Source organism: uncultured Veillonella sp. (assembly GCF_937981445.1).
In the GTDB taxonomy this organism is placed as follows: Bacteria; Bacillota; Negativicutes; order Veillonellales; family Veillonellaceae; genus Veillonella_A.
This window is the reverse complement of record NZ_CALJON010000008.1, coordinates 57,672-115,342: the sequence shown is the minus strand read 5'-3', so window position 1 is coordinate 115,342 and position 57,671 is coordinate 57,672. Positions and strand designations below refer to the sequence as shown.

The window sequence follows — 57,671 nt, the reverse complement described above, 5'->3', positions numbered from 1 at the left end:
GAAGAGGTTTCAAAGGAATGCTTATATTCTTCCATATAATTAATAATATTTAAGACAAGTCGTTCCTTGGCTTGTAACTGATTTTTCTTGTTTAGTTTTAGTGGCGTTACCTTTAGCTCTACGCCTAATTCAGCAAAATCAGCCTCGTTGCGGCTGTTTAAGTCATACTTAAAGAGCCCTTCTTCAATAATTTGGCCTAAACCGCCTTTATTTCCTTTTGAGTCGAGACGGTGGTGTATGTCATATTGTTTAAATGAAGTGCCTTCAGCAATTTGAGCAACCTGTAAGACTTCATCAATTGTTTTATACTTCATAGCTAATCTCCTTGTAGTCATTAGTTGATTTTAGTATAACATATTGGGCGATGAATTAGGCTTTATTTCCCCTTCTATGCTAAAATAAACATACATTTACAATATGTACTATCCATCACATAATTAAAGAAGTGAATTATTTATAATATTAGTTGTTAGTTTTCGCATAGGAGTCATATAGGAGTCATTATGTCACATACAGCCTTATCTTGGATAAAGCGCCAAAGCGCTAATCTTATGGAGTTTTTATCGTCTTTATTTTTACCGATTATTGCACTACTTGTATCAACGGGGATTTTAAAGGGGATTTTTATTTTATTAACAGTCAATCATTGGGTGACTATAGATTCTAGCACGTATACGATTTTAAATGCTATGAGTGATGGGTTCTTTTATTTTATACCTGTGTTCTTGGCGTATACGGCAGCGAAGCGGTTTAATGTAGATCCTTTTACATCTATGTTATTAGCTTGTGTTATTTTGTATCCAGATGTAACGAATATGCTAAAAGGGGAAGGAACTGTTGATTTCTTTGGTATTCCTCTTTTATCTGTTTTGTATCCATCATCGGTAATTCCTATTTTGCTAGCTGTATATGGTATGAAATATGTAGAATTAGTTTGTCATAAAATATTTCCTGAGTCTTTAAAAGGCTTGTTTACACCACCTGTTTGTATCATCATTATGGCGCCTATTACATTGTTAATTTTAGGTCCTTTAGGTAAGGCTATCGGTGGCTATTTAGGAGCTGGCTATGAAGTAATTTATAATGTGAGCCCTTTAATTGCGGGGATTGCAGTTGGTGTATTACAACCATTTATTGGAATCTTGGGGCTTCAATGGGGCTTTTTCCCTATTGCTATTAACAATGTAGCAGTTTATGGTTTTGACACATTAATGCCTTTATTTGGCAGCGCTATGTTTGCCCAAGCTGGTGCCGCTTTGGCCGTAGCTGTGCGAAGTAAGGATAAGTTGTTTAAGTCCGAAGCCTTATCGGCATCCATCACAGCCTTGCTAGGAGTTACTGAACCAGCTGTGTTTGGCGTTACCTTGCGGCTCAAAAAGCCCTTAGTTTGTGCCTGTGTTGCCGGTGGCATAGGCGGTGCCATTGCGGGGTTCTTTAAAGTAAGTGCAGCGGCGTTTGCCATTCCAGCGGTTACAACATTGCCTGTATTTATGGGACCTTCCTTCATGTGGTATGTGACGGCTCTAGGTGTATCCTTTGTAATCAGTTTTATATTAACCGTGGTAGTAGGTTTTGAAGATGTAGTGTCAAATGAGCCGGTAGGCGAAAGCGTGGATAAATAAATGCCTAACAAAACAGCCCCCTCTAATCCCGAGGGGGCTGTTTTTTATGGAGGTCTTACATGGGCTACTATAGTATGTAGTGCGCCCAATCTTTGGCGGGCTTTGGCACTGTTGTTAAGATTATAGGGAATAGTCCTATGTAAGTGTATAGGTATTATTTTACATACTATTTGTCGTATTGTTTAACGTACGATTTATAGCATTGTTTCATGAACGGATTTATAGCATTGTTTCGTGAACGATTTATAGCCCTTATTTAAGGCTTTATTTATCGTATTACTTAAATACCGCGGTTAGCCATGATGATTTCAATTTCATCTTCATTAATGCCTACCATGGCTTCGCCCAGGTCTTCGGAGACTTTGGCAATAATTTCTGGATTTGTATAATTTTTGACAGCTTCTACAACAGCTTTGGCACGTTTTTGTGGATTGCCAGATTTGAAAATGCCACTACCTACGAATACGCCATCAGCTCCTAAGCGTCTCATCAAGGCGGCATCGGCAGGAGTTGCTACGCCACCGGCAGAGAAATTAGGCACAGGTAATTTACCATGGTCATGTACATATTTTACTAAATCATATGGCACTTGAAGGTCTTTAGCCATTACATAGAGCTCATCTTCACGAAGAGCTGTTACGATATTCATTTCCTTAATGATTTGGCGCATGTGAGATACTGCTTGTACTACGTCACCAGTGCCAGCTTCGCCTTTGGTGCGAATCATTTTAGCACCTTCATTGATGCGGCGAAGGGCTTCACCTAAATTACGAGCACCGCACACAAAAGGAGTTTTGAAGTCCCGTTTGTTTACGTGGTAAACGGAGTCAGCAGGGGATAATACTTCTGATTCGTCTATGAAATCAACACCAATGGCCTCTAAAATTTCTGCCTCTACAAAGTGCCCAATACGTACTTTGGCCATAACAGGGATTTTAACAGCCTTCATAATTTCACGAATCATCTTAGGATCGCTCATGCGCGATACACCACCAGCCGCGCGAATATCTGCTGGTACTCGTTCTAATGCCATAACGGCAACAGCGCCGGCCTCTTCGGCGATTTTAGCTTGTTCCACATTTGTAACGTCCATAATAACGCCACCATTAAATTGTAATGCATCCATTGTAATAGCCTCCTCTATTAATTTGAATTTGTTGACTTGCTAATAGTATAGCCTGTATACTGTCATTATAGAAAGAGTCAGAAAATATAAAATTTATGAGGTCAGATGAGAGGATGTAAAAGAGGTTGGCGTCATCTCTGAGATCAGACTGCTACCACATCTGTAGTTAGAGCATTACTGTATCTATAGGTCGCTAGTTTTGAGGGAGAGAAAAAGAAGACGTATTATATGAGGTCAGATGGTATAGGATGAGGATTCAATTAGGGTGAAGTTATGGATTTAATTGCATTGCAAAATGAGTCAGAACAGCCATTATATATACAATTATATGAAGGGATTAAAGAGCGGATTGTTAATGGGCATATGACGGCACAAAGTAAGTTGCCGTCTAAACGGTATTTGATGAAGGCCTATAATCTAAGTCAAAATACAGTAGAAAATGCTTTGTTTTTACTGCAAGAGGAGGGCTATATTGTATCAGAAGCAAGACGTGGCTATTATGTGGCCAATCGGGAACTATTGTATAAGGAATCAAATACACATAAAGCGAGTGATGTTAAAGTCAAAGCTAAAGACGAGTTTTTATATGATTTTACCTACTCAGGCGTAGATATATCGAGGCTTCCCTCGAAGATGTTACAAAAGTTAGCCAAAGAGGTGTATGAGGAGACTACCTTGGACTTTGCTTTCTCAGGGCCGGTGCAAGGATATGAACCATTGAGGCAAAGTATTTGCCAATATTTAGGGCAATCACGAGGGGTAATGGCTCGACCAGAACAGATTGTTATTAGTGCTGGCACAGAGTATTTATTTCATATTGTTTTTAAATTATTGCCTCATGAGTTATATGGGATAGAAAATCCTGGTTATAAAATGTTGCAACAACTGTTTACGACGAATGAAGTGGCATATTGCCCCATATCATTAGATGAGCAGGGGCTGATTGTTCGTGACTTAGAAGCACAACAGGTTAATGTGGCCTGTGTAACCCCGTCCCACCAGTTTCCAACGGGGCGGATTATGCCCATTGCGAGGCGTCAAGCTTTGCTTAACTGGGTGAATGGTGCCGATAATCGCTATATTATAGAAGACGACTATGATAGCGAATTTAAATACCAAGGTCGTCCAATTCCCGCTTTAAAGGCTAGGGATAAAGCTCTTGGTGAGGGTCGCATTATTTATATGGGGAGTTTTTCTAAATCCATCAGCCCTGCCTTACGTGTGAGTTACATGGTTCTTCCTGATCGATTGCTTGCCATATATAAGAAAAAGATGCCCTATTTTGGCTGCCCTGTAGGGACAGTGAGTCAAAAGGTGTTACATAAATTTATTGAAAAGGGCTATTTTGTAAAGCATCTCAATCGCATGCGCACGGCTTATAAAAAGAAACGTGAAGTGCTGGTCAAGGCACTTTACGAAGAATCGGCTCGATTATTAGGACAGTCTGTTGTTATTGAAGGCGCTGAAGCGGGGTTACATTTGGTTATTACATTGCCTAAACAGATAGATGAAGCAAAGTTTATGAAAGCCTGTAAGGAGGGGGGAATTAAAATCTATTCTTTGAAAAATTACTTTTTACCGCACTCTTCAAGTAATGAGGCCGGTAAAATGGCAATCGTGAAGGCTTTAGACGCAAAGGCAACAGACTTGGAGCTTGCCGCTCTCGTTGAACGGACTATGGACGTGGAGGGTAGTAGTTTAGGTAATAGTGATGGCAATATAAACGCTTTTGCTATGGGACCAACCTTTGTGTTAGGGTATGCGAGTTTAAGTCGAAAAGAAATACAAGCTGGGGTAGGCTTGTTGATGAAATATGCTAAACATGCTATGAGAAAATAAAGAGAATAAGAAATAAGAGAAAAAATAAGCGAATAAAAAATAAGATAAGAGAAAAAAAGAGGCTCGACTATTGTCGAACCTCTTTTATTGTTTAGTCAGTCATACAGTATGTGCTTAATCATATATAGCATGATTTAATCATATATATAGCCATGTGTAATCAGATATACAAGATGGTTTAAATAATCGCATACCTAGGCTTACTCAGGCAAAGGGCCTGTATTTAATAAGCAAGTAGTATATTTTTTATCAAACACATAGCATGTACTTAATAGGACAGAAAAATTAGTACCAAATGTAACGAATCAATACGATAATCGCTAATGGGTACATAATCCAATGTACTTCTTTAGTGCGACCAGCAATGATTTTTAATAATGGGTACATAATAAGACCAGCTGCTACACCATTTGCAATGCTGTAAGTGAATGGCATAAGAGCGATAACTACGAAGCTAGGGAACGCTTCAGTCCAGTCGGAGAAGTTGATGTCTCGGATTGGTTCCATCATTAAAGCACCAACGAGGATAAGAATAGGTGCTGTAGCACAATTTGGTACGAGCGTAATAAGTGGTGCAAAGAATAATGATAAGAGGAACATCACACCACAAGTAACAGCAGTCAAACCAGTACGACCACCAGCACCAACGCCAGCAGCGCTTTCAACGAAGGCTGTAATAGTACTAGCACCAAGTACGGCACCAAAGCTTACGCCTAGAGCGTCAACAGTCATGGCTTTGCCAAGACCCGGGAATTTACCTTCCTTAGGATTAGCGATGCCTGCTTTAGTGGCGGTACCAATTAAAGTTCCCATGGAGTCAAACAATTCCACAAATGTGAAGGAGAAAATAATGGTGACTAAGCCTAGATGCATGGCGCTGCCAATATCAAGTTGGAAAAAGGCCGCTTTGCTAAAATCAGGAATGGACATGAGCGTAAAGTTTTCAGGAAGTTGCGCATTGCCTGTAATGTACGCTAAGATTGTGGTTACTACAGCACCGATAATAAAGGAACCTTGTACATTGCTGGCCATGAGCACGGCTGTAAATAAGAGACCGAATAGAGCAAGACCTACTTGAGGGTCCATGAGATTACCAAGTGTTAAGATCGTTTCAGACGCACCTGGCGTGCCATGACCTTGAGCGGCTACTACTTTAGCCAAGGTATCCGGTTGTAGCGAAAGAGCTACGGTCATAAGACCGGATAATTTTAAACCAATAATAGTGATGAAAAGGCCAATACCTACGGTAATAGCAATTTTCATAGATGCGGGAATGCCTTCCACAATATGTTGTCGCACTGTGGTGAGGGTTAAAATAAGGAATACAATACCAGAAATGAAGACCGCACCTAAGGCGACTTGCCAAGGAATCCCCATGCCGAGTACTACGGTAAAGGCGTAAAAGGCTAAGAGGCCTACACCAGGGGCTAAACAAATAGGATAGTTTACATACAAGCCCATTACAATAGTTACAATGCCGCCGCCTAGGGCAGTGGCGATGAGTACGGCGTCTTTATCCATGCCTGCAATACCTAGCAGATTAGGAGCTAGGAAGAGAATGTAGGCCATAGTGATAAAGGTGGTGAGACCGGCGATGATCTCGTTTTTAACTGTTGTATTTCGCTCTTTTAGGGCAAACAGTTTTTCTAACATAAGAACCTCCCAAATTCAATACATTTCCAAACATTTTGGATTTGAACTACTTTCAGTAAGGCGGCTTTTGCACTGCATTAAGGCGCTTTACTTATAAAAAAAGATACTATAAGTTCAAACTTATTGTATCATGTAGATTTATAAAAGTGGAGAGCTAAGAGCTTGGGAATGAATGAATTTTATGCAATTTATAATTGAAAATTAAGAAAGAGCCTTGTGTTATAAGTGTAATTCCCCTCTATGATGTGCTTGCTACCTATGTTATAATAAATTTAAGGTAATTCCTACTGTGAAAGAGGTATATGAAAAATGAAGATTTCGACTAAGGGCCGTTATGCTTTGCGCGTATTAGTTGACTTAGCAGAAAACGGTAAAGATAAAAATGTATCCATACGGGAGATTGCGGAGCGGCAACGCATTTCAGATAAGTATTTAGAAGGTATTGTAGCTCGCTTGAGTGCCGCTGGATATGTTAAAAGTGTACGCGGTAAATACGGCGGCTATCGTTTGACGAAGGAGCCTAAGGACTATACCGTATACGATATTTTGCGTGCGGCGGAAGATTCCATTGCGCTAGTGGCCTGTCTTGAAGATGAAGTAAATCAGTGTCCACGCAGTAAAACCTGCATGACTTTACCTTTGTGGGAGCATATGCAAGCACAATTTAAAGATTATATGACAGGTGTTACCTTGCAGGACGTGCTAGATAAAAAATTTGACATGTAAGATTTGGTCTGGAGACGCATTATTGAGCACTTTTGCTTATGATGCGTTTTTATTTACAGAAATATATTGTAAACAAATTAATAGCATGTATTGGTTTTTTGTGTATTTTATAGTAAAATTAGTTCTTAGCTATATTTATATTAATATTGTTTTATTACAGAGAGGAGACGCCCAGTGAACGATACAACAAATAGAGACGATTTAGCGTTGCGAAATCAATTATGTTTTCCTCTATATGCATGTGCAAAAGAAATTGTACGGGCTTATCAGACTTTATTAGATCCTGTGAATTTAACCTATACACAATACATTGTAATGATGGTTATGTGGGAACACAAAGAAATGAATGTGAAGTCCTTAGGAGAGTATTTATATCTTGATTCAGGGACGTTAACACCGCTTCTACGGAAGATGGAAACAAAGGGATTTTTGACGCGTACGCGCTCTAAAGAGGATGAACGAACAGTGATTATCTCTTTGACTAAAGAGGGCGAAGCATTGAGAGAGAAAGTGGCACATGTGCCAACAGAGATGGCTAATATTATTGAAATTACCGAAGAAGAGTATCAAGTAATGTATAAATTATTATATAAAATGTTAGCGCGTTTAACCGGACGGGCTCAAAAAGTTTAGGGGACAGGTAATTCTCTTCGATTATAGAAAGAAGGAATAGGGTGACAGAAATTAAGACGATGGGTGGTATGAGGAATGTTTGGATATTAACAGCCTGTATGACATCGCTAGCCATTTGTTATACCATGTTAGTGCCTTTCTTGCCTCTGTACTTACTCGAATTAGGTGTAGCTGAAGACAATGTGGCGATGTGGTCGGGTGTAGTATTTTCGATTACATTTTTAGTTGCTGGTATTATGGCCCCTATTTGGGGGCGTATGGCCGATACGAAGGGCAAGAAAATTATGGCCATTCGAGCGGGCATTTTTATAGGTATTGCCTATGCTTTAACAGGCTTTGTACAAACGCCTTGGGAGCTATTCGCTACGCGGGCTCTCATGGGCTTTGCCAATGGATTTATGCCGGCGGCTATGACCATGGTATCCCTTAGCGTGCCGAAGGAAAAAACGGGTACAGCCTTGGGGATTTTCCAAACGGGGCTTATTATCGGCAATGTGATTGGACCGTCTTTGGGCGGTATGATTGAAGCTGTTGTAGGCATGCGTCCTGTATTTGTTATTGCAGGGGTGGTTCTTTTTATTGCCAGTGCCGTGGTGTATTTCTTTGTAAAAGAACCAGAGATTCACGAAGCGCCTTCGGTGGAGACATCGTCCTTTAAAGAGGATTGGGGCTTTGTAAAATCACGCCCCGTGTTAGTAGATTTACTTTGGTTGTATTTTATAATGCAAGCTGCTATTTTAATGTTGCAGCCGATTTTGGCTCTTTATGTAGGCCATATGCAAGGCACTATGGAAGGGGCGGCGTTGCTGTCCGGCATGATCCTTAGTATTGGCGGTATTGCCGGGGCGATTACCACTAATATATGGTCCTTTTTTGGTCAAAAGAAAGGCTACTTCAGAGCTGTGTTCTTCGCCCTCTGTGGGACGGGTCTATTCTTATTATTACAAAGCTTTCCATTAGGGATTATCTGGTTTGGTAGTTTGCAAGTATTAGTAGGTTGTTTCATCGTAGGTGTAAACCCTCTATTGAGTGCGGCTGTAGCGCATTATACGGAGCCTTCCTTTAGAGGTCGCGTATTTGGTATGACTACAACAGCTAACCAGTTTGGCTGTATGGTAGGGCCTTTATTTGCTAGTGGTGTAACCACGGCCTTTGGCATTCGCTATGTATTCTTAACTACAGGAATATTGCTAATGGTTGTAGCTTGGCTCGTCTATAAACGCCGCGTGCGTAATGCGAGTTTAGTTGATGCGGCGTAAAGGGCAGCTAAGGAATATGGCAGTAATCTGTGTTTAAGGAGCATGGCAGTAATCTATGTTTAAGGAGCATGGCAGTAATCTATGTTTTAGGAACGTGGTATTAATCTATGTTTTAGGAACATAGTAATAACATGTTAAAGAATAAAAGAAATTAAAGAATAAAAGAGAGATTATAAAGAGTATGAGAACATAAGGAGGTTTCAAATGAATATTTTATCCGTTGTGCCAAATGAAAAAACAATTTATGTAGCAGGGGGCTGCTTTTGGGGTGTGGAAGCGTATTTCAAACAAATTGCAGGCATTCTTAGTACTGAAGTAGGGTATGCAAATGGTAAAACTGAATATCCTACCTATGAAGCGGTATGTCATGAAAATACAGGTCATGCCGAAACGGTAAAGCTTGTATATGATAGCCATCGCATTGCCTTAGAAGAAATTATTCTTCATTTACTTCGCATTATTGACCCTACTTCGTTAAATAAACAAGGTGGCGATGTGGGCACACAATATCGCACTGGCGTGTACTATGAAGAGGAAGCAGACAAGGCTAAAGTAGAGCGTCTTTTCAAGGCCGTTGACCCTAATCATACATTTGTAGTAGAGGTCTTGCCATTAGAACAATTTTTTGATGCGGAAACGTATCATCAAGATTATTTAGATAAGAATCCTACAGGCTATTGCCATGTACAGCTTCATAAGGCAAAAGAACCTTTATTAGGCTTGCCTGAATATGTGAAGGAAGATGCTGAGGCACTTAGACAGCGCATTGGCGATGAAGCCTTTGAAATCACACAGCATGAAGACACAGAACGTCCATTCACTGGCGAATATGATGATCATTTTGAACGCGGCATCTATGTGGATGTAGTATCTGGAGAGCCTTTGTTCTTATCCACTCACAAATATAACTCTGGCTGTGGTTGGCCTGCTTTTTCCCGCCCTATTGTGGCGAATGCAGTGACTTATGAAAGAGATAATTCGTTGAGCCGTGAACGTATTGAAGTGCGCAGTGCTCATGGGGACTCCCATTTAGGTCATGTATTCCCTGATGGTCGTCCGGACATGGGGGGCCTTCGTTATTGCATCAACAGTAAATCCCTTCGCTTTGTTAAAGCTGAGGACATGGAAACTGAGGGTTATGGTCATTTAATTCCATTACTTGATGAAGAAGCGTAATTCTGTTTTTGGTATGTATACCAAATAGGCATAGAGTCTTATAATAAAAAATACATATGTAATTTTAAAAAAGACAGAGAGAAAACCTCCCTAGTAAAGGCTTTTGTGGCTTTATTAGGGAGGCTTTTTTTGAAATAGTGTATACTAATTTGGCATGAATACAAAATACTTGCAGCATTATTATTGATAAATCAAATCAAAGAGCGTATACTTTAACACATAGGATATAGAAAAAAATCGAACTAGTTTTAGACATTACAGATTTTACTGGCTTGAGATCCTACATATGCTATTAACCGAAGTATTTTACTAGGAGGTAACACTATGGCATTACAATTGAAGGAAAAGTATGGTTTGTTGATTAACAATGAATGGCGTCCAGCAAGTGATGGACAGGAATATAAGGCTTACAATCCAGCAACTGGTGAAGTGCTGGCTATTTGTGCAGAAGCCACTAAGGACGATGTGGACGCAGCGGTTGCAGCAGCAACGGAAGCATTTAAAACTTGGAAGAAAACATCGATTCAAGAACGTTCTAGCTATTTGTTAAAAATCGCTGATGCATTAGAAGCAAAATTAGAACATTTTGCTCAAGTGGAAACCTATGATAATGGTAAACCAATCCGTGAAACACGGGGCATTGATATTCCATTTGCAATTGACCATTTCCGTTACTTCGCTGGTGTTATCCGCGCCGAAGAAGGTTCAGCGCAACAATTAGATGGCAATACATTGTCCTTGATTTTACATGAACCAATTGGCGTTGTAGGACAGGTTATTCCTTGGAACTTCCCATTCCTTATGGCAGCTTGGAAATTAGCTCCAGCATTAGCAGCGGGCTGTACTGTTGTTATTAAACCATCGAGCCATACATCATTAAGCTTACTTGAGTTTGGTGAAATCTTAAAAGATATTTTACCAGCCGGTGTAGTTAATATTATTACTGGTAAAGGCTCTAAATCAGGTCAATTTATTCTTGACCATCCAGGCTTTGCTAAACTTGCCTTCACTGGTTCTACTGATGTAGGTCTTAATGTGTATAAAGCCGCAGCTAATCATTTGATTCCAGCTACTTTGGAACTTGGTGGTAAATCCGCTAATATCTTCTTTGAAGATGCTAAGTGGGATATGGCCATGGAAGGTGCTATGTTAGGTATCTTATTTAACCAAGGTCAAGTATGCTGTGCGGGGTCTCGTATTTTCGTACAAGATACTATTTATGACAAATTCGTAGCTGATCTTGCTAAGCATTTTGAAAAAGTAAAAGTAGGTCTTCCTTGGGAAGAAGATACACAATTAGGGGCTCAGATTTATGAAGGGCAAACTAAGAAAGTATTGGATTATGTAGACATTGCCGAAAAAGAAGGGGCTCGTATCCTTGCTGGTGGTAAACGTATTACAGAAGGCGAACTTGGTAAAGGCTGCTTCGTACGACCTACATTAATCGTTGATGCAACAAATGATATGCGGGTAGCTCAAGAAGAAATTTTTGGTCCAGTAGCTGTTGTTATTAAATTCCACAGTGAAGAAGAAGTTATTAAAATGGCTAATGATAGTGAATTTGGTCTTGGCGGCGGTGTTTGGACACGCGATATTAACCGTGCCATCCGCGTAGCTGAAGGCGTTGAAACTGGTCGTATGTGGGTTAACTGCTATAACCAGATTCCTGCAGGGGCTCCATTTGGTGGGGTAAAACAATCTGGTATTGGCCGTGAAACGCATAAAGTAATTCTTGAACATTATAGCCAGAAGAAAAATATCATCATTAACCTTAGTGAAAACACGACTGGTTTATATGATGTAAAAGACTAAGCATAAGGCTAAATATAAGAGTAAATATATTAATATTTCAATGTATCAATTCATATATGTAGTATAATAGAGGCAACAAGAGGCTGTTTTGCATCCTAAGGGCACTCGCGTAGTGGCGTAGGTGATGTGAGATTCTTAGTTGCCTCTTTTTATTGATTGGTATTACAGTGTATTATATGATAGTTTGATCGTATAGACGTATGGAGGTGTAGAAGCTATGATAGGTAACATGGCAAAACAAAGAGTACGAATAGCATTAGGCATGACGCTATGTGCGGCTGCTTTTAGTGCATCTGCTATGGCTGCTAGTGAGGCTGAACCTGTAGCCCTATTAGTGCGTGGTGAGCCTATGGTATTGAATGTGAGCGGGGCCCATGATTCTCTAGGGGTGAAAAACGATACAGTAAGCTCAATGGAACAAGGCTTAGCAACGAGTAAGAAGGATTCCCTTACGCGGGTTATAAAGGCTTATGAAGAGCCCGTTACGCATGGACAAGTGAGTTTGACCCATCCAAGATCGACTCAATATAAAGACATAACATTGCGAATTTTATTCCCTATGAATGACCCTAAGGATTATGGCAAAATGCCTCAGTATGACGGGTTTCCAAAGGAAATCCCTCAATTTGCCAAAGATGTTCAGATGTACTATGTACCGCAATTTTTAAAAACAGGGGCTGTTGGGGAAGTTAGCTTTAGTGGTACGGCTACTGAACTAGCGCCATACATTAAAGAGGCGAAGGCCTTGGCCATTGATACGATGACATTAGGGGACAGTGGTCATGTATATATTCAACTAGAACCAGTGTACAATATGGCATCGGCTTTAAGTGCTAAAGACTTAGTGTTAGGGTATGAAATTCGTCGTACGTCAGAACTTAAAAATTTAGGCACTGTGCCAGAATTTGTGCCTGAACTGGCCGAGCGAATGGATATAAAGGTAGATAATCAGGTCAATAGTGTAGCACTTTCAGAAAAAGAGAATAAACGCTTACAGAAGAAATTATTGGGCTATTACTCTTATGGATTTAACTCCATTCCTGTGCCAGATGATTATACCCTATATGTGTTTAATGTAGGCGGTGTTCCTGACCACTAAGTTATGACTGGCGCTTTAGTAAATCCTGAAGAAACTAAAATTATTTACTTCTATAACCAGCATTGATTTGCTTCTATAACCAGCATTGATTTAGGTCTAGCCCCTATTACAATGAGTATTGTTTACCTTCTTAGTACGATATGTAGGTTTACGTTTGAAGGGTATAAAAGAAGCAGAGATAAGGCATCTGCATAAGGTAATAAAAAAGCGCAACTACTTTATTAACACTCACATACATCTTTATGATGTATTCCTATACAAAGTATATAAAGATTCATCATAGAGATGGTTTTGTATAGGTCGTGAGGTGTAATAAAAGCAGTTGCGCTTTTGTTATGCCTGAAAGGATTACACACCTGTTGTGCCTGAAAAGATTACACACCTTTGGTGTCGGGGTCCCAAATAAACTTATGAATTTGTAATTGTAAACGAATTGTTTGTAGATTGTATTTAAGTAGGTAATCCACGATGTATTTGGGATCGATTTTACCGAATACAGGGGATACAAAGATATGACCTTTTGGCTGTTTTTCTAGGACTAATTGTTTCATTTTATCTAAATCCTTAGGTGATGAAACAACAAATTTTAACACATCCTGTGGCTCAATTTGTTCTAACAAGCGTGGATGCATATCCTCTTCGGCTAAGGAGTCAGGACATTTGTAGTCAAAGGTGTAAATCACATTGTCATAGCGGAAGGGCGCTAATATGGAGCCATTGGTTTCGATATTGAACTCATAAGGGCCCCAAGGTGTTGTTTCTTGGCTCATGGTGCGAATTAATTTTTCCACTTCTTTAGCTTGTAGCAAAGGCTCGCCGCCAGTAATTGTGATATAGCGATTGTTAAAGGCCTTGAGTTGCTCTATAATGCGCTCTTGGCTCATCGTCTGAAAGTCTACATCTTCTCCATAGCTATAGGTGGTGTCGCAATATACACAGCGTAAATTGCAATCATAGAGCCGTAAAAAAGAGCAAGGGAATCCTTGACGAATTCCCTCTCCTTCGATGGAGCTAAAAAGCTCAATCACGTTCATAAATAGCCACATTCCCTTCTGATTCTTGCACGACTACTTTAAAGCAAGTTTCACCTAGTTCGTCAGCAATCCATTTTGCCATGTTTTCTGCCGTAGGATTGATGTCGCCCATAATATCATTAATATGACGATGGTCTAAGCGGCCGTGAATGGCTTCTTTGATATGACCGAAGTCAATTACCATGCCATTATGATTTAGCTCCTTAGCGCGAGCGTAAATATGCACAATCCAGTTGTGTCCATGAAGGCGTTGACATTTGCTTTCATAGTCGAGTTTTAATTGATGAGATGCACTAATTTCTAATTTTTTTACTACTGTAAACATGAATACCTCTTTATCTTAATGTTATGAAATAGCTAACTATATAGTAATAGACTTACTGAATAATAAAATCATAACATGTTAGGCGACTTTAGGACAAGAGTAAAGGGGATAATATATTGAAAAAATTATATATAGTGGTCGTATAGTGGTCGTATAGTGGTCATATAGTAATTATAAAGTGGTTGTATTGTGCTTATATTGTATTTATATTGTGATTATATATTAGCTCTCATATAATTAAAACGTTAGTGTTTTAATGCGCTCAATGGCTTTTTCAGTATTTTCCCGACTCCCAAAGGCAGTTAGGCGTAAATAGCCTTCGCCACAAGGGCCAAAACCTGCGCCCGGGGTGCTTACAATATGTACTTTTTCTAGCAATAGATCAAAGAACTCCCAGCTTGTATAGCCCTTTGGTACTTTAAGCCAAATATAAGGGGCATCTACGCCACCAAATACGGTGAGGCCAATGGACTCAAGGCCTTCGCGAATGATGCGGGCATTTTCTTTGTAATACGCAATGGCTTCTTTCGTCTGTTTTTGGCCAGCTGGTGAATATACTGCTTCAGCAGCGCGTTGGATGATATAGGGAACACCATTGAATTTAGTGCATTGGCGGCGATTCCAAAGTGGGTTTAAGGCCACTCGTTCACCGGCGGCATTTTTTATTGTTAATTCCTTAGGAATCACTGTGTAAGCACAGCGCGTGCCTGTAAAGCCTGCTGTTTTAGAAAATGAACGGAACTCCAAAGCGACCTCTTTGGCGCCTTCGATTTCAAAAATAGAATGCACTGTGTCCTCGCTACTGATAAATGCCTCATAAGCAGAATCAAAGAGGAGTACTGCCTCATTGGCTTTGCACCAATCTACCCACTCCTTGAGGCGTGCTTTACTAAGCACTGTACCAGTCGGATTGTTAGGGCAGCAAAGATAGACTAAATCTACAGGTTCTTTAGGAAAATCAGGAGAGAAATTGTTTTCTCCATGAGTAGGCAAGTAGACGATATGCTCAAATATGCCATCTATAGCTTTACCAGAGCGGCCACCCATTACATTGCTATCTAGATAGACTGGATATACAGGGTCTGTAATGGCTACTATATTGTGAGTGCTAAAGAGTTCCTGAATATTGCCACAATCTGATTTGGCGCCATCAGAGATGAAGATTTCATCTAAGCCTATTTGTATGCCACGTGCTTTATAATCATGATTTAGCACTGCTTGGCGGAGAAATTCATAACCTTGTTCAGGACCATAGCCTCGGAATGTATCCTTGTGAGCCATTTCATCTACGGCTTTGTGCAGGGCTTCAATTACAGCAGGCGCTAATGGTAAGGTAACATCGCCAATACCTAGACGAATAATATCTGCTTTGGGATGGTGCGCTTGAAATTCAGCTACTTTGTGGGCTATATTGGCAAATAAATAAGAACTTTGTAAATTTGAATAATTTTCATTAACTAAGGCCATGGGGGACTCTCTCCTTTATATACTTAGAATACAATGCTGATAGTCATTAGTGGGGTAACATATGAAATAAAATGAGACTTAAAATAAAATAAAACTTTAAAATGAAACTTTATGATTTATAGATATTCTATAGAATGTTGCGAAGAAATACAATATGATTTTTAAAACTTTTCATATCAATTATATATAGATTAGTTTTTAATTTTGCATAGTACTATAGAATATATAAAATATATAAAATATATAAATTAAATATTTTAATAAAAGAGAATTGAAACAATATTAGCTTTACTAGGGGAAGTATATAAAGGGCCTTAAAATAATAAAAAAGATTTAAAAAGGAGCCATATGAGGAAGAAATAGTGAAGGAAAATGATGAGAAAAATTAATTTTGAGAAAAAGAAAAACAGGAATCCGGGGATGGATTCCTGTTTTTCTTGTAAGGGGAGTGTTAGTGTTAATCAAATGAAAAAATTGACTACCTATATCAGCTGAACAGGGAGAGCTCAGTGATTGATATAGTTCCCTGTAATCAATAATAAAAGGTATACTGAATGGGGTATCAGTGATACCATTCATTTGATAGTACCAATATAATTCATCAAGATGAATTGAAAATGAATTAGAGGCTTAATTTTAAATTATTTTCTAAAAAAAGAAAATTGCTAAGAATACAGTTAATATATAGCTTTATGAAATGACCTATATAATTAATATACATTAGATTTTATAATATGTCCATTAACTCCATCGATAATTAATTCGTAGGTTAGGCCCCCACTTCGAGCAAATACATGATATAAAGGATGGGTTTTTAATTCCCCAGGCGGGGTGCGACTAAAGTCATTTTCAGGCAGCGAAGGCGCATTATTTGTAGGCCCCTGAGCCGTTCTTGAGGGACTCATATTGTTAGGATCACCAGGTCCCTCGTTTTGACTTGGCTGTGCATTGGCTACTTCAGCACTATTAGGACTGTCAGCGCTAGCAGTGCTGTTGGGGCTAGCCGCAGGGGCTACTGATTTTTGCTTTCCCTCTGATTGAGACGATTTCATATCAGGTGGCATTTTAATAGGCGGTAAGGACGCATCACTATTATTATCTTCAGGAAAATTTGTGTGCGGCCCCTCATTGGAAATATCCGTGCCTCTATGATGCTCATATACATGTTGCTTTAATGCCATTGACGGCATAGGTAGGTCATCAAAGGTAATGAGCCCAATTTCGATAAAACGTAAATTTTCTATAGGAACACCTGTGTTTAAAGCCGCAATTTTCTTGATTGTATCTTCACTGAGTAAGGTCAGTTGATTGGCACGGGCTTGTGCTTTAACCATTTCTGTGCGGGCATTTACTACGCGCCGTCGCTCTTGCGCTTGATAGTAAGTGAACACATTATACACAACAATTCCAATTAACACCATCACTAGTCCAACCCAGATGAAGCGATAGAGACGGTTGCTAGGCGCAACTGTACCGCTTTCAGTAGCGGCATTGGACTTGAAGGGGAAAAAAGTCATGTTGTATCCTTTCTATTTCTTAGGACTCTATAATGGGAAACTCTAAAATGAAACTAGTGGAATCACCAGGAATACTAGTGGCATAGGCTTTAGCATTATGGAGTTTAACAATATTATGTACAAAATATAAACCTAGGCCAAGGCCCTGGTCAGAGCTTTTCGTGCGGGATGGATCTACTTGATATAGACGATCCCAGATTTTATCTAAGTCATTTTGACTAATGCCGGTACCATTATCAGTAACAATAACTTTAATAGATTGCTCTTCTTTAAGGAGTCGTAGGGCGATGGAGTCTTTGGTAAATTTAATGGCATTATCCACTAGATTGCCTACGGCGCGTTTTAAAAATGGTAAATTACCTACTAACTCTAGATTAGGTTCAATCTCTGTAGTAAAGTTAATTTGTTTTTCTTTACAAATACGTGTATAGCCTTTGGCTACATCTTCGATGAGCTGACTCATGTTGAGCGGCTCTTTTTTTACACTTTCCATATTATCAAGGCGTGCAATATCGAGTAATTGTGTTACCATGGCAGTCATGAAACGACTTTGTTGGAAAATATGGTCAAAACTTTCCTTAGCTTCTTCAACAGATGTAATATAAGCTCGTCCATAATCGCTTTCTGCTTGAATAACTGCAATAGGTGTACGCAATTCATGGGATACATCGGAGCTAAACTGTTTCTCACGCTGTGAGGATTTTTCTAAACTATCTAGCATGGTATTAAATGTACGCGCCAAGGAGGAGATTTCATCATAGGTTTCAATGGGCGGTTTAATACGCTGCGATAAGTCTTGCTTTTCCCCAATATCAGAGGCTGTTTTAGTGAGAAGGCGAATCGGGCCAAGGCCACGCTTGATGAGCCAATATCCGCCAACGGCACCAATAATTAAGAACGTCATGCCTCCAAATAGGAGTGAAATGAGCATCACATTCGTTGTGCGGCTAACTGAAGTAGCCGGTAGCATACCGCGCACCCAGCCATGAAAGGCAGGGTCACCAATGGGTGAGTCATAATAGTAAAAGGTAGAATTACGTACGGTGATTTCTGTAATATGATGGGGGGATAACATACTTTCTGGGGGGAATCCATCTGGAATAGCCCCTTTGACGGCCACGCCATTTTCCGTATAAATCACAGTAAATACGCCATCTTGGAAGGGCCTAAATCGCGTTAAATTATCAGCTGTATTAATGACTCTTGATTGTAAGGTGCTGCGCATTTCTGAATCTTCCCATAATTGGGTGAATTGCAGAATAAAGATGCTCAATAAAAGCAACATAAGCAATAAGAATATAGAATACCAACCAGTAATTTTGATGGATAAAGGCAAACGTTTAAATGGATTGGAATAGGTTCCATTTTCGTCTTTACTGAAAAATGCTTTACATAATACGGAAGAGGCCGTTTGTTGTGAGTCTGTATTACTCTTCTTCTTCTTCAACTTTGAAAACATAGCCTACGCCTCGTACGGTCTGAATAAGTTTGGACTCATTGGCTACGTCTAATTTTTTACGTAAGTCCTTGATATATACGTCGATTAAGTTGGAATAGCTTTCATAGTCATATTCCCAAACATGATCGAGGATTTGTTGACGTGAGAGCACAATGTTCACATTACTTGCTAAATAGTAAAGTAAGGCAAATTCCTTGGCTGTAAGCGTTAACTTATGTCCGGCTAAGGTAGCGGTATGACTTTGGCTGTTAATCGTTAATGGACCAGCTACAAGGTCATTATGTGCATGATTATTGCTACGGCGGGATAGGGCGTAAATACGAGCGACTAACTCTTCAAACTCAAATGGTTTTACTAAATAGTCATCACCCCCTAGATTGAAGCCTTTGAGTTTATCTTGTAAGGCATCTTTGGCTGTTAAGAATAAAACAGGTGTTTTATTTCCTTCATTGCGAAGGTGTTTTACGACTGTGAAGCCATCCATTTTAGGCATCATAACGTCCATAACAACCACATCATAGCTAGAGGTATTTAAATAGTCGAGCGCTTGTTCCCCATTGTAACAGCAATCAACAGTCATCGCTTCTACGCGAAGGCGCTTGGCGATAATATTATTCAGCATTTCTTCGTCTTCAACCAATAAGATTTTCATAGGACCACTCCTCAAGAATTAGTAAATTTTGTACATTATAAAGAACGTCTATAAACGCATATAACAAATAGATATAGGGACATGCTTTACAAAATTAGGCTTTGTAGTGTAACTACTGAAGAAATGCACAGAAGGCACTATGTTTAATAGTAGTTTTTACTTCTCTATCTATATACTATATTTTACATATATTATATAGGGGCCTATAAGATGAAGGGGCAAGACCTTATATCTACGTGTCACTTTATTACCATTATTATATCACTAAAAAAATAATAAACTATGGTCATTAAATTGTGAAGAAAGTATAACTTAAGGGAATGAACTATATGTGAAGAGATAACTTAAGGGTATTAAAAAAGCGATAAGTGCATAATTTCTTACATTTTACGGAGAGACGAAAATAAGAAATTTCGATATACTGCCGTATTCAGAAAAGGCGTATTGAAATTTGTTTTCGTTTAAAAAATAAGTAGAAATATGATGAAGTCAACAAATATAAAAATACGTAGGAATAATCTAAGATTTTAAGGGGATTTGAAAGGAAAATGCAAATAAAACCTACCTAAAATTAGGGGAATTAACTAAATGATAGAAGTTATCAATTATCAACAAAACTCTCAGTTATGCAAAATATATTTTGGACAAAAACCTTGTCAAAACGTTATAATTTATATAACAACTATGGACTTGGTGCTTGTAGGTACAGGCATCAACGATAAGACTGTAGGTAGTAGGTACAAATTTTAGGAGGTAAGTATGGAACAATTTGATGTTCTAGTAATAGGCAGTGGCGGAGCGGGCCAACGTGCAGCGCTTCATGCAGCTCATCAAGAGGGCTTACGCGTTGCTCTTATTACAAAGATTTTCCCAAGTCGTTCGGCTACAGCTATGGCACAGGGCGGTATTAATGGGGCACTTAAAAACGTAGCTAAAGAAGATACAGTAGAAGATCATATCTTCGATACCATCAAAGGTAGTGACTATTTAGCTGACCAAGATGCAGTTGAATTCTTCATTAGCCGTTGTCCTGAATGTATTCGTGAATTAGATTACTTTGGCGTACCATTCTCCCGTACTGAAGAAGGTAAAATTGCACAACGTAATTTCGGTGGCCAAGCATATCCACGTACTTGTTACAGTGCGGATAAAACGGGTCATGTTATCTTGCATACTCTATACGAACAATGCTTGAAAGAAAACGTACATTTCCTTCAAGATTGGTACTTATTAGACATTGTAAAAGCTGATGATGGTTCTGTAGGCGGCGTTGTAGCATGGAACATGAAAGAAGGCCGCGTAGAAAAAATCGCAGCTACTGCAGTTGTTATTGCTACTGGCGGTGCTGGTCGTATGTACTGGACTCGTACATCAAATCCATATCTTTCCACTGGTGATGGTATGGCAGCTAGCTTCCGTGCTGGTTGTGCTTTAAAAGACCCTGAAATGGTTCAATTCCATCCAACAGGTCTTGGTAAGAGCGGTATCCTTATGTCTGAAGCAGTTCGTGGTGAAGGTGGCTACCTTCTTAACAATAAAGGCGAACGTTTCATGAAAGACTATGCACCAAGCAAAATGGAACTTGCGCCTCGTGACGTAGTAGCTAAAGCTATCGAAACTGAAATTGCTGAAGGCCGTGGCTTTGGTACTGGCTTAGATGCTTATGTAGTAGCTGATGTTCGTCACTTACCTAAGGAAACAATTCTTGAAAAATTACATGGTATTCGCGACTTGGCGATTACATTCGAACATGCGGATCCATTGAAACAGCCAATTCCAATTCGTCCAACTTGTCACTACTCCATGGGCGGTATTGATGTAACTGATTACAAAACTTGTGGTACTGTAATTCCAGGCTTATTTGCTGCTGGCGAAGCAGCTTGTGTATCCGTTCACGGTGCAAACCGTCTTGGCGGTAACTCCCTTGCTGACGCCGTAGTATTCGGTAAAATCGCCGGTGAAGGTGCTGTAGATTATGTTCAAAATCACAGTGCTAAAGACGCAAAACAAGCTCTTGAAGAAGCAGCTACTAATTGGGAAGCACGCTTCAAAGAAGTAACTGGCCGCAAAACAGGTCGTCCAATCTCTGAAATCCGCGATGAAATGGCTCTTTCCATGTGGAATAATGTAGGTATTTTCCGTGAAGAAGCTAAGATGGAAGTGGCTCTTGAAACACTTAATCGCTTGATCGAAGAATACAAAACTTGCTATGTAGGTGATACTAGCCGTACGTTCAACATGGCCTTTGTAAACTACCTTGAAGTAGGTAGCTTATTAACCGTAGCTAAAGCTGTTGCTCTAGGTGCACTTCGCCGTAAAGAAAGCCGTGGCAGTCATCTTCGTGAAGATTATACAAAACGTGATGATGCTAACTTCTTAAATCATACACTTGTAACATTAAAAGAAGACGGAGAATACGAAGTGGGTCAAAGCGAAGTTGTAATTACCCGCTACGAACCAAAAGAAAGGACGTACTAAGATGAGACAGATTACTTATAAAATCCATCGTTATAACGAAGGTCGCTCCTATGTACAGACCTATTCCTTTGATTATGAACCAGATCGTACAATCCTTTGGGGCCTTCAAAAAATAAAAGACACTATCGACCCAACATTGACTTTCATTGCTGCTTGTCGTAGTGCTGTATGTGGCGCTTGCTCCATTAAAGTAAATGGTCAAGCTATGCTTGGTTGTGAAAGCAAAATCGACGATATTACAGAACGCTTTGGTAGCGATACAATTGAAATCGCTCCAATCGGTAATTTCGATGTAATTCGCGACCTTGCCGTTGACTGGGAATCCAAGGTAAATCGCCTTAAAACTGTGGCTCCATGGATTTTCATGAAACCTGAATACAATCGTGATAAAGGGGCTCGTCAAACACCTGCAGATTTCAAAAAATTCGTTATGAACACAGAATGTATCCTTTGTGGATGCTGTGCTTCCGAATGTAATAAGCTTTCTGCTAATCGTGAAGACTTCCTTGATCCATATGTGTACACTAAAGCTAACCGCTTTGTACAGGACTCTCGTGATGCCGCACCTATGGCTCATGTAAATCCAGCCTTTGAAAATGGTCTTTGGAAATGTGTTCATTGTATGAACTGTATTTCTCGTTGCCCTAAACATTTAAAACCAGCTAAGGATATTTCTGAACTTAGAGCTGTAGCAACTCGCGCTGGTTTAGTAAATAAAGGGACTCGTCATGCGATTGCATTCAAACAAGACCTTGAAAAAACTGGTCGCTTGAACGAAGTAACAATGAGTTTGAAGACAGATGGTGTTGTGGACTCTGCAAAACAAGCTTTCTATGCAATGCGTTTATTTGCTCATGGCAAAATCAATCCAATGGATATTTTGATCCCTCATAAACCTGTAGACGGCATTAAAGATGTTCGCACCATTATTAAGGCAGCAGAGGAGGCAGAACGATAATGAAATACGCATTTTTCCCTGGTTGCGTACTTGAAGGTGCAGCCAAAGAAGATTTTATAGCCACTGTTGCGGTTGCTAAAAAATTAGGCATTCAAATCGAAGAATTAGAAGGTTGGACTTGCTGCGGTGCATCTCACGTACAAGATATTGATCCACTTGTTACATTATCTACTAATGCTCGTAATATCGCTCTTGCTGAAGCACAAGGTGTACAATTAATGACTGTATGTAATACTTGTACTTTAATGCTTCGTGAAGCTAAGAACGAACTTGACAATGATGAAGTACAACGTGCTCGCGTTAACAATATTTTAGGTCAAGCAGGCTTACGCTATAAAGGTACTAGCGATGTAACTCATTTCTTATGGGTATTAATTCGCGACTATGGTTTAAACAACTTAAAAGCAAAAGTTGTAAAACCTTTACATGGTCTTCGCGTAGCTGAATACTATGGCTGTCATCTTCTTCGCCCAGCTGAAGAACTTGGCTTTGAAGACTTCCAAATTCCAACTAGCCTTGCTGATGTAATTAAAGCAATTGGTGCGACTCCAATTGACTTCTCTCGCAAGCTTGATTGCTGTGGTTTTCATGCTGTATATCCAGCTCATGATTCCGTTATGAAAATGACTGGTACTATCAATGCTGATGCAGCTAAAGAAGGGGCAGATTGCGTAGTAACTCCTTGCCCACTTTGCCAAATGCAATTAGATATGTTCCAAAAAGAAGCTAAACAATATGTGCCTAGTGACAAAGATATGCCTATTATTCACATGAGCCAATTAATTGGTCTTGCTTTAGGTATTAGCCCAGCTGAGCTTGGCTTGACTAAACGTCATATGACAAGCACACAAGAATTAACACGTTTTATTGGGGCTTAATAATTAATTCGCTTACCTAATGGCCCAAAACGTTGTAATTTGCTTTGAATAGCTTTTATGGGAGCTGTAATGATTTAGGACTACTACCTATATCGTTGCAGCTCCTTTTTTCTTAAAAAATCTTGACATTAAGCTCGATTTAGTTTATTATGAATACAGTCGTAATGGACAGAGTTTCATTTTAAAAGGACAAAGAAGAGAGCTATGCTTGACTAAAAGAGACGGGATGAACATAGTAACTATATAGCGTCATTGTAGGTAAATGACGTGCCATTAAGAGCGCTTTGGGGGCGCTTTTAATGGAAGCTACCCTTGCCAACTAGGCTAAGGGTATTTTTTATTGCATAAAACTATGGATCTTAATGTAGTTTTTAAGTTATTGTGATTTAATAGTAGAAAGCATGTCTTGTGCTTTAATAGTAACGAGCATGGAAATACCATTTTGCTTCGTGAGGCTAAAACAGATGAGTGGTGTAGTGCGCAATAGATACCATCAAATAAAATTGGCTAGAGCACAATATTGATAATGAATTTCAATGATAGAAAAATGTGAGTATTCATGCTATAATAAATTTATTATAAAAAGCAGATAGGGCATCCTATCTGAGGAGGTTATGTATGAAATTATCTCGTATATTAATTGCAGCTTGTTTTTGTGCATCTACTTTTATGACAACCCAAGCAGCTGGTAATATTTGGGCCGATGTAACACCAAAGGATTGGGCCTATCAAGCTCTTCAGACATTGGTGAATCACGGTGCTATTGAAGATACAAAAGGGATTAATTTAAGCGGTCAGACTTATACACGCTATGAATTAACGCCTTTAGTAGCATATGTAGTTGAAAAAAGAGAGTCCATGAATGAGACTGATAAAAACCTAGCAATCCGCCTTTATAGTGAGTGGCGCGAAGAGTTGATGGCCTATAATCGAGAACAGGAAATCCGGGAAAAAGGCCATACTGATGATGAATTAGATCGCAAGCCTTTAACTGAGGCTGAAATCGCTGAAAAGATGGAAAATTTTACTATTTATGATCGTCGTATGTTTGCTGGTAATGACCGCCGCGTAGCTTTTGGTGGAGATGTGAGACTTCGCACTTCAAATCGTGATCGCGCTGACTATAGGACGCGTATTGGGGTAGTTATTTCCTCAAGTGGGACAGCGGCACCTGATGAATTATATGATAAAATTGGCAAGTTAGAGATTAAAAAAGCTGACGAAGAAGCGGCTAAATCTCGTGAGAAATTTAAAAAAATTAAAGCACAGCGAGACAAGGAAGATGCTGAAGCGATAGCTAAAGCACAAAAGGAAGCAGCTAAGGAGGAAGGCTCCAAGGGCGAAGCTTCTAAGGCTGAAGTTGCCAAGAATGAAGCTTCCAAGGCTGAAGTTGCCAAGAATGAAGCTTCTAAGGATGGAGTCGCCAAGAATGACGCTTCTAAGGATGGAGTCATCAAGAATGACGCTTCTAAGGAGGAAGCCTCCAAGGGTGAAGCTTCTAAGGATGGAGTCACCAAGAATGACGCTTCCAAAACTGAAATTGCTAATAATGATGTTAATGCTGAAGATGCTAATACTAAAGACCTGTCTAATGACATGGCTAAAGATGCTTCAGCCGTATAAGACGCAGATAAGACTGAGTCAAGTGTATTTGCATAAATTAGTAGCTTAATGGGGCATTTGTTCTTTGGGGCAGTGTGTAGTGTAGCACAAGGTTGTGCAATAAATAGAATGACTTAGGTCATTAAGATGGGAATGGTGAAGGGAATGTGGCTTACACGTATAAAAGATAAATTGAATACGGTTCATCAAAATAGCCGACAAGTGTCGGAGGTATCTCGATATATTGGACCGGGTATTATTGTAACAGTAGGATTTATTGATCCAGGAAACTGGGCTGCCAACTTAGCTGCCGGTGCCATGTTTGGCTATGATTTGCTCTGGGTAGTTACCTTATCAACAATCATGTTGATTTTATTACAACATAATGTGGCGCATTTAGGGATTGTAACAGGTCGTTGTCTTTCTGAATGTGCCTATGATGCATTGCCACGGTGGTTATCTAGTATTTTGCTTAGTACGGCAGGCTTAGCTGCAGCGGCTACGGCCTTAGCGGAGTTTATTGGGGCGGCCATTGCCTTAAAAATGCTCTTTGGTATCCCCTTATTTATAGGATCTGTATTGACGGCGATTATTTGTACATTAATGCTCTTAACAAATTCCTATAATAAGCTTGAAAAGGTAATTGCTGGCTTCGTATCCTTAATTGCGTTAGCATATTTATTAGAATTATCCATGGTAGATGTGAATTGGGCAGAAGCGGGACTTGGTTGGGTGAATCCAACCTTGCCTAATGAGTCTATGCTGGTAGTGCTCAGTATTTTAGGGGCCGTTATTATGCCTCATAATTTATTCTTGCATTCGGAGATTATTCAAAGTCGTGAGTTTAATAAGCAAGATCCGGCCGTCATGAAGAAACGATTGCGCTATGAATTCTTAGATACGATTTTTTCCATGGGTATTGGCTGGGCCATTAACTCGGCAATGATTATTTTAGCGGCTGCGACCTTCTTCAATGAAGGTATTATGGTAGAAGAGTTGGAACAGGCTAAGGAACTCTTGGTACCGCTCATTGGGCCGTCGGCAGGCTGGCTGTTTGCCTTGGCATTGCTCTTTGCAGGTTTTGCTTCCTCTGCTACAGCAGGTATGGCGGGAGCGAGTATTTTTGCCGGTATGTTTGGCGAATCCTATGATATGAAAGATATGCATAGCCAGATTGGCCTTGCTTTAACATATATTCCGGCAGTCGTGCTCATTTTATTTGTAGAGGACTCCTTCCAAGCATTACTTATTTCGCAAATGTTCCTCAGTCTTCAATTACCATTTACTATATTCTTACAGTTATATTTAACAGGCTCTGAAAAAGTTATGGGCATATATAAGAATAGGAAATCTACGGCTATCATGCTTTGGATTATTGGTATTATTGTAACGGTTATGAATTTATACTTATTGGCAGTGGCTTAGGATTAGTTTGATTAGTTATATTTTTTAGATTGAATATATTTAATGGATTGAATATATTTTAGATTAAATAGATTTATTAGGTTCATTAGATTAATTCGTTTTAATATGAATGATTCATTTGGTAGGAGCGCTATAAATTATGAAAATCCTTATGTCCCCAAGTAAAACGAAGGTGCTCAGCGGAACGCCAGCGGAGGCTGTTTTTGATGAGGCTACTTCTAGGTCCATTGTGGCACATATACAGACTTTGGAAGAAGGCGTATTCGCTAAGGCCTTAAAGTTAAAGGCGGATAAGGGGGCTGAATGGTATGAATTTTATCAGGCCTTTCTTACTCAACCTTTAGGGACGGCCATTGAGTCCTATTCAGGCTTGGCTTTTAAAAATTTAGACTGGCAGGGCCTTGATGAGAAGGCTAAAGATTTTGGTGCTGAACATCTTTGTATTTTATCTGCTCTTTATGGCATGGTGCGGCCTTTAAGCGGTATTACCAATTATCGTTTAGATTTTGTAGATACTATTTATAAGGGCTGTGGCACATCTTTGTATGAAATTTGGTCTGAACCTGTAAATGCTGCATTAGCACAGGAAGACTGGATTTTAAATTTGGCATCAAAAGAATATGCTAAGTTAATTGAACATCCGCACATGCTCACGGTGGAATTTTTAGAAAATAAAAACGGTGTGTGGAAGCAGTTAAGCACCTCCTCAAAACAGATGAGGGGCCGTTTCGGACATTATGTGCTCAGTCATGGTATTACTAATTGGCAGGATTTACCGAAGGCGATTGATGATTTTGTTTTAGATTCTCCCCTTCCTGCGGAATTGACGGAGCCTATGACGATTAGTTACAAACGAAATTCGTAATAAATAAAATTGATTTTAAACCGATTTTGCTATAAGTAGAATGAGTTACTAATACAACTCATAATAATGAAAAGGTAAAAGAGTCGCTTTAGCGGCTCTTTTTTGTTTTTATCTACAAAAAAATCAAGTAAATGTAAAATATCTTCTTAATTCTATTAATTTATTCTATATGAATAATTCTTGACCATTGAGTTTCTATGTGCTACTATAATAAAAATATAAACAACTGTCCATTGTATGCAGACTTCTTAAGGGCGTATATATTTTCTTATCTGTTTAGATTGATAGGGGTATGATCTAAACAGGTTAGAGGCTATACAGTGGCCATCACTATAACGAATTATACGTTTTACAATGGGTCAGACACTTTGCAGCGGTTTATATTATATGTTGAGAGATGAGTTGAGAGAGAAAAGAGGGATTTGTATGGAGGTTTTTATCTCTTCACAAATGGGCTTAATGACTGTATTAGTGCTCATGTTATTTGTAGGTGAAGTTATTTCTATTAGAACTAAGGCCTGGATACCATCGGTATTTATTACAGCAGTCCTATTTTTATTAGCCTATTGGACATTCTTGCCTAAAGATGCCATTGCTAAGGCAGGTATCCCCGTGGGCACAGCAACGATGTTGATGGCCTTGTTGATTACCAATATGGGGACCTTGCTTTCCGTGAAAGAATTGATGAAGCAGTGGAAAATTATTGTCATTGCTTTAGGTGGGATTGCTGGGATTACAGCCTTTTTATTATTTATTGCGGTCCATTTCTTAGATTGGAATACTGTGGTTGTAGCTACGCCGCCATTAGTAGGGGGCATTGTATCGTCCTTGATTATGAGTAATGGGGCAAAGGAATTAGGTCTAACAAGTTTATCTGTTTTGGCCGTGTTGATTTATGTAATTCAAGGATTTGCAGGCTATCCATTAACTTCTATTATGTTAAAACGTGAAGGACAGCGCGTCATCAAAGAATATCGGGCTGGCGCTATTAAGCGTGATGCAGATTCGGTAGATCCAACGAATATATCTGATGATAAACCGGCAAGACTGTTCCAGCGGGCGCCACATATTTACAATACAGCGTACTTTAAATTCTTGCGTCTATCCTTTTGTGCCGCTTTGGCCTTTTTAGCATCTGCTGGATTTGGTGTTATAGGCCTTAAAGTTAATGCCTTTGTACTTTGCTTACTCTTTGGTATTATCGGCAAATCCATAGGCTTTTTGGAAACCCACTGTTTAAAATCTGCAGGGGGCTTTGGCTTTTGCTTATTAGCCTTAATGCTATTTATTTTTGATACCTTAAAAGAAGCTACACCAGATATGATTTTGAGTTTATTGTATCCTTTAGTGGTCATTATTGTAATTGGCGTTATAGGTATGTTTGTATTCTCCACCATTATTGGTCGTATAGTAGGTGTTTCTAAGGAATTAGCCTTTGCTACATCCTTAACAGCTTTATTTGGCTTCCCTGCAGACTATGTAATTACTATGGAGGTCATTACGTCGCTTACAGATGATCAAGATGAGCGTGCTGTATTGACTCACCACATGTTGCCACCTATGTTAGTGGCTGGATTTATAACGGTTACGATTGTATCCGTTGTATTGGCCGGTATTATGGTGAATTGGTTGCAGTAAAATAATATGGTATAGAAAAGAGTACGTTATAAGAGTACGTTACAAAAAAAGAGTACATTACAAAAAAAGAGTGCCTATGGAGTACCCTAAGAAGACATTATAAATCTACATATATGAGAAAAAAGTTAGGAGTCCTTATAATGAAACAAAGTGAAGTAAAGCAGTTAATCTTGGCAAAAGAACAGGAGCTTGTAGCGCATCGTCGTTATTTTCATGAAAACCCTGAATTGTCTTTGGAAGAATTTGAAACGACAAAGACCTTGGCTAAAGAACTTGAGGCACTTGGTATTCCCTATCGGTTGACTGAGCCAACGGGGATTATTGCTGACATTCATGGCCGAGGGCCAGGTAAAACAGTGGCCTTGCGCGCTGATATGGATGCGCTTCCTGTAGAAGAAATTACCGAGAACTTACCATATAAATCTAAAGTACCGGGAAAAATGCATGCCTGTGGTCATGACAGCCATATTGCTATGCTACTTACAGCCGTTAAGGTAATTCATGCGGTGCGTGATCAATTCGACGGTACAGTACGAATTATTTTCCAACCAGCGGAAGAAGCGGCAGCCGGTGCCAAGCTTATGATGGAGCAGGGGGCTCTCGATGGGGTGGATAGTATCTTTGGGGAACATATTTGGTCGCCTTTAAAAGCAGGCCTTGTTTCCTGCATAGATGGTCCTTGCATGGCGGCTTGTGATGTATTTTATGCTACCTTTACGGGGAAAGGTGGGCATGGTGCCATGCCTGAGACGGCTATAGATGCTACTGTAATGGCAGGTAGCTTTGTGGCCAATGTGCAGACCATTGTATCGCGCAATATTAATCCTCTTGATACGGCCGTAGTTACAGTAGGTAAATTAGAATCGGGCACACGTTTTAATGTAATTTCTGGGGAAGCAAAGCTTGAAGGTACGGCTCGCACGTTCTCAGCTCATGACCGGCAGTTAGTAGAAGATAAACTTCGTAACTTTGCAGAACACACGGCGCACATGTTTGGTGGTACCGTTGAATTTACATATAAATATGGTACCGATGTGGTTGATAATAATCCAACTGAAGCTGCTCGTGTACGTAAATTGGCTGCTCGTGCCTTTGGTGAAGACCAAGTGTTTAATGAGCCTAAACGTTGCATTGGTGAAGATTTTGCTGCTTACATGACTAAAGTTCCTGGTGCATTTGCCTATGTAGGCGCTGAAAATGAAGCAAAAGGGGCTTGTTGGCCACATCATAATGGTCATTTTAATATTGACGAAGAAGCCCTAAAAGTAGGTGCCGAATTATATGCTCTCTACGCTTTAGACTTCCTTGGTGCCTTAGAGGACTAAATGAATTTAGGCATAATATAGGAATATAGGCATCCAGAAATGTAGCGGTACCGAAATATAGCAATACAGAAATATAGCGATACAAGAATAAAAAATATAAAGGCTAGCCCCTTTTTCCATGGTTAGAAAACAAATCGTTTTGTGTCATGGATTATCATAAGGGGGCTAGTTTTTTTCGTTTAAAATATGTCTTATTTTGGTAAAATTAGCCCTTTTTACTAGGAAAAGAGCCCCTTTATGATATATAATAATTATATTGGAAATATTAGATTTACTTGAGTTGAATTTAATGTATATAAGAACTGACTCATGAATGGAGTTAGGGGGCCATACATGTATGGATGCCATGTGATGGTAATTATGTAGTATATGTAACATGTGCAGTATATGTAGCATATGTAGTCGATTTAGTAAAGGCACAAGGGTAGCTATGAAGATAGAAGACATTTTAAAGAAAGACTTAGTAGGCAATGATTGGCTTACAGTTGAAGAGTTACGTGCGCTCATGCATGTTACTGATGAAGAGACTTTGCAGGCTATTTATAAAAAAGCCTATGAAGTAAAGGCTAAATATGTAGATAAGGTAGCGTACTATCGAGGCCTTATTGAATTCTCCAATCGCTGTATAAAAAACTGCGAATATTGCGGAATTCGTCGTGATAATGATAAAACTGAACGCTTTGATATGAGCCGACAGGATATTTTGATGATGGCTAAATGGGCCTATGATCACGAATATGGCTCTATTACATTACAATCAGGGGAGCGTAATGATCCAGTCTTCGTAGATTATGTAGTAGATTTGATTCGTGACATTAAAGCTATTGGTGATGGCTCCTTGGGGATTACTATGTGCGTTGGGGAACAGACGGAGGAATCCTATCGTCGCATGGTGGAAGCAGGGGCTAGCCGTTATTTACTTCGTATTGAAACGACAAATGAAGAATTGTATCACAAGATTCATCCTAATGACGAGCTCCATTCTTTTAAAACGCGCGTAGAATGTTTGAAATCATTGCGCCGCGTAGGATTCCAAGTGGGAACTGGGGTTATGATTGGCTTACCAGGACAGACGGAAGATGATCTAGTCAATGATATCTTATTCTATCGCGATATGGATATTGATATGATCGGCATGGGGCCTTATGTAGTACATCATGATACGCCATTAGGGCAGGAAGCGTTAGCCCTTGGCATTGACAGTGAAGAAGGTAAGAATCGCCGCATTCAATTGGGGCTTAAGATGATTGCCCTAACTCGTTTATTCTTGAAGGATGTGAATATTGCGGCCACAACAGCCTTGCAGGCTCTAGATAAATTGGGCCGTGAAAAAGGCTTAGCTGCTGGCGCTAATATTTTAATGCCTATTATTACTGTGCCAGAACATAGAGCTAAATATTTACTCTATGATAATAAACCTTGCGTTGATGATAATGCAGATAAATGTAAAAACTGTCTTACTCGACGTGTTATGTCTATTGGTGATACAGTGGGCTGGAAGCAAAATGGTGACTCCAAACATTATGGTAAGCGCACAGGCTTGTTTTAAGGGCTTTAGTATATGAACCTATAAAAATACCCCGATGGGATATCCCATCGGGGTTTCTTTATGTCTTCTTAGAAGTTTAGATTGAATCTACTATTAGACTCATACAGTGTTAGGCTGTTTTTGATTCTGGTTCAATTACAGAAGTACAATGAGGGCAACGAGTTGCATCATCGGCCACTTCTTGTTTACAGAATGGGCATTTGCGTGGATCTTCAACAGGTTCTTCTTTTTTAGGGAAGAGGCGATTTACTTGTTTAATTACAAGGTAAATGGCAAATGCTACGATTAAGAACTGAATTAAGGAATTTAAGAAATTACCATAGGCAATAACAGGAATCCCTGCAGCCTTAGCTTCTGCTAAGGAATTGGCATGTTCGCCGTTTAAGCTAATGAAAAAGTCGGAGAAGTCGATACCGCCCAATACCATACCAATTGGAGGCATGATGATATCGCTTACTAAGGATGCTACAATTTTACCAAAAGCAGCACCAATAACAACACCGACTGCTAAGTCGATTACATTGCCGCGTAAGGCAAAGTCTTTAAAACCTTTTAAAAATTCTTTCATAAATAAGTCCCTCCCATATATAGCAACAACTATATAAAATAACGCCGGCCATAAGGCCCGTGATTTTTCATAGATAGTATAGCACAACAAGAAAAAGATGTATACAACTATTTTCAAAAAAGTCGATATACCAAAAATAATTTATTAAATCGTGTAAATTGGTTGACTTATGAAAGTAGAGTGCCTTATGAAAGCGGGTCAGATTATAAAGATTAATTGATTTAGGCCCGTTTATTAGCGGTAAAGCGGCCTACTAGATAACTTAATAGGGTAATGGTAATCATCACAGGGAACGTTGTGCCAAGGGGTGTTTCAAAGGTGAGTACGCTGCGGTATAAAATAAAGCCAATGACCCAAACGATTGTATTGCGTAGATTAAAGGCATTCTGAGATACATCTTCTTTTAGTAGGAAGTATTGGCTAAATAAAATGGCAATCATAGGGGTGAAGACGGAGCCGATTAAAAATAAAAACTCTTCATATTCCGTCATGGGCACTACAATGGCGAGGCCTACACTTAAAATAGTAGCGCCAATGGAGACGATTTTTTCTGGTGCTTTAGGCACTAGACTAGCTACACTTACACCAGATGAATAGGCATCTAAATATGTAGTAGCTACGGTGGAGAAGATAATAATGAGTAAGGGAAAGAGCCCAATTTCTGCTTTGGCCATAACGGCAACGATATTATTTTCCCCCGTATAAAGGGCACAGCTAAGTCCTAGGGTATACATCCAGGCACTGACAGTACAATAGGTAAGGGTGCTTACGCCAGCAGCGGCAACAGGGCGTTTGGCATGGCGCGTATAATCAGAAATAAGTGCTAAATAGGAAATTGGCATGGCTGCAGCGAGCTCAACAGCGGCGCCAAAGCTTAGGTCAGCATTGAAGAAATTGGTTGCCCCTGTCTCTATTAATGAGCTAGCAGGGGTAATGATAATGGAGCTGAGCCAAAGGGCGAGGAGGAAGAGTAAGGACATGGCTACGGAATTTAATTTTGTTAAAGTCTGAGGGCTTACAAAGAGCCAAAGAATGATAATACAGCCCATAATGCCAGCCCATATACCAGTGCCTAAAGGATAAATACTTTGTGCAGCCGCAGACCCTGCAATGAGTACGACTGTGGCCCAGCCGATGAGTTGCATAATATTGGCTATGGCAAAGTATGAGGCGCCTTTTTTACCAAAGGCGATGCGTACTGATTCCATGGCGCTCCGCCTAGTTTGACCACCAATCACGCCGGCCAAGAATAAGAGGGTGCCGCCGATGATATGGCCTAGAATGATGGCGAAGAGGGCTTTAGTAAAGCCTAAAGGGGCAAATAAAGTGCCGGTAAAAATTTCCGCCATTGATAGGGCCGCGCCGAACCATATGAGGGAGGAAGAAAAGAGACTGGTCTGTTTTGTTTGCATAGGAAATCCTTTCTCAATAAAGGTAGTCTTTTATAACATTCTTTATTAAGTATACGTTAAATACTTGAAAAAGGGAATAAATAAGCAGGAATTAATTGTAATTCCTGCTTATTTTTTAATATTAATTTGTAATAGTGAATTATTAATATTAAGCCCTCAGTATAGATGTTTTAATCTTACGCCTTGCTTTTGATGCGCCCCACAATATATGTAAGGAAGGCAATACAAAGCATAACAGGCACAGTAGAGCCTAGTGGTGTATCCCAGGTTAATAAATTCCTATATAAGACAAAACCAATGACCCAAAGGATCAGGTTAGTATAGTTAAATTTACGCCCAGATGCATCCTGCTTAAGGAGAAAGTATTGGGTAAATAGAATCGCAATCATGGGCGTGAATATAGAACCAATAATGTACAAGAACTCTTCGTACTCAGTCATAGGTACAAAGATAGCTAATACAACACCAATCACAGTAATGCCAATAGCAGTAGGTACTTCTTGTAGTTTTGGCACAATGCTAGTGGCACTTACCCCTGCTGAATACGCATCTAGGTAGGTAGTTGTGACGGTGGAGAAAATAATAATAAGTAAAGGCCAAAGCCCTAAGCCAGCTTTTAGCATAACTTGAGCAATATCACTTTCCCCTGTATAGAGGGTAGTGCCTAAGCCGATAAGATACATCCAAATACTTACAAAGCCATAGGTGAAGGTACTTACTAATGTAGCGCCTAGGGGCCGCTTAGCATGGCGTGTATAGTCCGCCACTAAAGGGAGCCAGGATAAAGGCATTACCGTGGCGAGCTCTACAGCAGCACCAAAGGATAGGCTATCATCAGTGGCTACGGGGCGTATGAATTCTGTAGTAGGACTGAAGATCAAGGTGCTAAGCCATAATGTGAGTAAAAATAATAAGGACATGGCCACCATATTGAGCTTGGTAAGCTGTGTCGGTCCTACTAAAAGCCATACAATAATGAGTAGGCCTATAATAATAGACCAAATTGTGCTATCAAGTGGCATGACCGCTTGCGCTGCAGCAGCACCGGTTATAATCATAACTGTAGTCCAGCCTACAAGCTGAAGCACATTGGCTAGGGCAAAGAAAGACGCCCCTTGTGTACCAAAACCGATGCGCACGGTTTGCATGGCACTGAGTTTCGTATTAGCCCCGATAAGGCCGGCTAAGAAGAACAGAAAACCACCAATAATGTGACCCAGAATAATAGCCATTAGGCCTCTCTCAAAACCTAAGGGGGCAAACAGGGACCCAGTAAAGATTTCGGCAATCGAAATGGCAGCCCCAAACCAAAGAAGGCCATGAGATAAAAGATTTGTTTCATTAGCTTTCATAATAGCTCCTCACAGAATCTTTCGCTTATTCGCCGTATCGTATACCGTATGGATTAGCCTTATGGTTAAAATGCAGCTTAGTTAGCGAAGAGTCTGTTCAATGTGAGATAAAGCTCCTGAAGTTCGTAATGCGTATAATAATATTCCCGCCAATAGGGAGCCGCCTATGGTAGAAATTAAGAAAGGAATAACATACACATAAAAAGCTACTTGTCCTGCTGATTGGCCAAGGAAGAGAATGGCTATAGGATAGGCGGTAAGGCCACCAAGGATTCCTGTGCCAAATACTTCGCCTATAAGGGCGTAAAGAATATTATGGGTGCGCTTATATAAATAAGTACTTAAAAAAGCACCCCACATGCTACCAGGAAAGGCAAGTACACTGCCTAGGCCGAGGAGATTGCGCAATACACTGGCAGAAAACGCGGCACCTACCCCATAATAGGAGGAAAGCAATACAGCACAGAGCACATTAACCATATGCTGAACTGGTGCGCATTTGCTAGGGCCTACAGGAAATGAAATGGTGCTGCCCACAACGGCTACAGCTACAAGTAAACTAGTGATAGTTAATTTTCTTACATTACTGAATGATGAATTCATTACAAACACCCTTGCGGTCGAGACTTATTGGTCTCCTCTCACGCCGGAACACGGCTTCCCATCGCTGTAATGACAAATGTCGGGCGCTCCCCCGCCATTTGGTCTGTTATGACAGACGGCATAAAAAAACAGGGATACCAAATACGGTACCCCTGAAAGGTGTTAGCATGTATATATAACATCTTCCTACGACGGCATTATCCGTATCAGGTATAAGGGTCGAAGTTAGATGAACTTCCTCTCAGCTATAAGCTCCCCTGAATTTTTCTACCGTGATTATAGCATAGTCACAATGAGAGTGCAAGGAACTTACATACTTTAAAATTATAGATGCTTACATACTTTAGTGCTATAGGCACGTACACACTCTAAGTCATAAGGGTTTACAAACTTTAAAGTATAGGTATTTACATGCTTTACAATTAGATAGGAAAGGCGCTGCCTCGGCTTACTAACTTTACATGTGTAGGCAGGGAATGGTATCATAAACAAAGACTTTTACACCTTGGTGTAATTTTAGGATGTTATAGATAGTATGTATGATACAACATAAAATATATGAGGTATTGTAGTTTAGTTAGTATATATGAGAGTGGGGACATTTGATTGGTAAAAAAAGAGTATAAAAATCAGAACGCAGCAGTTGCTTCTGGAGAATCAAAGCCGACTATAAGTACGCGGCCTATTACGGTGGCTGATGTGGCAATTCTTCGCCCTTTGGCAGTTCAAACATTTAGAGAAACCTTTGGACATCACAATACAGAAGAGGAATTACAAGATTATTTTAATACAGCCTATGCAGTAGAGACCTTAGAAAAGGAAATAGCAGATCCTGAGGCAAAGCATTATTTTATTTTTGTAAATGATGAATTGGCTGGCTACTTAAAAGTAAATGTAGGTGCCGCTCAAACCGAGCAGGAATTAGACAATGCCTTTGAAGTACAACGAATTTATATCTTGCGGGCGTTTCAGGGACTTGGTCTAGGCCGCTATTTATTTGAATTCGCTTTACGAGAGGCTTGTAATACTACTTGTGATTGGGTTTGGCTTGGCGTTTGGGAACACAATATAAAGGCGCAGCGTTTTTACAGTCATTACGGGTTTGAACGCTTTAGTGAACATCGCTTTGATGTGGGCGGTAAAGTAGATTGTGATTTTCTTTTAAAATGCTCCGTAAATAAAATCAGAGAACTTTTGGCATAATATAATAGAATTTTTAGCATAAGTTGGAGAATTTCCAATATAAAAAATCCCCTTCTAAGGGCCACAGTAAATGTAGTCCCTAGAAGGGGATTTGTATTTTAAGGAATAGGAAAATTTGTTACAAGGGCTTATGGGATTTAAATTTATAGGATTTTGGTTTATAGAATTTAGATTTATAGAATTGAGTCTTATAAGATTAAACTTATGCTTTAATTGGCTTTTTCAAGAAGGCTAAGAGTAAGCAAGTTACAATGGAGCCAATTAAAATAGCCAATAAATACATGAGCGGATTACCGATAGTTGGTACTACGAAGATACCGCCATGAGGTGCACGAAGTGTGCAATCAAAAATCATGCTTAAGGCACCAGATACGGCTGCGCCTACTACGCAAGAAGGAATGACGCGAATTGGGTCAGCTGCAGCAAATGGAATGGCCCCTTCAGTAATAAAGGATAGACCCATTACATAGTTAGTAATACCAGATTTACGTTCACTTGGGGTGAAGCGATTACCAAAGAAGGTTGTGCAAAGGGCGATGGCCAATGGAGGTACCATACCACCAGCCATAACAGCGGCCATAACACCATATTCACCACTAGCAAGGAGGGCTGTACCTGTTACATAAGCTGCTTTATTTACTGGGCCACCCATATCAACCGCCATCATGCCGGCAAAGATTAGACCAATAAGAACACGGCTACTAGTGCCCATATTGTGTAGTGAAGAGGTAAGAGCTTCGTTAATGGCACCTACAGGTGGATTGATGGCAAAGGTAATTAAAACACCCATTAATAACACGCCAAGTACAGGATAGAGGAGAACCGGTTTAATACCTTCTAAGGACTCAGGCAATACAGAGAATACTCGTTTTAATAAAAGCATTAAATAACCGGCTACAAAGCCTGCAATTAAGGCTCCTAAGAAGCCAGAACCACCAGTATTGGCCAAATAGCCACCAACGAAACCAACGGCAAGGCCTGGGCGGTCGGCAATACTCATGGCAATGAAACCAGCTAATACAGGAAGCATAAAGCTAAAGGAGGCCCCGCCAATTTGCATGAAGAAGGCTGCTAGGGGCGTGCCAGAGCCAAACTTACTTGGATTGGCTGGATCAAATACATCTAGTAAGAAGGCGATAGCAATAAGAATACCACCACCAATGACGAATGGAAGCATATGTGATACGCCATTCATTAAATGCTTATAAATTTGACGGCCTATGCTATCTTGTGATGTGGGCTCAGAACTTACGGAATCAGATTGGGTGGATTCATAGCGAGGTACTTGGCCACTTGTAGCTTCCGTTAAGAGTTCCTTGGCTTTACTGATGCCAGCTGATACTTTGACTTGAATGACTGGTTTACCATTAAAACGAGCCATAGGTACATTTTTGTCGGCCGCTACAATGATGCAGTCAGCAGCCGCAATTTCAGCAGCACTTAAAGGATCTTTAATACCACTTTGACCATTTTTTTCTACCTTAATAGTAATACCCATGTCTTTCGCTGTGCGTTCTAAACTTTCAGCGGCCATAAAGGTATGGGCAATGCCTGTTGGGCAGGCTGTAACAGCAAGAACTCGATAGGGTGCCTCAGTGGCGGTGCTGTCTTTAGTACTTTGTGTTGCTTCTTCTGTTACAGGCGCTGATGGGGCTGTGCTATTACTATTAGGAGCCTGTGGTTTTAAGGCCACCGCATCTGCTTCTGTCATGCCTGCTTTAAATTGATCGGCCTCTTTGGCGTCAATTAAAGCTAAAAAGCCTTCTGTTGTTTGGGCTTTAAGTAGGGCCTCTCTAAAGTCACCATCCATAACCATCATAGCAAGACGACTCAATAATTCCATATGCGTATTGGCGCCATTTTCAGGGGCTGCAATCATAAAGAAGAGATTGGAAGGCTTACCATCGAGGCTTTCAAAGTCAATGCCATTAGGCACTACCATAGCGGCTAAACCGGCAGATGCTACGCCAGTACTTTTAGCATGTGGTGTTGCGATGCCATCAGTAAGGCCTGTTGTGCTCGACTCTTCACGAGCTAGGACATCTTTAATATATTGTTCTTTATTGCTTAAGTGGCCACCGGCCTCCATTAAATCGCCTAGGAGACGAATGGCTTCTTGTTTGTTAGTGGGGGCCGCTTGAAGTAAAATAGATTGTTCTTTTAATAAATCGGTAATCTTCATGGACTTACTCCTTTTCTAATAATGATTCAACTTGCTCACGAGTGGCTAGCCATTCGTTGAAGGCCGATGCGGAACCAGCTGCAATACCAAGGGATAAGGCGCGTTTATAATGGCCTTCGCTTTCTAAGTAGCCCGCTAGGAACCCCGCGACCATAGAGTCACCAGCACCAACGGAGTTTACAACAGTTCCTTGCGGTACGCCGTGACGATGAACAGTCCCTGTAGCATCGACTAAAATAGCGCCATCGCCGGCCAAGGATACAAGCACATTTTGAGCGCCTTTGGCTTGTAATTGGCGAGCTCCTTCGATGATGTCATCCTCGGAATGAAGCTCTTTTTGTAACATGGCGGCGAGTTCATGATTATTGGGCTTAATTAAAAATGGCTTATAAGGTAGTACATTGAGTAGTAATTCATTAGTGGCATCTACAATAATGCGAATCTGACGATTCGATAGGCGTTCCATAATATCTTTATATAAAGTACTAGGTAGGGTATTAGGAATGCTGCCAGATAAAATTAAAATATCCTGTGGCTTCAACCTATCAAGTTGATCATATAGCTTTTGAATATCCAATGGGCTAATGCTCGGTCCTTGAGCATTAATTTCGGTTTCCTCTTCACTTTTTAGCTTTACATTGATGCGGGAGTTACCTGTTTCGAGGCGGATAAAATTTTCTTCACACCCTTCAGCGCGTACTTGGCGTACGATTTCTTCGCCTGTAAAGCCAGCAATAAAACCGAGGGCTGTATTGGGATGGCCTAAATGCTTTAGCATAATAGATACATTAATACCTTTACCACCAGCTAAAATGGCATCTTCATAGGTGCGATTTACGGCGCTAGGGGTGAAGGTTTTTAGCCTCATAATATAATCGAGTGATGGATTTACAGTGACAGTGTAAATCATGGCATAACCTCCTTGATAGTAGTTTGGGCTTTGTAGGCCTCATTAGGAACCTTGGTGGTAATAATAGTGGCATCGCTTAGTTTTGCAAAGGTGACAGGGGTAATTGTGTCAAACTTTGACTGATCAGCGAGTATAAAAGGATGATGGCACCGATGAAGGGCGCTTCGTTTGATGGCCGCTTCGGTTGGGTCTGGTGTAGTGAAGCCACTTTTTAGACTGATTCCATTGGTGCCAAAAAAGCCTTTCGTAAAGTTAAAGGCTTCTAATTGTTGTAAGGCTGTTTGCCCTACGATGGCACCGGTAATGGCTTTTACTTCTCCGCCCAATAGAATTACGGATGCACTATGGCTGGCTAGCCAAGCAGCATGGGCCGTACCATTGGTTACAAAGGTGACCTGCCGGGCTGTTATAAAAGGCAAGACTAGTTCCGTTGTAGTGCCCGCATCAATGAAGACAAAGTCATTATTTTTGACCAGCGTAGCGGCATATTTGGCGATAGCTTCTTTTTCCGCGCGAAATAAAGCTGCTTTGGTGGGCACATCAGGTTCAGTGGTAAAGTAGTTGCTTTCATTGCTGACGGCACCACCATGGACTTTTTGTAAGAGTCCTTGCCTATGAAGTTCATTTAAATCCCGCCGAATGGTGGCTGGGGAGGACTGCAATCGCTCTGTCAATTCTTGTACAGTTGCAGTCCGTTGTGTTTTTAGCAAGTTTAGAATATGGACTTGCCGTTCTTCAGATAACATAGGACGTCTCCTTATAAAAAAATATGTGCATAGTATTCACTTTTGCTTGTATACCTATAATATACTGGTAAAATAATGACAAGTCAATCATAAGCAATCAAAAACAATCAATTATAATCAAAAAGCAAAATACTCTCGTAAATTGCTATATAGGTATGCATAATTTAAACTTGTCACAAGGGTAAAATAAGAGTATTCTTTATATAGAGAAATATAAATATAATAAAGATTATCATTTAGGGATATATATGTATTTTTCTACAAATAATGTATTATTCACATGCATAGCGCTGTATGGCTGTAACATGCAAGGCGTCAGTATTGTATTATGTCAGACGTAAGAGTGTAGCACGGTATATGGGGCGAGTAAGAATGTAATGCTATAGCTGGCGGTAATACGAAATCAGCATCGTACTACGTGAGACGTATAGTATGTAATGAGTAATAGTTAAGTCTCGTATACAGACGCTTAACTATATTAAATAGAAGGAGGGACTTATGAAGGATACTCATGTAACCCTAGTGAAGGAAGAAATTGCGACTTGGTTAGAGGAGCAAAAGTCTTGGAATGATCGGTCAGAGTTTTTTGTGGAACTTCATGAGCGCGATGACAGACGGGCACAAGTGGTACATTTTTTAAGTTATTTGAAAGAACATAATTTATTACCTGAGTTGCCAGCTAAAACATTAGATATTGGCTGTGGTGTAGGCGATTATGCCCTAGGGCTTGTAAAAGAAGGTTTTGATGCAACCGGTATCGATTTATCGGACGGGATGATTGAAGGGGCGCGAAGCCTTGCCGTAAAAGAGCATTTGCCCCTTGATTTATATGTAGGTCCTTGGAATGAAATTACGCGCCTATCCTTAGGCTGGGACCGAGAATTCGATTTAGTATATAGTTTCTTCTGCCCTGTTATGTTTGAACCAGACAATATTCGGGCTATGTCGCAAACGAGCAAGGGCCATTGTTTGTTAGTAGCCTTTGCGGGGCGTAAAGATACGATTGTAGAAGCGCTAACTACTCATTTTTATGGACCTGGTGATTTTGATTGGCAGGCCAATATTGATGGTGCTTTAGAGGTAGTTAATGAAATTGGCGATGCTGTGCATGTGGATTACATTACAACGCCAGAGGAAGAATACTTCACTGAAGAGGAGGCCCTTCGCTACTTTACTATGCGCCTTCACAGTGAGTCTTGGGGCTCCGTGGAAGACATGAAAGAGGCTATAAAACCTTTATTAGCGCCTTATAGAACAAGTGATGGACGTATTAAAAATACTACGGAAGACAAGGTGGCTTGGATCTCTTGGGCACCTAAGCAATAAAAAGAGTACTGGGCACTTAAGCAATAAAAAGGATGCTGGACGACTAAGCATTAAAAAGGATTGCAAGGTATAATCGATACATCAAAATATAAACTTTTAGTCTAGAGACCCTTTTCTTTTATTCTGTAATCTTGTAATATACTTAAGTAATATTAAGTATAGATTGCATATGGAGAGAAGGGGCGCTTTATGATTTGGCATATATTTTTGACTACTATTATGCCTATTTTACTGTTGGTGTTATTGGGCTATAGTATGGATCGTAAGTTCGGCATGAACTTAGATACCTTAAGTAAGCTAAATTTCTATGTGGTGGCGCCAGCATTTTTATTTTTAAATACCTATAAATACCATTTTACTGGTGAGAGTTCACAGATTATTTGGCTCACTATCATTAGCTTCTTTGTCCTATGGCTAGGTAGTTTGGCCTTGGAACGAGGTCTTCACTTAGAGAAAAGTCAGTGCGGCATTTTTAGAAATGCAGTGCTCTTTAATAATTGTGGTAATATTGGGGTCCCTCTTATTGTGTTTATTTACTCCAATGAGCCTTTCTTAGAACAAGGGGAACCAATATGGCTTGAAGCAGCTATTGCCGTGCAGATTGTAGTATATATTTTCCAGAGCATTGTAACCAATAGTTTAGGCTTTTATTTTGCCGGTGCAGGTAAAATGAGCCGCCATGATGCTATTGTATTAGTGTTGAAAATGCCCATTATCTATGCTGTTGTAGGTGCTTCCGTTCTTAATGTGGCGCAGATTCCGTTAGAAAATACATTTTTCTGGCCCGTCCTTACGAATATAAGTAATTCGCTTGTATTGGTGGCATTATTTACCTTAGGCGTTCAATTAGCGCGTACACCGTTTAATTTCTTTACAGGACAGGTTATGTGGGGCACAGTGACTCGCTTGTTCTTTGGACCATTGTTAACTTGGCTTTGTATTTTAGTCTATGAAGCTTTGGTGGAGCCAGTGGCGCCTTTAGTTAGTCAAGTGCTCATCATATCGGCTGCCGTTCCTAGTGGTGTTACAACAGCACTCATTGCAGCGGCTTTGAAGTCTCACTCTGATTACGCCACCCAAGTGGTAGTTAGTACCACTGTTTTTTCTGCTATTACCTTGCCTTTGGTAATAATGGCAGTTAAGATGATTTAACTTAATATAAGAGAATAGGACATAAAAAACTGAGGCCTCACTCTCATAAGAGAGGAGACCTCAGTTTTTTTATAGCTATTTCGTTAGCAAACTAAATTGTTGTAGGTTTACCAAGTCCAAGTGGCCATCCAAGTGATTAAGATGGCATTGACAAAGTCAATGAGGAAGGCCCCTACAAGGGATACTACGAGCCAAGCTTTAGGTGATGGACCATATTTTTCGGCTAAGGATTGCATATTAGCAAGACCATTTGCAGTAGCACCCATGGCGAAACCAATACCGCCAACGCCAAGCATTACGCCATCGTAGTTTTTGCCGAATAGTAAGAAGTATCCAAGCCAAGCAAAGACAATCATCAATACAGTTTGAGCAAGTAAAATAACAACTAATGGTAATGCAAGGTGAATTAATTCATACAGTTTTAAACTGTTAATTGCCATAGTAACGTATACAGTTAAGGCTACTTCGGATACAACGTTTAAGCCGCCTCCTTGTACACGGGCTAGTTTAGTAAAGTCACAGAAGTTACGAACTACTGCAGCTACTAACATGGAGCCGATATAGGCAGGTAAGGTAATAAATTGATTTAAATAGTCACTTAAAATAGAGCCAAGACCAACGGCTACGAACACGAAGCCTGCTGCTTTTAGTACGCCGTCTACATTAGTATGTTCTTCTTCTTCAAGAATGGACATATCATATACATGAGGTTCTAATGGATCCGATGAAGTGGAATTACCTGGTGTGGCAATTTTATAACGTTTGATTAAGAATTCGCCAAATGGACCACCGAGAACTAAGGCGATAACCATACCGAAGGTAGCAGCTGTAATAGCTACTGTTTTAGCCCCAACGATGCCATATTGCATTTCAAATTGAGGACCGAAGGCAGCCGAGGTACCAAGACCACCCATTAAGGATACGGCACCAGCTAAGATACCATAGTGGAAGTCAATGCCCATAGCTGAGGCAATAGACATACCTAGTAAGTTTTGGAAGAAGCCGAGGATGGTGGAAACAACTAGATAGAAAATAAGTGCAATACCACCGTAACGGACTAACTTAAGGCTCGCCATCATACCAATTGTGGTGAAGAATACGAGTAATGCTACGTTTGACAATGTATTGTCAAAGGTTACTTGTACAATACCCATGTCATACAAGCCAGACACAATAAATGCAAATGGTAGACCACCGATTACTGCTGCTGGCAAACTAAGTTTTTGTAAAATAGCTACATGATTTTTTATGTATAAACCAATGTAGTAGGTTACAAATGCTAGCGCTACTGCTTGAACGCTATTGATATTTATGGTCAACATTTCATTACCCATAAATAACGCCCTCCTTTTGATAATATTAGTGCATATAAAGCTCTATTTGACCTTTTCATTATACTATGTGAATGGTTAATAATACAATATATTTTTCGAGATTTTTCTATGTATACATAATCCATGTATTACAGATAAGCCCGTTATTTTGTAGAAAATAGGAGATTTTGTGTAGTAAGAAATAGAATACCATATTCTATACATTGATAAAAAATTCATTTTAAAGGAAAGAATATAAAAAATATAGACTCTACTATATACGTAGTGGCTATATTTAAATAATCTGCTGAAAATAAAATAGTTAATTAACATACATTGGATTGATTTATGCTTGATATAAAAAATATTCTTATTTGCTAAAAAATCATAAATTATATATAATTAAGTCATAATTAAGGTTTAATTAAAATTTTAAATAAATTAGTGGACGTGAATGATACATTAGTCATATGAGCATGTACTATTTAGTAGTATAAGCTATATTATTAATGTATATATTATTATGTAGTAGTATTTAGAAATATGTAAAATTTGTAGAAATTGAAAATTGTAGACATATGTAGTGATTTGAGGAATTGTATTATGAATATACTGTTTTGGGATATAGATGGCACAATTATTGATACGGGCATTGCCGGACAAGCGGCATTAGATGCAGTGTTTACTAAGCATGTAGGGGGCGAACGGCCTACTTTGAACATGACCATTGGGGGGCGCACTGATCGCTATGTGGCGTGGCAATTTTATATTGCTGCCTATAAAGCGGCTCCTAGTGAGGCCCAATTAGATGAGTTTATTAGTTATTATGAAGACGAATTGTGCGATGCCTTAATAAGATATAAACGCCCTGTGTTATCTAATGTGGCATCTATTTTAGAGCAGATTGATAAAAGTGACACTTGGGAAAACCGATTATTTACGGGAAATCGTTCGCGAGGAGCGAAGAAAAAACTAAGTGTATATGGTTTGGAAGACTATTTTAACTGGTCACAGAGTATATTGGCTGATGATTACATAACAAAATTAGAAGTGGCGAAAGAGATAAAGGGTAAATTAGGACTTTCCTATGCAGACTATATCGAAAAATTTATTTTTATTGGTGATACTATAGCCGATATCAATTTCGCTCATTGTGTAGGTGCTAAATCCATTGCAGTAGCCACCGGTGCATGTTCTAAAAATGCCTTAAAAACGGCAAATCCCACAATTTTGTTAGACACATTACCAGCTACAGAAGAATTTTTCCAATTGATAAACACACTTTAACTAATAGTATTTTTAAAAAGATTAACTTATCTATACAGAATAAAAACATAATTTGAGACCGCTAAAAATTAAGGAATCATATCAAATTTGTATAGCAATTTGATTCATTGCTAGTTATATGATGCTTGTGAATGTGTTATAGTTATTATGTTAAAAAGTGATGGCACTTGATATATGTGGTAAAGGTGTGCAATCACCCGCCTTTTATAAGTTCAATAAAATTTATGTACTCCATAAATTTTATTTGTGAATTGCATTTACCGCAATGTGTCATCTATACAATATTTGGACTATAAAAGCTGTTCTCATCTTTACATAGTAAGAAATAGTAAAGTCACGGATTGGGATTACAAAAGTTTGTAATAATTGAGCCATACTGGTTTTCATTTTGTAATACATATAGCTAACGCAGTAGCCCGAATTGTGCGTACTTTTTTTTAATCAAAAAAGAATGCATAATTAATATGCCATTTTGTAATGTAGCGAAAATCGTTTAAATTAGGGCCATAAAAGGCTTTATAGATATAAATTTGTTAATTAATCCAAATATAAAAGAGGTATTTGAGGAGGGATATGAGTGGAACAATTTAAGTTTACAGGGCAAGTATTTAGTGGCGACGATAGCCTGTCCGTACTGTCCCAGATTAACTGCCATAGTGCGTTGCTTGTAACCGACAAATTCATGGTTGAATTTGGCTACTTAAAAGAGGTTGAGGCCCTATTGGCTAATAAAGGCATTACCGTATCTTGCTTTGATGGTGTATTACCAGATCCAAGCACAGCAGTTATTGCTGAAGGGGTTAAGGTGTATGCAGCAGCTAAGCCAGATTTAGTGATTGCTGTAGGTGGTGGTTCCGTTATTGATGCGGCGAAAGGGATTATGTATTTTAATCGTCAAGTTGAAAGCAGTTCACAATGGCAGAAACCTACCTTTGTAGCGATTCCTACAACGAGTGGTACTGGCTCAGAATGTACGTCTTTTGCGGTTATTACTTCAGAAAAGGGTAAAATTTGCATCATTGAAGATTGGTTAGTACCAGATATCGCTATTTTAGATGCAAACTATACTATGGGCGTGCCAGAAAAGATTACCTATGATACAGGGATGGACGTTCTAACTCATGCCTTAGAAGCTTATGTATCGACAAATGCCACTTCCTTTACGGATGGGCTAGCTGAAAAGGCAACTCGCATGGTATTAGAAAATTTGCCAAAATTGAAGCTTAATTTAAAGGATAAAGCAGCACGCCATGAGATGCATAAAGCGTCTTGTATTGCGGGCATTGCGTTCTCCCAAGCAAGCTTAGGTTTAAATCACAGTTTAGCTCATGCCTTAGGTGGCCGTTTCCATGTACCACATGGGCGCGCCAATACAGTTTTGATTGAAACGATTATGGACTACAATGTAGGCGAAGGGCATCTAGAAGGTAATGCGGTGGCTAAAAAATATGCTGAACTAGCTAAAGCTGTAGGTTTGTCAGCCCGTACTGTGAGAGAAGGGTATATGAACTTACGCGCAGCCATTGTAAGTTTAAAGCAGAACTTAGGGGTTCCTAAAAACATTCAAGCCTTAGGCATTGAAGAAGGCGAATTTAACAGTGCAATTAGTGATATGGCAAAAAATGCTATGGAAGATAGATGTACGCCAACAGCACCTAGACAGCCTAAGGTAGAAGACATTGAATGCCTTTATAAAAAGGCTTATACGCAACGCTTTTAATCCTAGTACATAAGGTAAACAGTAGTTTGTGTAGGGGATTACGTAAGTGCCCTAGTGGTAGTTACTACTAGGTGGTACAAACGTTGTATACATTACACAGACCTAAGGTAGTTATACTGGATGGTACCAAGGCATTGTTTTATATGCTAATGAAGAGATTGGATGTGTTGGAATGAAGAATTTATTTTACGGCAATGGATCAGGGAATGATAAGGCACGTATCATACAAGAGATGGTGCCGGGGAAACAAATTAGTTTAGCCCATATTATTGCCTCTCCTAGTCCTGATTTATATGAACGCTTAGGCATTGATCCATGTGGAGCCATAGGGATTTTTACAGTCACACCAAAAGAAGCCGCCATTATATCCGCCGATATAGCGACTAAGGCTGCTAATGTAGAAATTGGATTCTTAGATCGTTTCACCGGCTCCTTGGTTATTTATGGTGATGTGGCTAGTGTGGAAGCAGCATCAGTGGCCATTTTAGATGTGCTAGAAAAGATGCTAGGATTTCCTCCAGCTGAAATTACGAGAGCGTAAATCCTATGATAAAAAAGCGCATTATGATTGTAGGGCCAGGGCGTAGTGGCAAGTCCACATTGGCCAATATATTCAATGAAGTGCAAAGACCAGCACGTCGTACACAAGATATTATTTATGGTAAGTACACCATTGATACACCTAGTGTGTATCTGGAAATGCCTCATAATTATAAATATTTAGTGGCTACGTCCCAAGAAGCTAATGTGTTGGTATGTGTTATAGACCCTCTAACAGAGACGACTACATATCCACCATTATTTGCTACATCTTTTAATTGCATTCCCGTGGGGGTTATATCAAAAGCTGATTTAGCTAATGAGCGACAACTACAAAATGCAAAGAAGTATTTAGTCCAACTTGGCATTGAAGAAGAACATATTTTTACTCTCGACTTACTAAAAGCCCTAGAAGGGGAGAGTACTGCTGAATTAGAGGCATTACTAGCATATCGAAAGCATTGCCGAATTTAGCATAGGCAGGAGGATAGTTTGAAGAATACAACAGATTTTACGTATTGTGATCAATTAGTTGATACATTTGAAAAAGTGGTTAAAAAACCAATTAAGAAGAAGTCCTCCACTTATTATGTTGGTGTTGACTTAGGTACAGCCTTTGTGGTTGTAGCCGTGCTTAATGAAAATAGAGAGCCTGTGGCAGGGGCTTACCAATTTGCCAATGTAGTAAAAGATGGCATGGTAGTTGATTATGTAGGAGCTGTACAGCTTGTGCGTGAAATGAAGGAAAAATTGGAAGCCACATTAGGGACAGAGCTAATTTATGCCGCTGCTGCTATTCCACCAGGTACGGAAGGTGTTGATGGAGGCGCTGTAAAGCATGTGGTACAGGGCGCGGGCTTTGAAATTACAAAGCTTCTTGACGAACCAACTGCCGCGAATGCAGTACTTAAAATTACTAATGGCGCCATCGTAGATATTGGCGGTGGCACCACAGGGATTTCCATTTTTAAAGATGGCAAACGCGTATATGTAGCGGATGAACCAACTGGTGGTACACATTTTTCCCTCGTTCTTGCGGGAGCTTATCAAATGGAATTTGACAAAGCGGAAAGCTTTAAACGAGATCCTAAGAAACATCGCGAAATATTACCAATTTTGACGCCAGTTATTGATAAAGTAGGATCTATCATAGAGAAACATATTGAAGGGTATGATATTGATACTATTTACCTTGTTGGCGGTACTTGCTGTTTAACGGGTATAGAAGATGCTTTGGAGCGTAAACTCGGCCTCAAAGTAGTAAAACCTCATAATCCAATGTTTGTTACCCCATTAGGAATTGCATTGGAATGTACTGATGAAATCATGCCTTAAGTTATATGTTGCTTGTGATATAGACTGGCTAGTCTCTATCAAGTTAAATAAAGCGTAGACATAATAGAGTATGTACAAGGAGTATAGTATGCTGGCAGCAAAAGTAATTGACAACATTTGGTCTACACGAAAGGCTGAGTCTTTAATAGGCTTAAAGCTCATGATTGTAGAAGTTTTAGATGATAAGGCCGCCGTATCCCGCCTCATCGCTGCCGATGTAATCGGTGCTGGCATTGGGGAACGCGTACTTGTTACTACAGGGTCAGCAGCACGCCGTATGGTGGGTGATGACAATATTCCTGTAGACGCAGCCATCGTTGGAATTATTGACGAGGACTGCACTTTCTAAGGTTTTTCTCAAAACATATATACATCACAATAGAAAGGAGAGACATGATGGATGCATTAGGAATGATTGAGACTAAAGGCTTAATCGCAGCCATTGAAGCCTGTGACGTGATGCTAAAGACAGCGAATGTTTCGCTCGTTGGTAAGCGGAAGTCTACTGCAACGTTGGTGACGATTTTAATCACTGGTGATGTAGGTGCTGTAAAAGCTTCAGTAGAAGCCGGCGCAGCCGCTGCTGAAAAAGTGACACCTGGCTCACTCTTATCTGCCCATGTGATTCCAAGGCCAATTCAAAACATTGAAAAAGCATTTGGTCCTGAAGATAAAATTAAAAAACCTTCTGGATCAGGGGAAAAAACAGTGGACGAGGTGATGCCGGAGGTAGGGAGCGCATCATCAGAAGATGATGCAAGCCATGCCAAAGCCGAAGAGGCTCCAGCCGAAGCTAGTTCAGAGGGATCACAAGAAGAACTAGTTGAGGACGCTGAATCTCAAGGTGAACTATCTTTTGATAGTTTACAAAAAATGTCTGTGTCAGAGTTACGCAAATTAGCAAGACGACAACCAGACTTAGGTATTTCCGGTCGCAAAATTTCATCGGCCAATAAACAAAGTTTGCTTAATTATTTACAAGCACATTACAAACATTAATCGTTTATAAGGAAACTGGAGGAACATGTTATGAAAAACGAAGCATTAGGTTTAGTGGAAACAAAAGGTTTAGTAGGTTCTATCGAAGCAGCTGACGCAATGGTAAAAGCAGCTAATGTATATTTAATTGGTAAAGAAACTATCGGTGGTGGTTTCGTAACAGTTATGGTTCGCGGTGATGTAGGGGCTGTTAAAGCAGCGACTGATGCAGGCGCAGCTGCAGCACAACGAGTTGGTGAACTTGTATCTGTACACGTAATCCCTCGTCCTCATACGGATGTAGAATTAATTATTCCTCATGCTAATGAAGCGTAATAAGGACTAGTTATTATGAATATGATGGAGCAAATCAAGGCCGAAGCAAAGCCGTGGCGCAAAAATATTGCAATGCTTATTGATGCTGATGCACGTATGCTTCAAGGGGCAGCACAAATTATAGATGCTGGATTTGCCACGGTTACCTTGATAGGTAAAAAACAAGAAATCTTACAATTAGCTGCCGCTAACCATATTGCGGTGCAGCATATGACGATTGTAGATGTAGCAACCGACTATCGGTTACGCTCTTTAGCTAATAGTTGCTTAAAAAACAAAGGGCAAGCACAAGGACTTGGTTATGAACGAGCCATTGAACTGCTCACGACAAATCCAGCCATATTTGCCTTAATGTTTGTAGCAGCAGGTCATGCGGATGGTTTAATTGTAGGAAACTCGTACAAGTATAGCACAATTGCAGAGGCAGCAACGCAAATTATAGGCCTTAAAAAAGGTCAAAGTGCCATTGCTTCTACTACAATTATGCATACTAAAACACCAGAGTATGGTCAGCAAGGCGTTTTATTCTTCAGTGATTGTGAAGTTGTAAAAAATCCAACAGCTGAACAATTAGCTGATATTGCTATAAACACTGCAGACCTTGCCGAAAAAGTATTTGGAATTGGAGTACCACGGGTCTCCTTACTATCTTTCTCTAGTAAAGGTAGTGCATCAGATCCGCTTGTAGACAAAGTGGTAAATGCCTACAACATTGTGAAAGAAAAGCATGTTGTACATAAAATTGATGGAGAGTTACAATTGGACGCTTCCATTGTGCCATCCGTTGCGAAAAGTAAGGCACCACAATCTGACGTAGCAGGAAAAGCCAATGTATTGATTTTCCCAGATCTTAATGCAGCAAATATTGGGTGTAACTTAGTGAAACTATTTGGTAGCGCCCAAGCATTTGGACCATTGCTCATCGGAGCAGCCAAGCCAGTGCAGCGTGTACCAGAAGAGTATTCAGTAGAGGATCTTGTGAACTTAGCAGCCATTACAGCTGTTGAGAGTACATTATAGTATGTATTAGCAGGAGGAACAAATATGAAATACCAAGGTGATGCGCTTGGTTTAGTAGAAACTCGCGGTATGGTGCCAGCTATTGCAGCGGCTGATGTGATGTGTAAAGCAGCTGATGTGGAACTAATTTCCTATGAAAACGTTGGTTCTGGTTTAGTTACTGTTCTCGTGTGTGGCGATGTAGCGGCAGTGACCACAGCTGTTGAAGCTGGGGCAAGAGCGGCAGCAGCTTGCGGCGAGATGACTGCGAAAAATGTAATGCCAAGACCAATTGGCAAAATTAAACATATTGTAGACGCACATGAACTTGATGCGGATGAGTAGGAGGTTAGTATGCAGCACAATGCATTAGGTTTTATAGAAACATTTGGCCTTGTATCGGTCCTTGAAGCGGCTGATGCGATGTGTAAAGCAGCTGACGTAGAGTTAATCGGTTACGAAAACGTAGCGTCAGGTCTCATTTCCGTAATCATCAGTGGTGATGTAGGGGCTGTTCAATCAGCTGTTGAAGCTGGCGTAGCTCGTGCACAGGAAGTGGGCGAAGTGTATTGTCACTTAGTATTGCCTAACCCGCATCCAGATATAGTGAAAATTGCGAGAAAATATTCTTTTACACTGTAATAGGCAGTGAATAAGAAGAAGGGAGGTGCACTGTGATACGGATTGATACGGATTTGATGTCCACTCAAGAGGCGCGCATATTGATAGAAAATGCGCGGGAGGGCCAGAAAATCCTTAGTACTTATACGCAAGAGCGAATTGATAAAATCGTAGAAGGTATGGCTAAAGATGTAGCTTTACATGCTGAGGAGCTAGCTAAGTTAGCCGTTGAAGAAACGGGGTTTGGCGTAGTTCGCGACAAATGCGTTAAAAATCAATTTGCTTCGGAATTTTTGTATTCTTATATTAAAGACATGAAAACTATTGGTATTATCAATGAAGATCCTGTGGCTAAAACCATGGATGTGGGCGTACCAGTAGGTGTCATTGTGGCGTTGTTGCCATCCACAAATCCGACTTCCACAGCAATTTGCACAACTTTGATTGCTATTAAGTCAGGCAATGCGGTTGTATTTTCGCCACATCCAAAAGCTAAAAATTCAATCATTAAAACCTTAGATATTTTGATTGAATCAGCTAAACGAAATGGCGCACCAGAAGATATTATCTCTTATTTAACTGTTTTGTCTCCACAAGGGACAAAGGCATTAATGTCACATAAAGATACATCGCTTATTATTTCTAATACGGCTCGACAAATGGCTGATATAGCTCATTATGCTGGCAAACCAACTATTAATGGTGGTCCTAGCAATGGCCCTGCCTTTATTGAACGCAGTGCGGATGTAAAGCAGGCTATTCACGAAATAGTAAGTAGTAAGACCTTTGATAATGGTTTACTTTGCTCCTCAGAGCAATCGATTGTAGCGGAAGAGTGCATTGTTGACCAAGTTAAAGAAGAACTTAAACATAATGGGGCCTATTTTATGACCCAAGCAGAATCGGATATGCTAAGTCCTTTATTCTACACTGTAGATGGACGTCATAATCCGGCTATTGTAGGCCGTACTGCTTATGAAATTGCTCAAAAAGCAGGATTTACAGTGCCTAAAGAAACTACGGTACTCATTTCCGAACAACAATATGTATCAGAAACGAATCCATACTGTAGAGAAAAATTATGTCCAGTATTAGCCTTTTTTGTAGAAAAGAACTGGATGTTTGCTTGTGAAAAATGTATTGAACTTCTCATTACAGAAGGTAAGGGGCATACATTAGTTATTCACTCGCAAGATGAAGCAGTTATTAGAGAGTTTGCTTTGAAAAAACCAGTATCCCGCATGTTAGTTAACACCTCAGGTGCATTAGGGGGCATTGGTTTAACGACACATTTACCGCCAGCACTTATTTTAAGTACTGGTAGCGTAGGCGGTGGGTTTACATCGGATAACATTTCACCTATGAACTTAATCAATATTAGAAAAGTAGGTTATGGGGTACGTCAAATTGAAGAGGCCCTTGCGAATCCAGATTTATGTAGACCGATTCAAGCTAACAAAGCAGCGCATACAAATGCAGTAGATCATTCCTATGAGGGTCAGGGAAGCGTAGCTCAGCCTTCCACAGCACCTGCAGTGGAACAGCCAAAACGTTGTAAGTTAGGACATTCTCTCTTAGATGGTCAAGATTATAATCTTGAAGATGCATTACAGGTATTATTAAAAAATCTACAATCCTAAGTGTAGGTAAGGGTTACCATATATTAAATGGGTAAAGGAGGATTTATTCATGAACATTCAGGAATTTACTGATAAATTTTCTGAGGCTACGAAAAACCTATCCAAAGAAGAATCTATTGCATTATTGAAGTTATTCCAAAACTTATCTCAAGATATTAAAGCTAATGGTGGCAGCACTACAAGCTATAAAGATTATAAAGCACCTCAATTTGACGGTGAAATCAATGAACTTACACCACGTATGAAACGCCTTCGCGAAGCATACTTAAAAGTTCGTCCAAGTGTTAGCATTCATCGCGCCTTAGCATTTACTGAAGTAACTAAAGCTAATGTAGGCTTACCTAAAAAATTACTTCGCGCTAAATGTTTCCGCCGCGCTTGCGAAACAGCACCATTACTTATTCAACCAGATGAATTAATCGTAGGCCATCCAGGTGGTAAGCCACGTGCTGGTTCTGTATCTCCTGATATTGCATGGCGCTGGGTACGCGACGAACTTGACACTATGGCAACTCGTCCACAAGACCCATTCTTCATTAGCGAAGAAGATAAACGCATTTTACGTGAACAAGTATTCCCATTCTGGGAAAACCGCAGCTTGGATGAAATTTGTGAACAACAATATCGCGAAGCTGGCGTTTGGAGTATTTCCGGCGAAAGTGGCGTAAGTGATTTATCCTATCATCAAATCAATGGTGGTGGCGATACTTGCCCAGGCTATGACGTAGTTCTTGTTAAAAAAGGTATCAATGGCGTTAAAAAAGAAGCTGAAGAACATTTAGCTAAACTTTCCATGGAACGCCCTGAAGATATTGATAAAATTTACTTCTACAAAGCTTGTATCGAAACTTGTGAAGGTATCTTGACGTATGCCCGTCGTTTATCTGACTATGCACGTGAAATGGCTGGCTATGAATCTGATGCGCAACGCAAACAAGAGTTGATGAAGATTTCTGAAATCTTAACTCGCGTACCTGCTAACCCACCAGAAACATTCCATGAAGCATTACAATCCATTTGGACTGTAGAATCCTTGTTCATGGTAGAAGAAAACCAAACAGGTATTTCCTTAGGTCGTCTTGACCAATACATCTATCCAATGTTCAAAGCTGACATGGATGCTGGTCGTATGAACAAATTAGAAGCATTCGAATTGTTGAGCTGCTTCATTATTAAATGTTCCGAATTCATGTGGTTGTCTTCTGAAGGTGGTTCCACATACTTTGCTGGTTACCAACCATTCATCAACTGTACAATTGGTGGCCAATTACGTAAAGGCGGCGACGCTACTAATGATTTAACTTACTTAATCATGGATGCCGTACGTTTAACTCGTATGTATCAACCATCCTTAGCAGCACGTATTCACAACCGCTCACCACAAAAATATATGCAAAAAATCGTAGAAGTAGTTAAAGCCGGCTTAGGCTTCCCTGCTTGTCACTTCGATGATTGCCATATTAAGATGATGCTTGCTAAAGGCTTCAGCCTTGAAGATTCCCGTGACTACTGCTTAATGGGTTGCGTAGAACCTCAAAAATCAGGCCGTATTTACCAATGGACTTCCACGTCTTATACACAATGGCCAATTGCTATTGAATTCGTATTGAACCGTGGTGTAATGCAGCTTAATCAGCTTAAAGAAGGTATTGATACTGGTGATGTGGACTCCTTCAAAACATATGAAGAGTTTGAAGCCGCTGTTAAAGCTCAAATCGCTCATATCATTAAATTGTCCGCTATTGGTACAGTAGTAAGCCAACGTGTACACCGCGATGTAGCTCCAAAACCATTGATGTCCATCATGGTTGAAGGTTGTATGGAATCCGGTAAAGACGTTATGGAAGGCGGCGCTATGGTTAACAGTGGCCCTGGTATCGTATTCTCTGGCCTTGCAACGTATGCTGACTCCATGGCAGCTATTAAGAAATTAGTATTTGATGATCACAAATATAAATTATCTGAAATCCGCGATGCCCTCAATGCTAACTTTGAAGGGTACCAACAAATTCATACAGATTGTGTGAATGCACCTAAATATGGTAATGACAATCCATATGCAGATAATATTTGCCGTGATATTGTTAACTGGACTGAAGAAGAATGTCAAAAATACGACATGTTATACGCTAAGTTCAGTCATGGTACTTTATCCATCTCCAATAACACACCAATTGGTGCTTTAACTGCTGCATCTGCTAATGGCCGTAAAGCATGGACTCCATTATCTGATGGTATCAGCCCAACTCAAGGGGATGACAAATTAGGGCCAACAGCGATTATCAAATCTGTAAGTAAGATGGGTAACGAAGATATGACTATTGGTATGGTACATAACTTCAAGTTGTTAAAAGGTATTCTTGAAACTCCAGAAGGTGAAAATGGCTTAATCACATTACTTCGTACTGCTTCTATTTTAGGGAACGGGGAAATGCAGTTCAGCTATGTTGATAACGAAGTATTGAAGAAAGCCCAGGTTGAACCTGACAAATATCGTGATTTAATTATTCGCGTTGCTGGTTACAGTGCTTACTTCGTAGAACTTTGTAAGGAAGTACAAGACGAAATTATTAGTCGTACTATGTTAGATCATTTCTAAAATAGTGCCAGTAAGGTGACACGATAGGGGTGGAATTTTTGGAACAAACAATACAACAACGAGCGCTTGTCTTAAAAGCAAAGCAAGATTCGAAGTTTAATCAAATAGGCCTCTTTATAGGTATTGGTAGTGGTTTTTTATGGGGCTTAAATAATTTATTATTCTCCTTGGGATATGGTTTCATACCAGAAGGTACGATAACCAGTATGATGGGCGCTAGTGCAGCACTTTATGCAATACCACTCGCTTGTGCCGCTATTAACGACGTTTGCGCAGCTATTGCGGTTCTATTTTACAATATTGTAAATGGCATGGGACAAGAAGTGTGGCGTACGTTTAAAACTAAGCCAGGAATGATTGTATGTTTAGCTGCTTTATTGGGTGGTCCTATAGGGCAATCAACATACTTTATGGGTTCAGCGTTGGCCGGGCCGGCCTATGCACTGACCATCACCGCATTGTATCCAATATTGGGTTGTTTATTCTCTAGAATATTCTTAAAACAGCCAATCAATGCGCGCATGTGGGTCGGCATTTTCATGTCAGTAATTGGGGCAATTATCGTAAGTTATGCACCACCAGATGGGGATGCACCTAACTTTACATTAGGCCTTATTATGGCAGGTATTGCGGCATTTTGCTGGGGTACTGAAATTGTATTAGCCACATTTGGTATGTCCATGGTGGATCCTAATATTGCTATCACATTACGTGAAATTACATCAGGTACAG

General features: G+C 39.9%; 50 protein-coding genes, 1 pseudogene and 1 riboswitch (2 of these 52 cut by a window edge). Of the genes and pseudogenes, 34 read left to right on the top strand and 17 right to left on the bottom strand.

From position 1 onward, the window contains the following. A protein-coding gene (locus tag Q0376_RS01605) for a Sau3AI family type II restriction endonuclease (protein WP_298703360.1) crosses the window boundary here: on the bottom strand, window positions 1–314 show its beginning. Its footprint begins 1,060 nt before the window's first position; only the first 314 of its 1,374 coding nucleotides appear in the window; it begins with the start codon at window positions 312–314; its stop codon lies off the left edge, out of view. A gap of 189 nt (window positions 315–503) precedes the next feature. Here Q0376_RS01605 and Q0376_RS01600 point away from each other — a divergent pair, with 189 nt between their 5' ends. Beyond that, window positions 504–1,622: a PTS transporter subunit EIIC gene (locus Q0376_RS01600; RefSeq protein ID WP_298703358.1), complete on the top strand. Its 1,119-nt coding sequence runs from the start codon at window positions 504–506 to the stop codon at window positions 1,620–1,622. A 280-nt stretch (window positions 1,623–1,902) separates the two neighbouring features. Here the strand turns inward: Q0376_RS01600 and pdxS are convergent, their stop codons facing one another. After that, window positions 1,903–2,748 (bottom strand): pyridoxal 5'-phosphate synthase lyase subunit PdxS, encoded by an 846-nt coding sequence (pdxS, locus tag Q0376_RS01595; RefSeq protein ID WP_298703356.1) that lies wholly within the window; start codon window positions 2,746–2,748, stop codon window positions 1,903–1,905. Between the two features lie 273 nt (window positions 2,749–3,021). On the opposite strand from pdxS, the gene Q0376_RS01590 reads away from it, so the two are divergent. Beyond that, a complete protein-coding gene (locus Q0376_RS01590) occupies window positions 3,022–4,587 on the top strand; it encodes a PLP-dependent aminotransferase family protein (RefSeq protein ID WP_298703354.1) in 1,566 nt (521 codons plus the stop codon). A gap of 285 nt (window positions 4,588–4,872) precedes the next feature. Here Q0376_RS01590 and Q0376_RS01585 read toward each other — a convergent pair whose 3' ends face one another. Further along, window positions 4,873–6,240 carry an NCS2 family permease gene (locus Q0376_RS01585; RefSeq protein WP_298703352.1) on the bottom strand — a complete coding sequence of 456 codons (1,368 nt, stop codon included), beginning with the start codon at window positions 6,238–6,240 and terminating at the stop codon, window positions 4,873–4,875. 309 nt (window positions 6,241–6,549) lie between these two features. On the opposite strand from Q0376_RS01585, the gene Q0376_RS01580 reads away from it, so the two are divergent. The 6 genes from Q0376_RS01580 to Q0376_RS01555 all read left to right on the top strand — a co-directional run bounded on the left by Q0376_RS01580 (window position 6,550) and on the right by Q0376_RS01555 (window position 12,945). After that, window positions 6,550–6,966, top strand: coding sequence for an Rrf2 family transcriptional regulator (locus Q0376_RS01580; protein WP_298703350.1), 417 nt, complete (start codon window positions 6,550–6,552; stop codon window positions 6,964–6,966). Between the two features lie 174 nt (window positions 6,967–7,140). Next, entirely contained in the window at window positions 7,141–7,599 is a 459-nt protein-coding gene (locus tag Q0376_RS01575; protein ID WP_298703348.1) for a MarR family winged helix-turn-helix transcriptional regulator, read from the top strand. 68 nt (window positions 7,600–7,667) lie between these two features. Further along, the gene (locus Q0376_RS01570) at window positions 7,668–8,858 is read left to right on the top strand and encodes an MFS transporter (RefSeq protein WP_298703558.1); all 1,191 of its coding nucleotides are present in this window, start codon (window positions 7,668–7,670) and stop codon (window positions 8,856–8,858) included. Between the two features lie 204 nt (window positions 8,859–9,062). Continuing rightward, window positions 9,063–10,034: a peptide-methionine (R)-S-oxide reductase MsrB gene (gene msrB / locus Q0376_RS01565; RefSeq protein WP_298703346.1), complete on the top strand. Its 972-nt coding sequence runs from the start codon at window positions 9,063–9,065 to the stop codon at window positions 10,032–10,034. Between the two features lie 324 nt (window positions 10,035–10,358). Continuing rightward, window positions 10,359–11,846, top strand: a complete 1,488-nt coding sequence (locus tag Q0376_RS01560) for an aldehyde dehydrogenase family protein (protein ID WP_298703344.1) — start codon at window positions 10,359–10,361, stop codon at window positions 11,844–11,846. A 229-nt stretch (window positions 11,847–12,075) separates the two neighbouring features. Then, window positions 12,076–12,945, top strand: coding sequence for a hypothetical protein (locus tag Q0376_RS01555; RefSeq protein WP_298703342.1), 870 nt, complete (start codon window positions 12,076–12,078; stop codon window positions 12,943–12,945). A gap of 374 nt (window positions 12,946–13,319) precedes the next feature. Here Q0376_RS01555 and Q0376_RS01550 read toward each other — a convergent pair whose 3' ends face one another. The 6 genes from Q0376_RS01550 to Q0376_RS01525 all read right to left on the bottom strand — a co-directional run bounded on the left by Q0376_RS01550 (window position 13,320) and on the right by Q0376_RS01525 (window position 19,399). Beyond that, on the bottom strand, window positions 13,320–13,979 hold the full coding sequence (locus Q0376_RS01550; protein WP_298703340.1) for a radical SAM protein: 660 nt from the start codon (window positions 13,977–13,979) through the stop codon (window positions 13,320–13,322). After that, window positions 13,966–14,304 (bottom strand): 6-carboxytetrahydropterin synthase QueD, encoded by a 339-nt coding sequence (gene queD / locus Q0376_RS01545; protein ID WP_298703338.1) that lies wholly within the window; start codon window positions 14,302–14,304, stop codon window positions 13,966–13,968. The genes Q0376_RS01550 and queD overlap by 14 nt, the downstream gene beginning before the upstream one ends. A gap of 237 nt (window positions 14,305–14,541) precedes the next feature. Then, window positions 14,542–15,771: an LL-diaminopimelate aminotransferase gene (locus Q0376_RS01540; protein WP_298703336.1), complete on the bottom strand. Its 1,230-nt coding sequence runs from the start codon at window positions 15,769–15,771 to the stop codon at window positions 14,542–14,544. Between the two features lie 710 nt (window positions 15,772–16,481). Then, on the bottom strand, window positions 16,482–17,288 hold the full coding sequence (locus Q0376_RS01535; RefSeq protein ID WP_298703334.1) for a hypothetical protein: 807 nt from the start codon (window positions 17,286–17,288) through the stop codon (window positions 16,482–16,484). Between the two features lie 19 nt (window positions 17,289–17,307). Then, complete coding sequence (locus Q0376_RS01530; RefSeq protein ID WP_298703332.1) at window positions 17,308–18,747, bottom strand: cell wall metabolism sensor histidine kinase WalK; 1,440 nt, start codon at window positions 18,745–18,747, stop codon at window positions 17,308–17,310. Continuing rightward, window positions 18,716–19,399, bottom strand: coding sequence for a response regulator transcription factor (locus tag Q0376_RS01525; protein ID WP_298703331.1), 684 nt, complete (start codon window positions 19,397–19,399; stop codon window positions 18,716–18,718). Before Q0376_RS01525 ends, Q0376_RS01530 begins: the two co-directional genes overlap by 32 nt. 759 nt (window positions 19,400–20,158) lie before the next feature. Between Q0376_RS01525 and Q0376_RS01520 the strand changes: the two genes are divergently transcribed. The 9 genes from Q0376_RS01520 (at window position 20,159) to hydE (ending at window position 32,117) form a co-directional block, all read left to right on the top strand. Then, window positions 20,159–21,877, top strand: coding sequence for an FAD-binding protein (locus Q0376_RS01520; protein ID WP_298703329.1), 1,719 nt, complete (start codon window positions 20,159–20,161; stop codon window positions 21,875–21,877). A gap of 1 nt (window position 21,878) precedes the next feature. Continuing rightward, window positions 21,879–22,835, top strand: a complete 957-nt coding sequence (locus tag Q0376_RS01515) for a succinate dehydrogenase/fumarate reductase iron-sulfur subunit (RefSeq protein WP_298703327.1) — start codon at window positions 21,879–21,881, stop codon at window positions 22,833–22,835. Then, a complete protein-coding gene (locus tag Q0376_RS01510) occupies window positions 22,835–23,713 on the top strand; it encodes a CoB--CoM heterodisulfide reductase iron-sulfur subunit B family protein (RefSeq protein ID WP_298703325.1) in 879 nt (292 codons plus the stop codon). The genes Q0376_RS01515 and Q0376_RS01510 overlap by 1 nt, the downstream gene beginning before the upstream one ends. Window positions 23,714–24,331: 618 nt before the next feature. Then, window positions 24,332–25,336 carry a cell envelope integrity protein TolA gene (locus Q0376_RS01505; RefSeq protein WP_298703323.1) on the top strand — a complete coding sequence of 335 codons (1,005 nt, stop codon included), beginning with the start codon at window positions 24,332–24,334 and terminating at the stop codon, window positions 25,334–25,336. 144 nt (window positions 25,337–25,480) lie between these two features. Next, window positions 25,481–26,740, top strand: coding sequence for an Nramp family divalent metal transporter (locus Q0376_RS01500; RefSeq protein ID WP_298703321.1), 1,260 nt, complete (start codon window positions 25,481–25,483; stop codon window positions 26,738–26,740). Between the two features lie 139 nt (window positions 26,741–26,879). Further along, window positions 26,880–27,605 (top strand): YaaA family protein, encoded by a 726-nt coding sequence (locus Q0376_RS01495; protein WP_298703319.1) that lies wholly within the window; start codon window positions 26,880–26,882, stop codon window positions 27,603–27,605. Window positions 27,606–28,031: 426 nt separating this feature from the next. Further along, window positions 28,032–29,243 carry a hypothetical protein gene (locus Q0376_RS01490; protein WP_298703317.1) on the top strand — a complete coding sequence of 404 codons (1,212 nt, stop codon included), beginning with the start codon at window positions 28,032–28,034 and terminating at the stop codon, window positions 29,241–29,243. 140 nt (window positions 29,244–29,383) lie between these two features. Continuing rightward, window positions 29,384–30,568, top strand: a complete 1,185-nt coding sequence (locus Q0376_RS01485; RefSeq protein ID WP_298703315.1) for an amidohydrolase — start codon at window positions 29,384–29,386, stop codon at window positions 30,566–30,568. A 430-nt stretch (window positions 30,569–30,998) separates the two neighbouring features. Next, on the top strand, window positions 30,999–32,117 hold the full coding sequence (hydE, locus tag Q0376_RS01480) for a [FeFe] hydrogenase H-cluster radical SAM maturase HydE (protein ID WP_298703313.1): 1,119 nt from the start codon (window positions 30,999–31,001) through the stop codon (window positions 32,115–32,117). A 109-nt stretch (window positions 32,118–32,226) separates the two neighbouring features. On the opposite strand, the gene mscL is transcribed toward hydE, so the two are convergent. From mscL to thiW, 4 genes are all read right to left on the bottom strand, one after another. Then, entirely contained in the window at window positions 32,227–32,685 is a 459-nt protein-coding gene (gene mscL / locus Q0376_RS01475; RefSeq protein WP_298703310.1) for a large conductance mechanosensitive channel protein MscL, read from the bottom strand. Between the two features lie 221 nt (window positions 32,686–32,906). After that, on the bottom strand, window positions 32,907–34,097 hold the full coding sequence (cytX, locus tag Q0376_RS01470) for a putative hydroxymethylpyrimidine transporter CytX (protein WP_298703308.1): 1,191 nt from the start codon (window positions 34,095–34,097) through the stop codon (window positions 32,907–32,909). A gap of 176 nt (window positions 34,098–34,273) precedes the next feature. Next, window positions 34,274–35,449 (bottom strand): putative hydroxymethylpyrimidine transporter CytX, encoded by a 1,176-nt coding sequence (gene cytX / locus Q0376_RS01465; RefSeq protein ID WP_298703306.1) that lies wholly within the window; start codon window positions 35,447–35,449, stop codon window positions 34,274–34,276. Window positions 35,450–35,530: 81 nt separating this feature from the next. Then, the gene (thiW, locus tag Q0376_RS01460; RefSeq protein WP_298703304.1) at window positions 35,531–36,052 is read right to left on the bottom strand and encodes an energy coupling factor transporter S component ThiW; all 522 of its coding nucleotides are present in this window, start codon (window positions 36,050–36,052) and stop codon (window positions 35,531–35,533) included. A 166-nt stretch (window positions 36,053–36,218) separates the two neighbouring features. Beyond that, a riboswitch (TPP riboswitch) is annotated at window positions 36,219–36,321 on the bottom strand. 337 nt (window positions 36,322–36,658) lie between these two features. On the opposite strand from thiW, the gene Q0376_RS01455 reads away from it, so the two are divergent. Further along, complete coding sequence (locus Q0376_RS01455) at window positions 36,659–37,255, top strand: N-acetyltransferase (RefSeq protein WP_298703302.1); 597 nt, start codon at window positions 36,659–36,661, stop codon at window positions 37,253–37,255. 202 nt (window positions 37,256–37,457) lie between these two features. Here Q0376_RS01455 and Q0376_RS01450 read toward each other — a convergent pair whose 3' ends face one another. Genes Q0376_RS01450 through Q0376_RS01440 form a run of 3 tightly spaced genes read right to left on the bottom strand, consistent with a single transcriptional unit; the run spans window position 37,458 to window position 41,093 of the window. Next, the gene (locus Q0376_RS01450; RefSeq protein WP_298703300.1) at window positions 37,458–39,437 is read right to left on the bottom strand and encodes a fructose-specific PTS transporter subunit EIIC; all 1,980 of its coding nucleotides are present in this window, start codon (window positions 39,435–39,437) and stop codon (window positions 37,458–37,460) included. A gap of 4 nt (window positions 39,438–39,441) precedes the next feature. After that, window positions 39,442–40,347: a 1-phosphofructokinase gene (gene pfkB, locus Q0376_RS01445; RefSeq protein WP_298703298.1), complete on the bottom strand. Its 906-nt coding sequence runs from the start codon at window positions 40,345–40,347 to the stop codon at window positions 39,442–39,444. After that, window positions 40,344–41,093: a DeoR/GlpR family DNA-binding transcription regulator gene (locus Q0376_RS01440; RefSeq protein ID WP_298703296.1), complete on the bottom strand. Its 750-nt coding sequence runs from the start codon at window positions 41,091–41,093 to the stop codon at window positions 40,344–40,346. Before Q0376_RS01440 ends, pfkB begins: the two co-directional genes overlap by 4 nt. Window positions 41,094–41,591: 498 nt before the next feature. On the opposite strand from Q0376_RS01440, the gene Q0376_RS01435 reads away from it, so the two are divergent. Both Q0376_RS01435 and Q0376_RS01430 read left to right on the top strand, forming a co-directional pair. Beyond that, entirely contained in the window at window positions 41,592–42,419 is an 828-nt protein-coding gene (locus Q0376_RS01435) for a class I SAM-dependent methyltransferase (RefSeq protein ID WP_298703294.1), read from the top strand. Between the two features lie 189 nt (window positions 42,420–42,608). Beyond that, window positions 42,609–43,571, top strand: a complete 963-nt coding sequence (locus Q0376_RS01430; protein ID WP_298703292.1) for an AEC family transporter — start codon at window positions 42,609–42,611, stop codon at window positions 43,569–43,571. 107 nt (window positions 43,572–43,678) lie between these two features. Here Q0376_RS01430 and Q0376_RS01425 read toward each other — a convergent pair whose 3' ends face one another. Continuing rightward, a complete protein-coding gene (locus Q0376_RS01425; RefSeq protein WP_298703290.1) occupies window positions 43,679–44,905 on the bottom strand; it encodes a sodium/glutamate symporter in 1,227 nt (408 codons plus the stop codon). A 582-nt stretch (window positions 44,906–45,487) separates the two neighbouring features. Here Q0376_RS01425 and Q0376_RS01420 point away from each other — a divergent pair. From Q0376_RS01420 to Q0376_RS01355, 14 genes and pseudogenes are all read left to right on the top strand, one after another. Further along, a complete protein-coding gene (locus Q0376_RS01420) occupies window positions 45,488–46,171 on the top strand; it encodes an HAD family hydrolase (RefSeq protein WP_298703287.1) in 684 nt (227 codons plus the stop codon). A gap of 577 nt (window positions 46,172–46,748) precedes the next feature. Then, entirely contained in the window at window positions 46,749–47,891 is a 1,143-nt protein-coding gene (locus tag Q0376_RS01415) for a 1-propanol dehydrogenase PduQ (protein ID WP_298703284.1), read from the top strand. A 172-nt stretch (window positions 47,892–48,063) separates the two neighbouring features. Continuing rightward, window positions 48,064–48,432, top strand: coding sequence for a BMC domain-containing protein (locus Q0376_RS01410; protein ID WP_298703281.1), 369 nt, complete (start codon window positions 48,064–48,066; stop codon window positions 48,430–48,432). A 5-nt stretch (window positions 48,433–48,437) separates the two neighbouring features. Next, window positions 48,438–48,905: a EutP/PduV family microcompartment system protein gene (locus Q0376_RS01405; RefSeq protein ID WP_298703278.1), complete on the top strand. Its 468-nt coding sequence runs from the start codon at window positions 48,438–48,440 to the stop codon at window positions 48,903–48,905. An 18-nt stretch (window positions 48,906–48,923) separates the two neighbouring features. Next, window positions 48,924–49,766: an ethanolamine utilization protein EutJ gene (eutJ, locus tag Q0376_RS01400; RefSeq protein WP_298703275.1), complete on the top strand. Its 843-nt coding sequence runs from the start codon at window positions 48,924–48,926 to the stop codon at window positions 49,764–49,766. A gap of 88 nt (window positions 49,767–49,854) precedes the next feature. After that, window positions 49,855–50,115, top strand: coding sequence for a EutN/CcmL family microcompartment protein (locus tag Q0376_RS01395; RefSeq protein ID WP_298703271.1), 261 nt, complete (start codon window positions 49,855–49,857; stop codon window positions 50,113–50,115). A 44-nt stretch (window positions 50,116–50,159) separates the two neighbouring features. Further along, window positions 50,160–50,417: pseudogene (locus Q0376_RS01390) on the top strand (BMC domain-containing protein); the annotation flags it as partial. Window positions 50,418–50,795: 378 nt separating this feature from the next. Continuing rightward, window positions 50,796–51,080, top strand: a complete 285-nt coding sequence (eutM, locus tag Q0376_RS01385) for an ethanolamine utilization microcompartment protein EutM (RefSeq protein WP_298703269.1) — start codon at window positions 50,796–50,798, stop codon at window positions 51,078–51,080. A 15-nt stretch (window positions 51,081–51,095) separates the two neighbouring features. Next, entirely contained in the window at window positions 51,096–52,100 is a 1,005-nt protein-coding gene (locus Q0376_RS01380) for a phosphate acyltransferase (RefSeq protein WP_298703267.1), read from the top strand. 24 nt (window positions 52,101–52,124) lie between these two features. Beyond that, on the top strand, window positions 52,125–52,424 hold the full coding sequence (locus tag Q0376_RS01375; RefSeq protein ID WP_298703242.1) for a BMC domain-containing protein: 300 nt from the start codon (window positions 52,125–52,127) through the stop codon (window positions 52,422–52,424). A 9-nt stretch (window positions 52,425–52,433) separates the two neighbouring features. Beyond that, window positions 52,434–52,721: a BMC domain-containing protein gene (locus tag Q0376_RS01370; RefSeq protein ID WP_298703240.1), complete on the top strand. Its 288-nt coding sequence runs from the start codon at window positions 52,434–52,436 to the stop codon at window positions 52,719–52,721. Between the two features lie 32 nt (window positions 52,722–52,753). Beyond that, a complete protein-coding gene (locus Q0376_RS01365; RefSeq protein WP_298703238.1) occupies window positions 52,754–54,340 on the top strand; it encodes an acetaldehyde dehydrogenase (acetylating) in 1,587 nt (528 codons plus the stop codon). 49 nt (window positions 54,341–54,389) lie between these two features. Then, window positions 54,390–56,939 (top strand): choline trimethylamine-lyase, encoded by a 2,550-nt coding sequence (gene cutC / locus Q0376_RS01360; protein WP_298703236.1) that lies wholly within the window; start codon window positions 54,390–54,392, stop codon window positions 56,937–56,939. Window positions 56,940–56,977: 38 nt separating this feature from the next. Further along, a protein-coding gene (locus Q0376_RS01355) for a DMT family transporter (protein ID WP_298703234.1) crosses the window boundary here: on the top strand, window positions 56,978–57,671 show its 5' portion. The gene runs 326 nt beyond the window's last position; only the first 694 of its 1,020 coding nucleotides appear in the window; it begins with the start codon at window positions 56,978–56,980; the stop codon falls past the right edge of the window.

What these genes read in the sequence shown, in the direction of transcription:
- Q0376_RS01600 (WP_298703358.1), top strand. Translation starts at nt 504, where the DNA reads ATGTCACATACAGCCTTATCTTGGATAAAGCGCCAAAGCGCTAATCTT.
- pdxS (WP_298703356.1), bottom strand. Translation starts at nt 2,748, where the DNA reads ATGGATGCATTACAATTTAATGGTGGCGTTATTATGGACGTTACAAAT.
- Q0376_RS01590 (WP_298703354.1), top strand. Translation starts at nt 3,022, where the DNA reads ATGGATTTAATTGCATTGCAAAATGAGTCAGAACAGCCATTATATATA.
- Q0376_RS01585 (WP_298703352.1), bottom strand. Translation starts at nt 6,240, where the DNA reads ATGTTAGAAAAACTGTTTGCCCTAAAAGAGCGAAATACAACAGTTAAA.
- Q0376_RS01580 (WP_298703350.1), top strand. Translation starts at nt 6,550, where the DNA reads ATGAAGATTTCGACTAAGGGCCGTTATGCTTTGCGCGTATTAGTTGAC.
- Q0376_RS01570 (WP_298703558.1), top strand. Translation starts at nt 7,668, where the DNA reads ATGAGGAATGTTTGGATATTAACAGCCTGTATGACATCGCTAGCCATT.
- msrB (WP_298703346.1), top strand. Translation starts at nt 9,063, where the DNA reads ATGAATATTTTATCCGTTGTGCCAAATGAAAAAACAATTTATGTAGCA.
- Q0376_RS01560 (WP_298703344.1), top strand. Translation starts at nt 10,359, where the DNA reads ATGGCATTACAATTGAAGGAAAAGTATGGTTTGTTGATTAACAATGAA.
- Q0376_RS01555 (WP_298703342.1), top strand. Translation starts at nt 12,076, where the DNA reads ATGGCAAAACAAAGAGTACGAATAGCATTAGGCATGACGCTATGTGCG.
- Q0376_RS01550 (WP_298703340.1), bottom strand. Translation starts at nt 13,979, where the DNA reads ATGAACGTGATTGAGCTTTTTAGCTCCATCGAAGGAGAGGGAATTCGT.
- queD (WP_298703338.1), bottom strand. Translation starts at nt 14,304, where the DNA reads ATGTTTACAGTAGTAAAAAAATTAGAAATTAGTGCATCTCATCAATTA.
- Q0376_RS01540 (WP_298703336.1), bottom strand. Translation starts at nt 15,771, where the DNA reads ATGGCCTTAGTTAATGAAAATTATTCAAATTTACAAAGTTCTTATTTA.
- Q0376_RS01535 (WP_298703334.1), bottom strand. Translation starts at nt 17,288, where the DNA reads ATGACTTTTTTCCCCTTCAAGTCCAATGCCGCTACTGAAAGCGGTACA.
- Q0376_RS01530 (WP_298703332.1), bottom strand. Translation starts at nt 18,747, where the DNA reads ATGTTTTCAAAGTTGAAGAAGAAGAAGAGTAATACAGACTCACAACAA.
- Q0376_RS01525 (WP_298703331.1), bottom strand. Translation starts at nt 19,399, where the DNA reads ATGAAAATCTTATTGGTTGAAGACGAAGAAATGCTGAATAATATTATC.
- Q0376_RS01520 (WP_298703329.1), top strand. Translation starts at nt 20,159, where the DNA reads ATGGAACAATTTGATGTTCTAGTAATAGGCAGTGGCGGAGCGGGCCAA.
- Q0376_RS01515 (WP_298703327.1), top strand. Translation starts at nt 21,879, where the DNA reads ATGAGACAGATTACTTATAAAATCCATCGTTATAACGAAGGTCGCTCC.
- Q0376_RS01510 (WP_298703325.1), top strand. Translation starts at nt 22,835, where the DNA reads ATGAAATACGCATTTTTCCCTGGTTGCGTACTTGAAGGTGCAGCCAAA.
- Q0376_RS01505 (WP_298703323.1), top strand. Translation starts at nt 24,332, where the DNA reads ATGAAATTATCTCGTATATTAATTGCAGCTTGTTTTTGTGCATCTACT.
- Q0376_RS01500 (WP_298703321.1), top strand. Translation starts at nt 25,481, where the DNA reads ATGTGGCTTACACGTATAAAAGATAAATTGAATACGGTTCATCAAAAT.
- Q0376_RS01495 (WP_298703319.1), top strand. Translation starts at nt 26,880, where the DNA reads ATGAAAATCCTTATGTCCCCAAGTAAAACGAAGGTGCTCAGCGGAACG.
- Q0376_RS01490 (WP_298703317.1), top strand. Translation starts at nt 28,032, where the DNA reads ATGGAGGTTTTTATCTCTTCACAAATGGGCTTAATGACTGTATTAGTG.
- Q0376_RS01485 (WP_298703315.1), top strand. Translation starts at nt 29,384, where the DNA reads ATGAAACAAAGTGAAGTAAAGCAGTTAATCTTGGCAAAAGAACAGGAG.
- hydE (WP_298703313.1), top strand. Translation starts at nt 30,999, where the DNA reads ATGAAGATAGAAGACATTTTAAAGAAAGACTTAGTAGGCAATGATTGG.
- mscL (WP_298703310.1), bottom strand. Translation starts at nt 32,685, where the DNA reads ATGAAAGAATTTTTAAAAGGTTTTAAAGACTTTGCCTTACGCGGCAAT.
- cytX (WP_298703308.1), bottom strand. Translation starts at nt 34,097, where the DNA reads ATGCAAACAAAACAGACCAGTCTCTTTTCTTCCTCCCTCATATGGTTC.
- cytX (WP_298703306.1), bottom strand. Translation starts at nt 35,449, where the DNA reads ATGAAAGCTAATGAAACAAATCTTTTATCTCATGGCCTTCTTTGGTTT.
- thiW (WP_298703304.1), bottom strand. Translation starts at nt 36,052, where the DNA reads ATGAATTCATCATTCAGTAATGTAAGAAAATTAACTATCACTAGTTTA.
- Q0376_RS01450 (WP_298703300.1), bottom strand. Translation starts at nt 39,437, where the DNA reads ATGAAGATTACCGATTTATTAAAAGAACAATCTATTTTACTTCAAGCG.
- pfkB (WP_298703298.1), bottom strand. Translation starts at nt 40,347, where the DNA reads ATGATTTACACTGTCACTGTAAATCCATCACTCGATTATATTATGAGG.
- Q0376_RS01440 (WP_298703296.1), bottom strand. Translation starts at nt 41,093, where the DNA reads ATGTTATCTGAAGAACGGCAAGTCCATATTCTAAACTTGCTAAAAACA.
- Q0376_RS01435 (WP_298703294.1), top strand. Translation starts at nt 41,592, where the DNA reads ATGAAGGATACTCATGTAACCCTAGTGAAGGAAGAAATTGCGACTTGG.
- Q0376_RS01430 (WP_298703292.1), top strand. Translation starts at nt 42,609, where the DNA reads ATGATTTGGCATATATTTTTGACTACTATTATGCCTATTTTACTGTTG.
- Q0376_RS01425 (WP_298703290.1), bottom strand. Translation starts at nt 44,905, where the DNA reads ATGGGTAATGAAATGTTGACCATAAATATCAATAGCGTTCAAGCAGTA.
- Q0376_RS01420 (WP_298703287.1), top strand. Translation starts at nt 45,488, where the DNA reads ATGAATATACTGTTTTGGGATATAGATGGCACAATTATTGATACGGGC.
- Q0376_RS01410 (WP_298703281.1), top strand. Translation starts at nt 48,064, where the DNA reads ATGAAGAATTTATTTTACGGCAATGGATCAGGGAATGATAAGGCACGT.
- Q0376_RS01405 (WP_298703278.1), top strand. Translation starts at nt 48,438, where the DNA reads ATGATAAAAAAGCGCATTATGATTGTAGGGCCAGGGCGTAGTGGCAAG.
- Q0376_RS01395 (WP_298703271.1), top strand. Translation starts at nt 49,855, where the DNA reads ATGCTGGCAGCAAAAGTAATTGACAACATTTGGTCTACACGAAAGGCT.
- eutM (WP_298703269.1), top strand. Translation starts at nt 50,796, where the DNA reads ATGAAAAACGAAGCATTAGGTTTAGTGGAAACAAAAGGTTTAGTAGGT.
- Q0376_RS01380 (WP_298703267.1), top strand. Translation starts at nt 51,096, where the DNA reads ATGAATATGATGGAGCAAATCAAGGCCGAAGCAAAGCCGTGGCGCAAA.
- Q0376_RS01375 (WP_298703242.1), top strand. Translation starts at nt 52,125, where the DNA reads ATGAAATACCAAGGTGATGCGCTTGGTTTAGTAGAAACTCGCGGTATG.
- Q0376_RS01370 (WP_298703240.1), top strand. Translation starts at nt 52,434, where the DNA reads ATGCAGCACAATGCATTAGGTTTTATAGAAACATTTGGCCTTGTATCG.
- cutC (WP_298703236.1), top strand. Translation starts at nt 54,390, where the DNA reads ATGAACATTCAGGAATTTACTGATAAATTTTCTGAGGCTACGAAAAAC.